This is a genomic window from Phenylobacterium sp. GW821-FHT12F10 (assembly GCF_058806695.1).
The window spans coordinates 327,902-381,735 of record NZ_JBXAPY010000003.1 but is presented as its reverse complement, the minus strand read 5'-3'; the positions used below and the strand labels follow the sequence as shown (position 1 = coordinate 381,735).

Genomic DNA, 53,834 nt, shown 5'->3' with positions numbered 1-53,834 from the left:
GCCTCAGCTACCGGTTCTGATCCTCCCCCTGAACCGGTAGGCCTCGCGCCCCGCCCCTCGCGGGCGGGGCGCGCCTTCGTCTAGGATCGTCCGATGCTCCTGCAAATCCCCGGTCTGCTGAACCCCGCCGAGCTGGCCCAGGTCCGCGCCCTCATCGACGCCGGCGACTGGGCCGACGGCAACGCCACCTCCGGCGCCCAGTCGGCCCTGGCCAAGGACAATCTCCAGCTGGCCGAGGGCTCCGCCGCCGCCCGCGAGGCCGGGGTGCTGATCCGCGAGGCCCTGACCCGCAACCCGCTCTTCATGTCTGCGGCCCTGCCCCACACGGTCTATCCGCCGCTGTTCAACCGCTATGGCGGCGGCCAGGCCTTCGGCGACCACATCGACAACGCCCTGCGCTTCCATCGCGACACCGGGGTGCGCATCCGCACCGACCTCTCGGCCACCCTCTTCCTGACCGATCCCGAGGCCTATGACGGCGGCGAACTGGTGATCGAGGACACCTTCGGCGCCCACGAGGTGAAGCTGCCGGCCGGCGACCTGATCCTCTATCCCGCCTCCAGCCTGCACCGGGTTGAGCCCGTCACCCGCGGCGCGCGGGTGGGCAGCTTCTTCTGGATCCAGAGCCTGGTGCGCCAGGACGCCCAACGGGCCCTGCTGTTCGACATGGACCTGGCCATCCAGCGGGTGGCGGAGCGGAGCGGCCTGGGTGACCCGGCCGTGGTCTCCCTCACCGGCGCCTATCACAACCTGCTGCGGATGTGGTCGGAGCTGTAGATCGCCCTTGCCTCCCCGGCCTGCGGACATGAGGGTCGGAAAAAAGCAGGGAGCGGCGTTCATGACCTACCAGGCCATCACCTATGAGACCCGCGGCCATGTGGGGATCGTCACCCTCAACCGGCCCGAGAAGCTGAACGCCATCAATGGCGAGCTGCGCGAGGACACCCACGCCGCCTTCGCCGCCGCCCGGGAGGACGACGATGTCCGGGTGGTGATCCTCACCGGCGCCGGGCGGGGCTTCTGCTCGGGCGCCGATCTCACCGGCCAGGTCCCGCCCCCCTCCACCGCCCAGAACGACCGGCTGGACGAGTTCGCCTGGGTGGGGCGCTGGGCCAAGCTGTTCCACGATTTCGACAAGCCGGTGATCGGGGCGATCAACGGGGTCTGCGCCGGGGCCGGCATGAGCGCGGCCCTGGCCTGCGACATCCGCATCGGCTCCGAGCACGCCCGCTTCAAGACCACCTTCGTCGAGCGCAGCCTGTCGCCGGACTCCGGGATGAGCTTCTTCCTGCCGCGCATCGTCGGCTATGCGGCCGCGGCCGACCTGATCCTCACCAGCCGCATGGTCCTGGCCGAGGAGGCGAAATCGCTCGGTCTGCTCAACCGCCTGGTCCCCCACGCCGAGCTGTTGGACGCCGCCCTGGCCTACGCCGAGGAGATCGTCCGCTGGCCGCCCCTGGCGGTGCGCACCGCCAAGCGGGTGCTGCAGACCAACTTCGAGACCGACCTCGACACCGCGGTGAAATACGAGTCCGTCGGCCTGTCCTTCGCCCGCCGCGCGGTCAACGACGTCAAGGAGTCCCGCGCCGCCTTCCTGGAGAAGCGCCAAGGCGTCTACACAGGGACCTGACTTAGCGTCATAAGGCGGCGCACAGCACGCAAGGAAACCGTCATGGCCCTGGACACCGCCGCCCCCTCGAAGACCTTCGACTGGGAAGATCCGTTGGACATGAAGTCCCGCCTCTCCGAGGAGGAGACCATGGTCTGGGACGCGGCGCGGTCCTACGCCCGCGAGAAGCTGTTGCCCCGGGTGGTCTCGGCCTATGCCGAGGAGCGGTTCGACCGCGAGATCATGACCGAGATGGGGGCCCTGGGCTTCCTCGGCCCGACGCTGCCCGAGGAGTACGGCGGCGCCGGCGTGAACCACGTGGCCTATGGCCTGATCGCCCGCGAGATCGAGGCCATCGATAGCGGCTATCGGTCGGCCATGAGCGTGCAGTCGTCGCTGGTCATGTACCCGATCTACGCCTTCGGCTCCGAGGAACAGAAGCGCAAGTACCTGCCCGGCATGGCCAAGGGCGAGATCATCGGCTGTTTCGGCCTCACCGAGGCCGACGGCGGCTCCGACCCCGCCTCCATGCGCACCGTGGCCCGCAAGGCGCCCGGCGGCTACGTCCTGTCGGGATCGAAGATGTGGATCAGCAACTCGCCGATCTGCGACGTCGCCCTGGTCTGGGCCAAGCTTGACGGGGTGATCCGCGGCTTCCTGGTGGACCGCGGCTCGGAGGGCTTCGAGACGCCCAAGATCCTCAACAAGCTGTCCCTGCGCGCCTCCATCACGGGCGAGATCGCGCTGGCCGACGTGTTCGTGCCGGAAAACCAGATGCTGCCGGGGGTCTCGGGCCTGCGGGGGCCGTTCTCCTGCCTCAACAAGGCCCGTTACGGCATCGCCTGGGGGGCCATGGGGGCGGCCGAGTTCTGCCTGCACGCCAGCCGCGACTACACCAAGACCCGTCAGGTGTTCGGCAAGCCCCTGGCCGCGCGCCAGCTGGTGCAGAAGAAGCTGGCCGACATGCAGACCGAGATCGCCCTCGGTTTCGAGGGCGCGCTCGCCCTGGGCCGCCTGCTGGACCAGGGCGCCTGGGTGCCCGAGGCCATCAGCCTGATGAAGCGCAACAACTGCGGCAAGGCGCTCGCCATCGCCCGCGAGGCGCGCGACATCCACGGCGGCAACGGGATTTCCGGCGAGTACCACGTGATGCGGCACGCCGCGAACCTGGAGACCGTCAACACCTATGAAGGCGCCCACGACGTCCACGCCCTGATCCTGGGCCGGGCGATCACCGGCGAGAACGCCTTCTAGCCCAGACAGAAGGAGGCCCAGGGCGGAGATCCGCGCCTGGGCCGAGTTCGCGTTCCCTTGGGAGGAAAGGCTGGAACGTTTCCCGCCTGACTTGGATCAAGTCAGGCGATCAGGAAGAGCGACCAAGTCAAGAATCCAGAGCCCCGTTTCGATTCATCCGAAACGGGAACAGCTCTAGGACTCCAACTCCTTGACCTCGCCGGAGCCGGAGACGTTCTTTTCCAGCTTGAGGGGCCGGGTCTTCAGCTCCACCTCGCCCGAGCCCGAGATGTCGAGCTTGGCGCTGGCGCGGGGCGCGATGGCGGCCTCCGCCGCGCCGGAGATGTCCACCTCGGCGCTTTCGGCGTCGAGACCGGCCAGATCGGCCTCCCCGGCCCCGGTCATGTGGAGCTTCAGGGCCCGGGTCCTGCCGTGGCCGGTGACCTTGGCCATTCCCCAGGTGCTGATCTCCAGGCTGTCCTGGTCGTAGCCCTCCAGGGTCAGGCGATCGACGCCCTTCAGCTCGAAGCGGGTGACCTTGGGCGCCGTCATGACGATCCGCAGCCGCTCGCCGGTGTTGTTCACCCCGTCGCTCAGCCGGCCGCCCGAGAGGGCCAGGGTGTCGATGGCGCGCTTGGGCCCGGTGACCGTCAGCTTGCCGGGGCCCTCCGACCCTTGGGTGAAGGTGACCTCGCCGGGGACGTCCAGGATCAGGGCCGAGGCGCCGTCCCAGGCGATCTCGCGGGTGGTCGAGGCCCACTCCGGGTCGTCCCGGTGGGAATTGCGCCAGTCGGAATGGCGGCGGCCGTGTTCGTCCCAGCCGATGTTCCAGTCGTGGTCGGACCAGTGGTCCCAACCCTGGGCGGCGATGTCCCGGCCCCCGAGGGCGGCGGCGCCGCCGAGGGTGACGACCGCGGTGAGGAACCCGACCACGGCGATGATGACGAGAAGGCGGATCATGGGCGGGGCCTTCAGGCTTGAGGTTCGATGGCCGGCTTCAGCAGCCGGTAGTGGAGGCGCCCGTACCAGACGAGCACATTGACGAAGCCGACGGTCACCAGGCAGAGCACCGCCCCGATGGAGACGGCGGCCGCCATCAGGCCGATCCCGGCCAGCAGGGCCGCGGCCACCCCGCCAGGGGGGTCCAGGAACGGGCCGGCGGCGAAGACGAAGCCGCCGGAGCCGAACACCGCGATCACCGCGACGAACAGGCCCAGCAGGGTGCCGGCGATGGAGAGCACGATGGGCAGCAGGATCAGCAGGTCGATGGCCCCCAGACCCAGCACCGCGAAGATGGCCGAGGCCGCCGCCGACGGATTGCGCTCGGACTCCCAGCGCTTCAGGCCCGCCTCGGCCCGCAGCTCGCGGGCCAGGCGGCCGGGATCGCCCAGGGCCTGGGCCACCTCGGCCTCGGTGCGGCCGGCGGCCTCACCCTCGGCGAAGTGGGTCTCGTAGTCGGCGACGATCTCGGCGACGGCGGCGGCCGGCAGGCCCGAGAGCCCCAGGCGCAGCCGGTCGAGGAAGGCCTGACGGGTCATTGGGCCTCTCCCAGGATGGCGTTCACGGCCCGGGAAAAGGATCCCCAGGCCAGCTTCTGACCGGTGAAGCTGGTCTTGCCCGCTTCGGTCAGGCGGTAATATTTGCGCGGCGGGCCCGACGAGGACTCCACCAGGTAGGTGTCCACCAGCCCATCGGCCTGCATCCGCCGCATCAGCGGATAGATGGTGCCTTCCCCCATATCGATCCCCTCGGCCAAACGGCTGGCGATCTCGTAGGCGTAGTTGTCGCCCCGCGAGAGGAGCGCGAGCACGCACAGCTCGAGCACCCCCTTCTTCAGCTGAACTTCAACGGCTTCCGCCACGGGATCTGCCTCCACACCCGCGATCACATATCGCCAGGTACTGCTTCATACAAGGTAGTGGGCGTCGCACGATAGTGAACTTTCCGTAAGGCGGGATATCGTTTGCCTCACAAACAAATATCGCCGGAGGAAACGGCCTTGAAGATCATCCCGCTCGCCCTGGCGCTCGCCCTCTCGGCGGCCCTGGCCCAGGCCCAGACTCCCGCCGCGACGACCCGTCCGGATATCCTGCGCGTGCCCGACGACGCCCCGCCGCAGCACGCCCCGGCCCTGGGCCCCTATGCGGTGACCGTCGAGACCGACGCCAGCCTGCCCACCCACACCATCTACCGGCCCATCGACCTGGCCGCCGTGAAGGGCAAGCTGCCCATCGTCGCCTGGGGCAACGGCGCCTGCGCCAACTCCAGCGAGCGGTTCATCCCCTTCCTCACCAAGATCGCCAGCCACGGCTTCCTGGTGGTGGCCATCGGACCGAAGGACGCCCCGCCCCTGGTCCTGAACGCGGCCCCCGGCCAGGGCGCGCCCATCGCCGCGCCGAAGACCACCGCCCACCAGCTGATCGACGCCATCGACTGGGCCCAGGCCCAGAACGCCAAGGCCGGTCCCTACAAGGGCCGCATCGACACAGGGGCGGTGGCGGTGATGGGCCAGTCCTGCGGCGGCCTGCAGGCCATCGAGGCCTCCTCCGATCCGCGGGTGAAGACCACCGTGGTCTGGAACTCCGGGGTCATCGTCGACCAGACCGGCCTGCCCAAGCTCTCCAACGCCACCAAGGACAGCCTGAAGGCCTACCACGCCCCGGTCGCCTACTTCATCGGCGGCCCGGTGGACGTGGCCTATCCCAACGCCAAGGACGACTTCGCCAGGATCACCACCGTCCCGGTCTTCATGGGCAATCTCAACGTCGGCCACGGCGGCACCTATCGGCACGTCAATGGCGGCTGGTTCGGCGAGGTGGGGGAGGCCTGGCTGGCCTGGCGGCTGAAGGGCGACAAGGCGGCCGGCAAGATGTTCGCCGGCCCCAAGTGCGGCCTCTGCGTCGCCCCGGAGTGGAAGATCGAGAAGAAGAACATGGACTAGCCGCCACCTCCGGCGGTTGAGGGCGCTTCAACTTTCGCGATCAACCCGCGTTCTTCGAACGTTGCGTTTACGCTTGGCGCTTAAGCAAGGACCCCGAAGACGGGGGAGTTTCCATGCCGGCAGAGCGTGCGACCAACACGCCGACGGAACACGGACCGATGGTCGAATGGCTGTTCGCCAACAGCCAGGAGCTCCTGCTCGTCATCGGCCCGGACACCCGCTTCAAGCTGGTGAACCCCGCCTGGACCGCCGCCACCGGCTGGACCTCCGAGGACATTGTCGGCCGCTATCCCGCCGACTTCCTGCATCCCGACGACCTGGCGGACTTCGCCAAGTTCGCCGAGAGCCTGATCAAGACCCGCACGGGCCAGAACCTCGCCCGGATGCGGATGAAGGACGGCGCCTATCGCTGGTTCGAGGGGCGCAGCCAGCTCACCGATGACGGCCACATCATCGGGGTGCTGCGCGACGCCACCCGCGAGCGCGAGCGGGAGGCCGAGCTCGAGGACGCGCGGCGCACCCGCCTGCTGCTGTCGGAATCGGCCGGGGTGGGCACCTGGACCTTCGAGCCGCTGACCGGCCGCATCGACTGGTCCGACGACATCCGCGCCATCACCGGCTACGGGCCCGACGAGGTGGCCACCATCGCCGACTTCGAGGCGATCCTGCACCCCGACGAGCGCGAGGCGGTGCGCGAAGCCTTCAACCGCGGCGTCTTCCAGGGCCAACCCCAGACCTTCGAACAGCGGATGCGCAACAAGGACGGCCGCTGGTCGACCTGGCGCACCACCTTCCACTGCGTGCCCCGGCGACGGGGCTATTCGGCCCTCAAGGGGATGTCCCAGGACATCACGGAACTGGCCGCGGCCCGCGACATGGCGCTCGCCGCCGAGCGTCAGATCCGCCAGCTCGTCGAGAGCGCCCCCTTCGCCGTGGCCATGTTCGACCGCGACCTGCGCTATCTGATGATCAGCAACCAGTGGCGGCACGCCTTCAGCCTGGGCCATCGCGACCATGTGGGCCTGAGGCTGGAGGACGTCTTCCCCACCATCCCCAAGAAGTTCATCGCCGCCCAGAAGCGCGCCCTGGCCGGGGAGGTCGTTTCCAGCAAGGAGGACCGCTTCACCGACAGCCAGGGCAACCGCCACTGGGTGCGCTGGGAGGCCCGGCCCTGGCTCAACGCCCAGGGCGAGATCGGCGGCATGCTGGCCTATGTGGACGACATCTCGGCGGTGTCGCGGGCCCGCCGCGAGGCCCAGACCAATGCGCGCCGCCTGAAGGTGGCCCTCGCGGCCGCCGACGCCGGGGTCTACGAGATCGACCACGTCAACAAGACCTTCTGGGCCAGCCCGGAATTCAAGAAGCTGATCGGCCGCTCGTCCCGCAGCTATCGGGACGCCCAGAAGCTCCACTTTCCCAAGTTCCATCCGGACGACATGGCCGGCGTCCGCCAGGCCTTCCTGGATATCAACGCCAACCGCCGCAGGTCGGGGGAGGCCTTCGAGGCCCGCATCGTCACCCCCTCGGGGGAGGCGCGCTGGATGCGGGTCTTCCACCACCTCAAGCGCGACGCCAAGGGCCGCTGGATCAAGGGCGTCGGCCTGGTTCACGACTTCGACCAGCGCAAGCGCCAGGAGCTGGCCCTGATCGAGGCCCAGGAGGCCGCCGAGGCCGGGGCCGAGGCCAAGGCCGCCTTCCTGGCCAATATGAGCCACGAGATCCGCACCCCCATGAACGGGGTGATGGGGGTGCTCCACCTGCTGAAGACCGAGAGTCTGTCGGAGGAGGGCCGCGCCATGCTGGAGGAAGCGCTGTCCTGCGGCCAGATGCTGGCCGAACTCCTCAACGACGTCATCGACTTCTCCAAGATCGAGGCCGGCGCCCTGGTCCTGTCCGAGGAGTCCATCGATCCCGCCGCCCTGGTCCAGGGGGTCACCCGCCTGCTGCGGCCCCAGGCCGAGGCCAAGGGCCTGGACCTGAACCTGGAGGGGCTGGCCGACATCGGCTGGGTGCGCACCGATCCGGTGCGCCTGCGCCAGGCCCTGTTCAACCTGGTGGGCAATGCGGTGAAGTTCACCCTGGCCGGCTCGGTCACCGTCCGCGCCGCCCTGCATCACCGGCCCGAAGGTCGCGTCCTGCGCTTCGAGATCATCGACACCGGGGTCGGCATTCCGGCCCAGGCCCAGGACCGCATCTTCCAGCGCTTCGACCAGGGCGACGCCTCCACCACCCGCCGGTTCGGCGGCTCGGGCCTGGGCCTGGCCATCACCCAGAAGCTCGCCCAGATGATGGGCGGGGCCGTGGGCTTCACCTCGGTGGAGGGCGAGGGTTCGACCTTCTGGCTGGAGGTGGCCGCCCCCAGCGCCGAGCCGGTGGCCCCCATGGCCGACGCCGGTGGCGCGGTCCTGGAGGGCCTGCGCATCCTGGTGGTGGAGGACAACTCCACCAACCGCATGATCGCCACCAAGCTGCTGGAGAACCTCGGCGCCAGCGTCGAGACCGCCGCCGACGGCCTGCTGGGGGTGGAGGCCGCCGCCCGCGGAGTCTTCGACCTGATCCTGATGGACGTCCAGATGCCGGGCATCGACGGCCTGGAGGCCAGCCGCCGCATCCGCGCCCTGGGGGGCTCCGTCGCCCAGACCCCCATCGTGGCGCTGACCGCCAATGTCCTGTCCCACCAGCGCCAGGCCTATCTGGAGGCCGGAATGGACGGGGTGGTGGGCAAGCCCATCTCGCCTTCGGCCCTGCTCAGCGAGATCGCCCGGCTGAGCGCGCCGGCGGCCGACGAGGCGGTAGCCTAAAGTCCCGCCCTTCCACCCCGGCGCCGGCCAATGCTAGACCTTGGCCCACAAGAGCTCGGGGGAGAGACGTATGGCGGACGCCGTTGTTGGACAGGTGAAGGAGCCGAAGGAAGCTTCGCTGCGGACGGTGGTGGCCGCCTCGGCGGCCGGGACCACCTTCGAATGGTATGACTTCTTCGTCTTCGGCAGCCTGACCCAGGTCATCTCCAAGACCTTCTTCTCCGGTCTCCCCGACACCGCCGGCTATATCGCCGCGCTCGCCCTGTTCGGCGCCGGCTTCGCCTTCCGCCCCCTGGGCGCCCTGGTCTTCGGCCGCATCGGCGACCGGGTGGGGCGCAAGGGCGCCTTCCTGTTCACCGTGGTGTTGATGGGCGGGGCCACCGTGGCCATCGGCCTGCTGCCCTCCTACGCCCAGGCCGGCCTGCTGTCGCCTGCCCTGCTGGTGCTGATGCGGATCCTGCAGGGCTTCGCGCTGGGCGGGGAATATGGCGGGGCGGCCATCTATGTGGCCGAGCACGCGCCCCCCGGCGCCCGGGGCCGCTCGACGAGCTGGGTGCAGACCTCGGCCGCCTTCGGCCTGTTCGCCGCCCTGCTGGTGATCCTGGCCACCCGCCTGGTGGTGGGCCGCATCGCCGGGCCCGAGGCCTTCGACGCCTGGGGCTGGCGCATCCCGTTCCTGTTCTCGGCGGGCCTGCTGGCGGTCTCCATCTTCATGCGCCTGAAGCTCTCGGAGAGCCCGGCCTTCGCCAAGATGAAGGAGGAGGGCGAGGTGGCCAAGGCGCCCTTCACCGAGGCCTTCGGCACCTGGAAGAACCTGAAGATCGTCATCCTGGCCCTGGTGGCCATCATGTTCGCCCAGGGCGCGGTCTGGTACACGGCCTTCTTCTACACCCAGACCTTCCTGGACAAGTTCCTCAAGGTCCCGCCTGAGACCATCAACCTGCTGATGATGGCCGCCACCGCCGTCAGCGCCATCTTCTACGTCGTCTTCGGCTGGCTGTCGGACAAGGTGGGGCGCAAACCGGTGATGCTGTTTGGCATGACCCTGATGCTGATCGCCTACTTCCCCGGCTTCCACATGCTGGCCAAGACCGCCAACCCGGCGCTCGCCGAGGCCGAGGCCCGCACCCCCATCGTGGTGGTGGCCGACCCGGCCGAATGCTCCCTGCAGTTCGACCCCGTGGGCAAGGCGGCCTTCACCTCCTCCTGCGACATCGCCAAGAGCACCCTGGCCAACGCCGGGGTCTCCTACGACAACCGCAAGGCCGCGCCCGGCGCCAAGGCCCAGGTGAAGATCGGCGAGACGGTGATCGAATCGGGCTCCATCGCCGGCCTGCCCAAGGACGCCGCCAAGGCCGCGAAGACCGAGATCGAGGGCCGCATCAAGGGCGGACTGAAGGCCGCCGGCTATCCGGAGAAGGCCGACCCGGCGCGGATGAACCTGCCCGGCGTGTTCGGGGTGCTGATGGTCTTCGTCATCGCCGCCACGGCCCTGTTCGGGCCCATCGCCGCGACCCTGGTGGAGCTGTTCCCCACCCGGATCCGCTACACCGCCATGTCCCTGCCCTACCATATCGGCACCGGCTGGGTCGGGGGCTTCGTCCCCTTCACCGCCTTCGCCATCGTGGCGGCGGTGGGCAACATCTATTCCGGCCTCTGGTACCCCTTCGCCTTCACCGCGATCTCGGTGGTCACCTGCCTGCTGTTCCTGCCCGAGACCCACAAGCGGTCCCTGCACGACTAGGAAACCTCCCTCCCCTCTATGGGGAGGGTGGACGGCGGAACGCCGGACGGGTGGGGAATAGCGGCCCGTACGCCCCACCCCGATCGCTACGCGATCTGCCCTCCCCATGAAGGGGAGGGAGGGCGCTAGCCCAAAGTCCTGACCGCCTGATCGAACTGCGGCGTCTCCATGCCCGCCAGGGCGGCGTTCAACCGCGCCTTGCCGTAGGTGACCTGGCCGTCCCAACCCTCCAGGACATAGGTCCCGGCGCCCAGGCCCTGGTGGATTTCCGCCAGGTCCGGCGCCGCCAGCCCGCCCGGCGCCGCGACGCGCGGACGCTGGGCCGCCACCGCGTTGAGCATGATCAGGCCGTAGAACAGGTGGTTCACCTGCCGCATGACCTCCAGCCGCGCCCGCTGCCGCGCGTCCGGCGCCTGGCCGAGATAGGTCGCCAGCAACAGTTCGGCCTCCGCCGGGCCCGTCGTCAGGAAGTTGGCCAGGGTCGCCAGGTCCACATAGCGATCGGCCAGGAAGGACGACTCCCAGTCGACGAACCACAGGCGTCGGCCGTCATAGAGGACGTTGCGCGGATTGAGGTCGTTGTGGCTGGAGACCAGGTCGGCCGGGTCGGTGCGATAGGCGCCCTTCAGCTCCGACCACCGGGCGAAGAGGGGCGCGGTGGCGGCGGCCTGCAGCAGGCCGGTGGCGCGGTGATCGCCGATGATCGCCTCCATGCCCTCCATGTAGTCCACCAGGGGCGGGAAGGCCGGGGTCTGGTGCAGCGCGCGCAGGGTCTGGGCCGCCTCGATGATCAGCTCGGCCCGCGTCCCCGGGAAGTCCTGGCTCAGCGACCGCTCGACGATGAACTCCATGATCGCCACCCCGTCGGCGGCGTCGGCGTAGCGGACCCGCGGAGCGATCGCCGCGTCGGCGGCGATGCGCATGCAGGCGTACCAGCGGTCTGGATCGCGGAAGGCGTCGCGGGCCCCCTCGATCCGCAGCAGGTAGGCGATGCCGCCCACCCGGATCCGGTAGATCTGCGCGCCTGACAGGCCGCCGCTCAGGGCGACGATCCCGTCCAGCTCCGTCGTGCCGAAAGCGGCGCTCAGGGCGCGGTCGACGGCGGGGCGCTTGGTCTCGGGGATCGGCATGGCTCGGCTCCGGGTGAGCGCGACCTTTTACCCGGATATAATCAGCAGTCAATATTACCCGGATAAATACCTAGGGCGCGCCCCGCGAGGCCCGGCTGGCCATCCGGCCCACGGCGTCGGAGACCAGCACCGCCCCCACGGCGATCGCCGCGGCCACCAGGCAGAGCGCCCCGGCGCGGGCCTCGTCGCCCGGGGACTGGGTCGCGCCATAGATGGCGGCGGGCAGGGTCAGGGTCTCGCCGGGGATGGCGGCCACGAAGGTGATGGTGGCCCCGAACTCCCCCAGGGCCTTGGCGAAGCCGAGGATGGCCCCGGCCGCGATTCCGGGCAGGGCCAGAGGCAGGGTGATCCGGAAGAAGCGCACCAGGGGCCGGGCGCCCAGGGTGCGAGCCACCTCGTCCACCTCCCGATCCAGGGCCTCGATGGCCAGGCGCATGGGCCGCACCATCAGGGGAAAGGCCATCACCCCGGCCGCCAGGGCCGCCCCGGTCCAGTCGAAGGCGAAGACGATCCCCACCTTCTCCAGCAGGGCGCCGATAGCGCCGCGCCGGCCAAACAGCAGCAGCAGGACATAGCCGGTGGCCACCGGCGGCAGGACCAGGGGCAGGGTCACCAGACCGTCCAGCAGCACGCGGACCGGGTAGCGACCCCGGGCCTGGGCCATGGCGGTCAGCAGGGCCAGCGGCAGGCCGAAGGCGGTGGCCGCCAGGGCCACCTTCAGCGACAGGGCCACGGCGGCCCAGTCCTCCGGGGTCAGGGCGCTCACGACGCCGAGGCCAGGATCTCGACGGTGATTCCCGCTGCGGCCAGGGCCTGCGCCTCCGCCGCCGGCGGGGCCTGGACCACCAGCCGCACCACCCGGCGTCCGTCGCGGGCCAGGTCGATGAGGGCCTGTGGCGTCGCGGCGGCCGGGGCCAGGCGATCGGCGTCGCGGCGGGCCATCGACAGGATGTCGGGGTCGGCGCCCTCATCGGCGGCCAGGACGTCGGCGGCGGCCAGGGCCCGGCTGGCCCTCAGGGTCAGCAGGTCGGCGGGGCCGCGCCCGGCCACGAACTGCACCTTGCCGGCGGCCTTGGGGCCCTTGGCGATGGCGGCGCGGAAAAGCGTCTGGGCCTGCTCCATGTCGCCGGCCTGGGCGGCCTGGGCCACCGCCCCCGACAGGGTCTCGCGCAGGAAGGCGCGGCGGGCGTGCAGCTCGGGGAACTTGGCCCGGACGTCGTCCTGGAACTTGCGGAACAGGGCCGCCACCCGGCCGGTCCCCTCGGGCACCCGCTGCTCGATGTCGTTACGCAGCATGGTGGCCAGCATGGGGGAGGCCCCCCCGGTGCCGATGGCGGCCACCACCTCGCCCCGGTCGATCACCGCGGGCGTGGTGAAGTCGCAGAGCTCGGGACGGTCGGTGACATTGACCAGGGCGCGGGCCACCCGGGCGGCGGCGGCGGCGGCCTTGGCGAAGGCTTCGTCCTCGCCGTCGATGAACACCAGCCGGGCGCCGGTATAGCTGCCGGGCAGGAAGGCGTCGGGCCCCTCCACCCGCACCAGCACCGCCGGCGAGGAGGCCAGCAGCCGCAGCTTGGCCTCGGCGGCCTCGCCGGAGCCGGCGATCACCACCTTGACGCCGGCCAGGGGGAAATAGGCGGGGAAGGCGTCCACCTAGCCGGTTCTGCAGTTCCGGTAGGGCCCGGCCGGCGCCCCGTCCAGGTCGGCGCTCGCCCCCCTGGTCGTCAGGGTCACGCCGCCGGCCGAGAAGATCGGATCGCCGCGCTTCTTCTTCACCTGGCGCAGGGTGGTGGTCTTGCCGCCGGCGGTCACCCGCACGATGCGGCCGTCCAGGGCGTAGGCCGCGACGAACCGCTTCCCGGCCCCGCAGCTATAGGTCATGGGCGCGTCGCTGGCGTCCTCGGGCGCGACGGTGGCGCAGCCGGCGAGCGCCAGGCCGGCGGCCAGGCCGATCCAGGGCGCGAGCCTCATTTCAGCCCCTTCAGATAGCCGATCACCGCGGCGCGGTCGGCGGGGACGGCCAGGCCGGTCATCATCTTCGTGCCCGGGGCGAACTTGGCGGGCGCCGCCAGATAGGCGTCGAGATTGGCGTCGGTCCAGGTCTGGGCGCCCTTGGCGGTCAGGCCCGCGGAGTACTTGTAGTCGGACAGGCCGGCGATCTTGCGGCCGGCCACCCCGATCAGGCTGGGACCCATGGGGCCGCTCTTGGCGGCGTGGCAGGTCTTGCACTGGAGCATGAAGGTCTTGGCGCCGTCGGCGGCCAGGGCCGGCGAGGCCGACAGACCCGCCAGGGCCAGGAGCACGGGAAACAGGCGTCTCATCAAATCCCTCCGGGAACCTCGTCCCCTTCACTAGCGCGTCGCGCGCGGCCCGGCCACGACGGCGCACATTTACCGCGAGGACTAAACGACGTTAAGATGATTGTTGAATCTCACCCGGAGAGGGATCTGCCCATGGCCATGACACTCGATGTGAACGGCAAGCCCCTGGCGGTGAAGGCCGCGCCCGACACCCCCCTGCTGTGGGTGCTGCGCGACGAACTGCACCTGACCGGCACGAAGTACGGCTGCGGGATCGCCCAGTGCGGCGCCTGCACCGTGCTGGCCGACGGTCAGCCGATCCGGGCCTGCTCGGTTCCCATCGAGGGCCTGGCCGGGGTGAAGATCACCACCATCGAGAGCCTGGGCGGAACCCATCCCCTGCAGCAGGCCTGGGTGAAGAACGACGTCCCGCAGTGCGGCTACTGCCAGTCGGGCCAGATCATGAGCGCCGCGGCCCTGCTGGCCGCCAAGCCCAACCCCACCGACGCCGACATCGACGCGGCCATGGACGGCAACATCTGCCGCTGCGGCACCTATCAGCGGATCCGCGCGGCCATCAAGGAAGCCGCCGGCATGGCCCCCGCCGCCGCCGCGACCCCCGCCGCCCCGGCCAAGGTCTAGGAGAGCGTCCGATGAACAAGATCCTCTCCCCCCGCGAAACCCTCGGCGCCACCCGTCGCGACCTCGTGGTCGGCGCGACCCTGGTTGGCGGCGCCCTGCTGGTGGGCTGCTCGCCCGGCGACCTGCTCAGCGTCGGCGCCAAGGAGGACTTCGGCGCCTTCGGGCCCTTCATCAAGATCGGCGCCGACGGCGCGGTGACGGTGATCTCCAAGCACATCGAATTCGGCCAGGGCAACCATGCGGGCCTGGCGGCCATCGTCGCCGAGGAGCTGGACGCCGACTGGACCAAGGTCACGGTCGAGCAGGCCCCGGCCATCGCCAAGGTCTACGCCAACACCGGCATGGGCGTGCAGGGCACCGGCGGATCCTCGGCGATCTCCAATTCCTGGATGCAGCTGCGCCAGGCCGGCGCCGGCGCCAAGGCCATGTTCGTCGAGGCCGCCGCCAACAAATGGAACGCCCCGGTCGGCGAGATCACCGTCAAGGACAGCGTGGTCAGCCACGCCAAGTCCGGCAAGTCGGCGACCTTCGCGCAGCTGCTGCCGGAGGCCGGCAAGGTCACGCCCCCCAAGGCCCCGACCCTGAAGGATCCCAAGACCTTCACCCTGATCGGAACCGACCGGGTGCGGCGCAAGGACAGCCTGGCCAAGAGCACCGGCGCCGCCCGCTTCACCCAGGATGTCCAGATGCCGGACATGCTGGTGGCCATGGTCGCCCACGCGCCGCGCTTCGGCGCCAAGGTGGCCAGCTTCGACGCCGCCGAGGCCAAGAAGGTCCCCGGCGTGGTGGAGGTCTACCAGATCCCCACCGGGGTGGCGGTGGTGGCCGACAACACCTGGGCCGCCCGCAAGGGCCGCGAGGCCCTGAAGGTGACCTGGGACGAGAGCGGGGCCGAGAAGGTCAGCTCCGACAAGCTGGCCGCCAACTATCGCCAGTGGGCCGCGGGCAAGGGAACCCTGCCCGAGAAGACCCCCTGGCAGGCCTTCGAGACCAAGGGCGACGCCGCCAAGAAGGTCGAGGGAACGATCTTCGAGACCACCTATGACTTCCCCTTCCTGGCCCACGCGGCCATGGAGCCGATGAACTGCGTGGCCCAGGTGGGCGTCGGCAAGGCCAAGCTGACCTTCGGTTCGCAGATCCCCACCGTCGACCAGCTCAACACCGCCAAGATCGTCGGCATGCTGCCCGGCGCGGTGGAGATCGAGACCCTGTTCGCCGGCGGCTCCTTCGGGCGCCGCGCCAACTTCCAGTCGGACTACGCCGCCGAGTGCGTCGAGATCGCCAAGAAGGTCGGCAAGATGCGGCCGGTGAAGCTGGTCTGGACCCGCGAGGACGACATGGCGGCGGGCTATTTCCGCCCCCTGACCCACCACGCCCTGAGGATCACCCTGGACAAGGAGGGCTATCCGCTGGCCTGGCGCCACCGGATCGTCACCCAGACCCTGATGAAGGGCTCGCCGATCCCCGCCAAGGGTCTCGACGAGACCACCGTCGAGGGCGCCAAGGGCTCGCCCTATCTGAAGGCCACCCCGGTGGTGGACGCCCAGGCCCTGTTGCCCGATCTCGGGGTGCCGGTGCTCTGGTGGCGTTCGGTGGGGGCGACTCACACCGCCTTCGTCATGGAGCACACCATCGACCAGCTGGCCCGCAAGGCCGGCAAGGACCCGGTGGCCTATCGCCGGGCGCTCTATGAGAAGGCCGGCGCGACCCGCCACCTGGCCGTGCTGAACCTGGCCGCCGAGAAGGCCGGCTGGGACCAGCCGGCGCCGGCCGGCTGGAGCCGCGGCATCGCCGTGCACGAGAGCTTCGGGACCCTGGTGGCCCAGGTGGCCGAGGTGAAGCTGGTGGACGGCCAGCCCAAGGTCGGCCGGGTGGTCACCGCCGTGGAGTGCGGCACCCCCATCTCCCCCGACCAGATCGCCGCCCAGATGGAGGGCGGCATCTGCTACGGCCTGTCGGCGGCCCTCTACGGCAAGGTGACCCTGAAGGACGGGGTGGTGGAACAGACCAACTTCGACACCTACCGGGTGCTGCGCAACTCCGAGGCCCCGACGGTGGAGACCCATATCGTCCCCTCCGGAAACGCCCCCTCGGGCACCGGCGAGCCGGGCACCCCGGTGATCGCCCCCGCGGTCGCCAACGCCCTGCTGGCCCTCAACGGCCAGGCGACGACGAGCCTGCCCTTCGTGAAGGCCTAGCACATCGCCGGGATGACGGATTTCAACCCCGCTCATCCCGGCGAAGGCCGGGACCCAGATCACATCGGCCGAATTCCGGAATCCTGGCTCGGGCTGTGACCCACGACCTGGATCCGGCCTTGGCCGGGACGCGCGGAGAGTTAGCGGGTCGAGCCCGACAGATCGGCCGGCTGGTCGACGTCGAACAACACCCCGTCGTCGGGCGCCTCCACCAGGGCCAGCCGGTCGCCCAGCCCCTGGAGCACCGCACGGGCGCCGGCGTCGCCGGTCAGGGTCAGGAGCTGTGGGATAAGCGCCGCCCCCAGCACCGCGGGGTGGCCGCGCTTGCCGCCGAAGGTCGCCGCCGCGGCCGGGGCCCCGTCCCGCACGGCCTGGGCCAGGGGCTCCAGGACCGAGAGCGTAATCCGCGGCATGTCCCCCAGGAAGACGAACACCCCCTCGGTGTCGGCCGGCAGGGCGGCGGCCCCGCGCCGCAGGGAGGCGCCCATGCCCTCGGCGTGGTCGACCGCATGGACGATGCGCAGGCGCGCCCCCTGTCCCGTCGCCTTGGCGTGGGCGACGGCCACGGCCGCCACCCGGCTGGGATCGGCGCCGGTCACCACCGTGACGGTTCGTACGGGGGCGGCGAAGGCCGCGCGCAGGGCGCCCTCCAGCAGCACCCCGCCGCCATAGGGCGCCAGCAGCTTGCCGCCGCCGAACCGGGTCCCCGACCCGGCCGCCAGGACGATCGCTTCAAATCCGCCCACCCCTGTCACGACCGGTTCTTCCCCTCTATGTTAGGCGCAGCATGACGCCCTATGACGACGCCTCGCCGCAAGCGACTTCGAGACCGGCCCTGATCGACGGCTTCGGCCGCACCGTGACCTATCTGCGGGTCTCGGTGACCGACCGCTGCGACCTGCGCTGCGTCTACTGCATGTCCGAGCACATGACCTTCCTGCCCAAGGCCCAGGTGCTCACCCTGGAGGAGCTGGACCGGCTCGCCACGGCCTTCGTCGACCTTGGGGTGCGCAAGCTGCGCATCACCGGCGGTGAGCCCCTGGTGCGCAAGGGGGTCATGGGCCTGATCGAGAACCTGTCGCGGCACCTGAAGACCGGGGCGCTGGACGAGCTGACCCTGACCACCAACGGCACCCGTCTCGCCGAATTCGCCCCCGACCTGGCGAGGTTCGGCGTGCGGCGGATCAATGTCTCGATGGACACCCTGAAGCCGGACCTGTTCCGCACCCTGACCCGCGGCGGCGATCTGGCCAAGGTGATCGGCGGGATCGACGCCGCCCTGGCCGCCGGGATCGCGGTGAAGATCAACGCCGTGGCCCTGAAGGACGACAACGCCGCCGAGCTGCCCGACCTGATCGCCTGGGCCCACGCCCGGGGCTGCGACGCCACCCTGATCGAGGCCATGCCGCTGGGCGAGATCGAGTTCGACCGCACCGACCAGTTCCTGTCCCTCAAGGACGTCCGCCGCGAGCTGGAAAGCTTCTGGACCCTGGAGGACAGCGACCACGTCACCGGCGGGCCGGCGCACTATGTGCGGGTCAAGGAGACCGGTGGCCGCCTGGGCTTCATCACCCCGCTGAGCCACAATTTCTGCGAGGCCTGCAACCGGGTCCGCCTGACCTGCACCGGCACCCTGCACACCTGCCTGGGCCGCGAGGACGCCAGCGACCTGCGCGCCGTGATCCGCGCCGGCGCCGACGCCAAGGGGCTGGAGGAGGCCATCCGCCTGGCCATCGACGCCAAGCCCCAGGGCCACGACTTCCAGATCGTGCGGTCCGGCGCCCCGGCCGTCGCCCGCCACATGTCGACGACGGGAGGCTAGGGTGGCCAAGGTCCTGCTGTTCGGGCGCCTGAGCGACATCGCCGGCTGGCGCGAGCGCAGCCTCGATCCCCCGCCCGCCACCCTCTCGGCCCTGCGCGCCCAGCTCTGCGCCGAGGACGAGGGCCTCGCCGAGGCCCTGGCCGCCCCCGGCGTCCAGGTGGCCCTGGACCAGACCCTGGTGCGCGGCGATGCGGCCCTGACCGCCCGCTCGGAGGTCGCCTTCCTGCCGGCCATGAGCGGCGGATGATCACCCTCACCGACCAGCCCTTCGAGCCCGGCGCCCTGCTCACCGAATTCAGCAAGGGCCGCACCGAGACCGGCGCGGTGGCGACCTTCACGGGCCTCGCCCGCGCCGAGCAGGGCTCGACGAACATCCTGGAGCTGGAGGCCTATCCGGGCTTCACCGAGGCCGAGATCGGCCGCATCGCCGAGGGGGCGCGCCGGCGCTTTTCCCTCGACGACCTCCAGATCGTCCATCGCATCGGCAAGATCGCGCCCGGCGAGGCTATCGTCTTCGTGGCCACCGCGTCCAGCCACCGCCGCGAGGCCTTCGAGGCCTGCGATTTCCTGATGGACTACTTGAAGAGCCGGGCTCCCTTCTGGAAGAAGGAGACCGGTCCCGACGGCCAGGCGCGTTGGATCGAGCCCCGGCCGCAGGACCTCGCCGACATCACCCGCTGGGAGACCCCATGAACGCCTCGACCCTCAGCCCCGGCGGCCGCATCGACGAGAAGCTGACCCTCGTCCCGGTCCGCGTCGCCGTCCTGACCATCTCCGACACCCGCGACGAGGAGAGCGACACCTCCGGCCACGTCCTGGCCGAACGCATCACCGGCGCCGGCCACCAGCTGGCCGACAAGACCATCGTCAAGGACGACGTCGACCAGATCCGCATGCAGGTGAAGGCCTGGGTGGCGTCGGGGACCGTCGACGCCATCATCACCACCGGCGGCACCGGCATCACCGGCCGCGACGTGACGCCCGAGGCCGTCGAACCCCTGTTCGACAAGAAGCTCGACGGCTTCTCGGTGGTCTTCCACATGGTGAGCTACCAGTCGGTGGGCCTGTCGACCCTGCAGAGCCGGGCCACGGCCGGCCTGGTGGGCGGGGTCTTCGTCTTCTGCCTGCCGGGCTCCAACGGCGCGGTGCGCGACGGCTGGGACAAGGTGATCGCCCCCCAGCTCGACAGCCGCCACGGCCCCTGCAACATGGTCGAACTCATGCCGCGCCTGCTGGAGACATGACCGGCCTGACCCACATCGACGAGACCGGCCGCGCCAACATGGTCGACGTCTCCGACAAGGCCGTCACCACCCGGGAGGCCCTGGCCGAGGGCTTCGTGCGCATGAGCCCGGCGACCCTGGCGCTCGCCCTCTCCGGCGACGCCAAGAAGGGCGACGTGCGGAGCACCGCCGAGATCGCCGGCATCATGGCCGCCAAGAAGACGTCCGACCTGATCCCGCTCTGCCATCCCCTGGCGCTCTCCAAGGTCGAGGTCCGGGTCGAGCCCGGCGAGGGTGGCCTGGCCGTCACCGCGCGGGTCCGCACCACCGGCCAGACCGGGGTGGAGATGGAAGCCCTGACCGCCGTCTCGGTGGCCTGCCTAACCGTCTACGACATGCTCAAGGCCGCCGATAAGGCCATGACCATCGAGGGCGTGCGCCTGATGAAGAAGTCGGGCGGCAAGTCCGGCGACTGGACGCGCCCGTGAAGCTGCTCTCGGTGGAGGCCGCCCGCGCCGCCATGGTGGCCGAGGCGCAGGTCCTGCCCGCCGAGACCATCCCCCTGTCCGCCGCCGTGGGCCGGGTGTTGGCGCAGGGCGTGGCCGCCGTCCGCGCCCAGCCCCCCTTCACCAATTCCGCCATGGATGGTTGGGCCGTCCGCGCCGCCGACACCCCGGGGTCCCTGGACATCGTCGGCGAGAGCGCCGCGGGGCACGGCTATGAGGGCGTGCTGGCCCCCGGCCAGGCGATCCGCATCTTCACCGGCGCGGCCCTGCCCGAGGGCGCCGACAGCGTGGTGATCCAGGAGAACGCCGCCCGCGCGGGCGACCAGGTCACGGTTCCCAAGGCCGCCCTCGGCGACAACATCCGCGACGCCGGCAAGGACTTCCAGGCCGGCGACGTCCTGCTGACGGCGGGGACCCGCATCGATCCCTGGCGGCTGTCCCTGGCCGCCTCCGCCGGCCGCGCCGAGCTCAGTGTCCGCCGCAAGCTCCGCATCGCCATCCTGTCGACCGGCGAGGAGATCGTCGAGGCGCCGGCGACGCCGGGACCCTTCCAGATCTACGATTCCGGCTCGCCGGCCCTGCAGGCGATGTGCGAGGCCTGGGGCGCGCAGGCCAGCAAGCTCAGCGGCGTCCGCGACCAGCTCGATGCCGTGATCGAGGCCATGCGCAGGGCCGAGGCCGACCTCATCGTCACAGTGGGTGGCGCCTCGGTGGGCGACCACGACCTGGTCCGCACCGCCGCCGAGGCCCTGGGGATCGCCTACCGGGTGGAGAGCGTGGCGGTTCGCCCCGGCAAGCCCACCTTCTTCGGGGTCCTGGCCGATGGCCGCCGCCTGCTGGGCCTGCCCGGCAACCCGGCCTCGGCCTTTGTCTGCGCCGAGCTGTTCCTGAAACCCCTGATCGCCGCCTATGGCGGCGCGCCGCACCAGCCCCGCATGGCCAGCGCCCGGCTAGCCGAGCCCCTCGGCGCCAACGGGCCCCGCGAACACTGGATGCGCGCCAAGCTCACCTATGAGGCGGGCGGCATCACCGTCCGCCCCTACCGCGACCAGGACTCCTCCCTGATCACCGTCTTCGCCGCCGCCGACGCTCTGCTGGTCCGCCCCCCCGGCGCCCCGGCCTCGGCCGCCGGCGACCTCGTCGAGGTGCTGCGGCTGGACCGGGGCTAGGCCCTCAGCGATTCCACCTCGTCCCAGCTCAGCTCGCGCCCGGGGAAGGCCACGGCCTGGAAGGGCCAGTCGGCCTGCAACCAGGATTTGAACACCTGGAAGAGCGGCCGGTCGAGGGCCGCCGCATGGCTGGTGCGGATCCAGCAGAAGGCCTCCGCATCGTAGCCCGCCAGCGTGGTGGGCTCGATATAGGCGCAGCCCAGGCAGATGGATTCGTCGGGCGCCATCACCGTGTAGGCGAAGGACCGGCGGATCCTGAACTCCTTGTGGTGCCAGCCCAGGTCGATGAGGTCGTCCTCGAAGCTCAGCCCCTCCGGCCAGCGGGTCTGACGCGCGAACACCGTCCGCAGCTCGGCCACGCTGGTCATCACCGCGTCGTAGTCCTTGACCACGTCGCCGATCCGCAGGGGCCGCAGGATGAAGTCCGGGGTCTCCAGGCGCTGGGGAACCTCGAAGTCGGCGGGGACCAGCGGGGGCATGGGAGGGATCTCTCAGGGAATTCGCCCCGCGATCCTGCGGCAGGCGCCTCGCCGCGCCAAGCCGCCCGGCCCTGCCGCCGCGGCCTGGCCGCGACCTGCCCGAAAATCCGTCGCCTATGGCGGCGACATCGCCCCGCCGTGGGTCTCGATCATCCCGCGGAAGTGCTGGGTGGTGGCGTAGCACTCGCAGGCGCGCGCCTCGAGGCCGGCCCGGTCCCGGATCTGGATCACGCCCCGGGTATAGTCGATCAGGCCGTCGGCCTTCAGCACGCTGGCCACCTGGGAGACGGTCGAGCGCTGCACCCCCAGCATGGCGGCCAGGAAGTCCTGCTTCAGGGGCAGGCTCGGCCCGCCGCCGGTGCGGTCCTGGCATTCCAGCAGCCACCAGGCCAGGCGCTGCTCGTGGGAATGGTGGGTCTGGCAGGCCAGGGTCTGGCGCGCCTCGGCCAGGCTCAGCTCCACATGGGCGCCGACGGTCCGCCGCAGGGAGGCGCTGGCGTCATAGGCGGCGATATAGGCCTCGGCCGGGACGCGCAGGGCCAGGAGGTCCACCTGCACCAGGGCGCGGGAGAAGATCACCCCGGCGCCCGCCGCCTCCAGGAAGCCGACGCCGCCCTCATTGCCCACCACGGCGGTCTCCACCGCCACCCCCGAGAGCATCACCGACAACAGGGAGATCAGCCCCTCCTCCGGGAAGTAGACCCAGTCGATGGGCGCCTCGGGCTCGTAGAGCACCGTCCCAGCCTTGAAGGTCATGGCCCGCATCGACCTCGACAGCACGTCGTAGTCGGCCGGTTCCAGGGAGAGCAGGAGGCGGTTTCCGGTCTGCATCAGGATATCCATGAGCCGCGAGGACCGCGGACCTCAGTGAGGTGTGGAATTCCCTGTGAGGCGAGGCGACGCGAGCGGCCTCACACACACTAAGTCAGAAGCTGACATTATAAGCAAATACTATTTCATAATATGAATAGACTCGTCTTTCTTATGTAATTGTTGAACATAAACTCGGTTTTTCAGGCGATTAGAAGTGGAATGGAGTTATTGATGCACGCAAGGGAATTGCCGAGGCTCCGTGATATTCATCAATCGAGTTCTTTCCGCGCTTCCCAAGGCCGACTTGACGGCCTTGATCCCCGACATGGTCGAGGCGACTTGGGGGCCGGGGGAAGTACTGTACGAGTCGGGCGGTCCGGTGACCGAGGCGCACTTCCCCAGCAGCGCCGCCCTGTCGGTGGTCAAGGTCATGGACGACGGGACCTGCGTCGAGTGCGCCACCGTCGGCTCGGAGAGCGCGGTGGGATTGCTGCCCGTCCTCAGCGGCGGGGTGTCCTCCAACCGCACCTTCGTGCAGCTGGCGGGGTCGGGAATCTCCATCCCCGCCGCCGCCCTGCGCGGCCGCGCCCGGCAGAGTCCGGCCCTGGTGGACCTGCTGCTGCGCTTCGCCCAGGTGACCCTGGCCCAGGAAGAACAGTCGGTGGCCTGCAACGCCCTGCATGAGACCGAGCCGCGCCTGGCGCGCTGGATCTTGCAGAGCCAGGACCGGCTGAACGCCCGCGTCCTGCCGCTCACCCAGGACTATCTGGCGGTGATGCTGGGGGTGCAGCGCACCACGGTGGGCGCGGCCGCCAGCCGGCTGAAGGCCGAGGGCCTGATCCGCTACAGCCGCGGCCAGCTGGAGGTGCTCGATCGCCCCGGCCTCGAGCGGCGCTCCTGCGAGTGCTACGGCGCGGTCCGCGACCTGCAGGCCCGGTTGCTGGCCCCCGACGAGTCCGGCGACGATCCGGGAGTCCCCTGATGCTCAGCCCAGACGAAATGAACCTCCGGGCCAAGGCCCTGATCGTGAAGTCGGCGGCGGACGGCGTGTCCGGCGCCCCCTATCGCCAGCTGGCCCTGGAATGGCGGCTGCTGGCGGTTCAGAGCATCTTCCTGGACGCCATGCTCGCCGCCGCGTCCGCCGCGCGAGAAGACTGACGCCGTCCTAGAACTGCTCCTGATCGGCGGGCTTGATCTGCTTGGGCCGGGCGGCGCTCCAGGCGCTCTCCCGGTCGCGCTTGGAGACCGGTTCGCGGGGCGTCTCCGGCGCCCGGGCGTGGCGCAGGGCCATGATCTCGCCGATCACCGACACCGCCACCTCCCAGGGGGCCTTGCCGCCGATGTCCAGGCCGATGGGGGCGTGGACCCGGGCCAGGACGCTGTCTGGAACCCCCGCGGCCCGCAGGGGCGCCAGCCGCTCGGGCAGGCGCTTGCGGGCGCCCAGCAGACCCACATAGCCGGCGGCCGATGGCAGGGCCGCGGCGAGCGCCGTACGGTCGATCTCCAGGCTGTGGGTGGCGATGGCGATGGCGGTCCAGGCGTCGGTCCCGACGGCGGCCAGGGCCGCCTCCGGCTCGGAGCGCAGATAGGCGATACCGGCGATGGGCGGACCCGCCTCCGGCCCCTTGGGGCGGACCAGCGTGGTCTCGAAGCCGCTCTGGGCGCCGAGCTGGCTGATGGCCAGCGCCGTGGGGTCGGAGCCGAACACCACCAGGCGCGGCGTCGGGTCGTAGTGGCGGACGATGGCGCCGTCCCAGGCCGCCTGGGTGTCGGGGTCCACGCAGAGGCGGCGGATCCCGTCGCTGATCCACACCGCCGGGCGGCGCTCGGCCCGGGCGGCCAGCAGTTCGGCCAGGGCCGGGTCGCCCACCGGCACGCGCTCCAGGAAGATCTCGATCCGCGCCCCGCACAGCAGCTGGATGTCGGGCCAGGGGCTGCCCTCGCCATAGACCAGGCGGCGCGGCGTCCCGTCCTCCAGGCAGGCGGCGGCGTGATCGGCGATATCGCTCTCCACGCAGCCGCCGGAAAAATAACCCGCGACGATCGCCTCGGCGAACACCATCTGGGTTCCCACCGGGCGCGGACCGCCGCCCTCGACGGCCACCAGGGTGGCCAGGGCGAGGGGCAGATTCCGTTGCGCCGCAAGGGCCAGGGCGGGGCGGACGTCCTCGGCCATGCCGAACAGCGGCCACTCGGGCAGGGGTTCTCTCATCCCGCTCAGTTTAACCCCCCAGAAAGGTTCCAGACACCGGTTCTTTAGGCCTTGCCCCCTAAATGGGGGCTCATCAGGTCCGCAACCAGCGTTGTTCATGACTTCTCCGCTTTCCAAGCTCGGTCTCGGCTCCGGCCAGTTCGCCCTCGACCAGGCGACCGTGCGCGGGCGCCCGCCTCAGGCCGAGGTGCGCGACATCCTGGACATCGCCGCCCGGACCCAGCTGGCGGTCTTCGACGTGGCCGGCCGTTCGCCCCAGGTGGAGGACGCGCTCGGGACCATCATGCCCCGGCCCAACCCCTTCCGGATCTCCATCTCCACCGTCCGCGCCGACCGCGGCCCCGACTTCGTGGAGGCCGAGGCCCGCGCCACCCTGCGCCGCCTGGGCGTGGAGACCGCCGACGCCATCCTGGTGCCGTCGGCCGCCGACCTGTTCGGCCCCCACGGCCTGGCCCTCTGGGACCGGCTGAAGGCCCTGAAGGACCAGGGGCTGACCCGCAAGATCGGCGTCTCGGTCTTCGCCTCCGACGATCCCCTGGGGGTGGCCCGCCGCTTCCGTCCCGACATCATCCAGGCCCCGGCCTCCCTGCTCGACCAGCGCCTTCTGATCGACGGGACGCTGGCGGCCCTCACCGGCATCGGCATCGAGGTGCACCTGCGCTCGATCTTCCTGTCGGGCCTGCTGTTCCTGCCCGCCGACCGGGCCCCCAACCACCTGAAGGAAGCCGCCAGCCGGATTTCCCGGGCCCGCCGGCTGATCGCCGAGGGCCGGTCCGATCCGCTGCAGGCGGCGCTTGGCTTCGCCCTGTCCCGCCCCGAAGCCGCCGCCGTCCTGGTGGGCGTCACCACCGCCGCCGAGCTGAACGCGGTGATCGCCGCGGCCTCCAGCCCGCCGCCGGACCTCGACTGGGACGACATGGCGATCGACGACCCGGTCGCCCTCGACCCCCGCGCCTGGAGGGCCGCCTAGCGCCCCCCACGGCCTGGCTCAAAAGGAGCCCGCGCCATGATCCTCGCCATCCTGCAAGCCCGGATGACCTCGCCCCGACTGCCCGGCAAGGCCATGGCCCCCCTGCGGGGAGAACCCATGATCCTGCGGCAGGTGGAACGCATCCGTCAGGCCCGCTGCCTGTCCAAGCTGATCGTCGCCACCAGCGACGAGGCCGTCGACGATCCCATGGCCAGCTTCCTGGTGGCCCGCGGCCAGACCGTGTTCCGCGGCGCCTCTGAGAACCTCAGCCGCCGCTTCATGCGCTGCGTGGAGGCCGCCGGCCCGGTCAGCCACGTGGTCCGCATCAAGGGCGACTGCCCCTTCGTCGACCCCGGCCTCATCGACGAGACCGTGCGCCTGGCCCTGGCCTCGGGCGCCGCCTATGTCTCCAACCGCGTGAAGCGCACCTTCCCCCTGGGGCTGGAGGTGGAGGTGGTCACCGCCCAGGCGCTGGCCCAGACCGCCCACGAGGCCGACGAGGCCACGGCGGCCGGAACCTCGCCGCTCGCCCAGATCCGCGCCCGCCCCGAGCGCTACCCCCAGGCCCACTGCCGGGCCCGCCGCGACTGGTCCCACCTCGACTGGCGGGTCAAGACCCCGGCCGACATGGCCTTCGCCAACGGGGTCTACGCCGCCCTGCACGCCGACGACCCGGCCTTCGGGATGGAGGACGTGCTGAGCCTGGTGGGCGGCCGCCAGGACCTGGCCCGCTGGGCGGCCTAGCGCCTACCCCCAAGTATCAAACTCTGAGTGTCATCCCGGTTTCCGCGTAGCGGAAGACCGGGACCCAGACGCACCGATTCCTCCGGCACGCCCCGCGCATATGGGTCCCGGACAAGCGCTGCGCGCTTTCCGGGATGACACCTTTGATGGGCGCCGTGCGGCGTCTAGGCCCACGCCCCGTACGGATCGCTGAAGGGCTTGGCGAGCGCCTGCGCCACCGCCGGGTGGGTGATCTGGCCCTTGAGCACGTTCAGACCCTTGGCCAGGTGCCGGTTGGCCGCCAGGGCCTCGAGCCCCTGATCGGCCAGGGCCAGGCCGAAGGGCAGGGTCGCGTGGCCCAGGGCCTCCGAGGAGGTGCGCGGCGCGGCGCCCGGCATATTGGCCACGCAATAGTGCACCACCCCGTCGATCGTGTAGGTCGGATGGACGTGGGTCGTCGGCTTGGAGGTTTCGAAACAGCCGCCCTGGTCGATGGAGACGTCCACCAGCACCGAGCCCGGCTTCATCCGCGACAGGTGCTCGCGGCGCACCAGGGTCGGGGCCGCGGCCCCGGCGGTGAGCACGGCGCCGATCACCACGTCGGCCTTCAGCACCTCCTCCTCAACCGCGTCCAGGGTCGAGTAGCGGGTGAGGATGCGGCCCAGGAACATGTCGTCCAGCACCCGCATGCGCGGGATGGAGCGCTCCACCACCACCACCTCGGCGCCGAGACCGGCGGCCATGCGCGCGGCGTTCATGCCCACGACGCCGCCGCCCAGCACGCAGATCCGCGCCGGGGGCACCCCTGGCACGCCCGAGAGCAGCAGGCCCATGCCGCCATTGTGCTTGAGCAGGGTCTCGCCGGCCGAGAAGACCGCGATCCGGCCCGCCACCTCCGACATCGGCGCCAGCAGCGGCAGGCCCCCATTGGCGTCCGTCACCGTCTCATAGGCGATGGCCGCCGCGCCCGACGCCAGCAGGCCCTCGGTCTGGACCGGGTCGGGCGCCAGGTGCAGGTAGGTGAAGAGGATGTGCTGGGGGGTGAGCCTGGCCCACTCCACGGCCTGGGGCTCCTTGACCTTGATGATCAGCTGGCTGCCGGCGAAGACCGCCTCGGCGTCGGGCGCGATCCTCGCCCCGGCCCGGACATAGGCCTCGTCGGCATAGCCGGCGCCCTGGCCGGCGCCGGTCTCCACCAGCACCTCGTGGCCATGGACGACATATTCCCGGACGGCGGTGGGCGTCAGGCCCACCCGGTACTCGTCCGCCTTGATCTCGCGAGGCACGCCAACGCGCATATCAATCTCCCTTTTGCGAATTTGTTTCGCTTGAGGGAGGAGTTGAGGGTTTAGTTTTGTTCCGTCAACCCAGAACGCAGCTGGCCATCCCCTCGCGGCGGACGGTTCCGGCGGCCTTGCCGATGCGGCCCGAGCGGCGCTTCACATAGGGCCCGGGCTTGGCGGCGCGCCATTTCAGCGGGCTGGGCAGGATGGCCGCCAGCCGGGCGGCCTGGGCGTTGGTGAGCTTGTCGGCGCCGACGCCGAAGTTCTTCAGGGAGGCGGCCTCGGCGCCATAGACCCCCGGACCCCATTCGACGCTGTTGAGATAGACCTCCATGATCCGCCGCTTGCCCCACAGGGCCTCGATCAGGACCGTGAAATAGGCCTCCAAGCCTTTGCGCGCATAGGAGCGGTCGGGCCACAGGAAGATGTTCTTGGCGGTCTGCTGGCTGATGGTGGAGCCGCCGCGCACCCGCTTGGAGCGCTCGTTGTGGGCCAGGGCCTTCTCCATGGCGGCGAAGTCGAAGCCGCGATGGCTGCAGAACTTGGCGTCCTCGGCGGCGATCACCGCGCGCACCAGGGTGGGCGAGATCTCGTCCAGGGGCCGCCAATGGCGCTCGAAGCCGCGGCCCTCGATGGCGCGCTCCACCATCAGATAGGTGATGGGGGGCGGAATCACCCGGTAGGCGGCGGTCACCAGGATCGGGCCGATCAGACCGAACACCAGGAACAGCACCACCAGGACCCGGCCCACGCGGCGCCAGAGCGGCCGCCGCCGGGTGGGGTCCTGGGGAATCTCAAGGGGCGGGGCGTCGCCGCGGTCGTCGGCCCTGGCCTCGGGCGCCTGGAGCGAGAGGTCGTCCCAGGACTTGGCCAGGCCCTCCCAGCCGCTGTCGGTCTGGGGATTGAGCCGGAGGCCCTCGTCCTTGTCGGAAGACGCGTTGGTGTCGCTCAAAGTCGAGAACCCTTGCCTTGACCTAAGGGGCCAGTGCTAGCGATGCGACGCAACCGGTCAAGCCGCCGCACCTGAGGAGAGGTCATGAACGTCACGCAGGCCGTCGCCCGGCGAATCTCCATCCGCGCCTTCAAGCCCGAGGCGCCCTCGGGCGCGGTGGTGCGCGAGATCCTGGAGGCCGCCGCCCGCGCCCCCTCCGGCGGCAACCTGCAGCCCTGGCGGGTCTACGCCCTGGCGGGCCAGCCCCTGGCCGACCTGAAGGCCAAGGTGGCGGCCAATCCCTTCGGCGAGACCCCGGAATACGACGTCTATCCCCCGAACCTGTGGGACCCCTTCCGCACGCGCAGGTTCCAGAACGGCGAAGACCTCTACGCCGCCATCGGCATCCCGCGGGAGGACAAGCCCGCCCGCCTGCGGCAGCTGGCCAAGAACGGCGAGTTCTTCGGCGCCCCGGTGGGCCTGTTCTTCTGCCTCGACCGCAAGCTGGGCCCGCCCCAGTGGTCGGACCTGGGCATGTACATGCAGACGGTGATGCTGCTGGCGGTCGAGCGGGGCCTGGACACCTGCGCCCAGGAATACTGGGCCCGCTATCCCCAGACGGTCGCCCAGGCCGTGGGCCTGCCCGAGGACCACATGCTGTTCTCCGGCATGGCGCTCGGCTGGCGCGACGAGAGCGCGCCCATCAACACCCTGCGCTCGGCGCGCGATCCCTTCGAGGTCTGGGGGGAGCTGAAGGGCTTCGAGTAGGGCCGCCGTTACGCCACCTCGAACACCCCGGCCCCGCCTTCCTCGTCCCCCCAGGCGATCCGCTTGCCGTCCGGGGTCATGGCGAGCGCCGAGATCGGCGGGCCCTTCTCGGCCTTCAGCATGTCGATCCTCTGGTCGGTGAGGTCGCAGACCCAGACCCGGCCGTCGTCGAGGCCGGCGGCCACGCGGTTGCCCACCGGGGTGGCGGCGACGCGGTTGACCATGGCCGATTCGTCGAAGCCGATCTCGGCGGCCTGCTTGCCCAGGGGCCCGGCCGAGCCGGAGAACGGCCAGATCACCGCCCCGTTGGCGCCCGAGGTGGCCAGCATCTGGCCCTTGTAGAGGAAGGCCAGGCTCTTCACCTTGGCCGGATAGCCGCCCATCTTCAGGTTCTTCTCGTCGGCCACCCGCCAGCCGTGCAGCTGGTTCTCCTGCATCGAGCTCATCAGGAACTTGCCGTCCGGGCTCCAGGCCAGGGCCACGTGGCTGCCCGCCCACTTCAGCACCATCGGCTTCTGCTCGGCGATGCGGGCGTACCAGAGCCAGGCGCCGTTATAGGTGGCCGTGGCGATCCGCCGCCCCTTGGGGTCGAAGGCGACATCGGCCACCGACTTTTCGTGGACGAAGACCCGCGAGAAGGCCGGATCGGTAGAGTCGCGGACGTGCAGCTCCTTGCCGGCGGCGAAGGCGATCAGCTTGGAGTCCGGGCTGGCGGCCACCGATTCGATCCAGCGGCCGGGAACCTTGGCGATCTCGCTCACGGTCTCGCCCCGCGACCAGGCCACGACCCCGTCGTCGCCGCCGGTGATCACGCCCTCGCCGCTGGGATGGGCGCAGGCCGACAGGGCCACGCCCTTGTGGGCCTGGGCGGTGGCCCCGTCCTCGAATCGGACCGTGCCGTCGCCAAGCGCGAAACAGGCCCGGCCGTTGCGGTCGAAGAGGGCGGCGGTGACATAGGCGTCGAAGGAGAAGGTCATGCCCGCGTCTTAGACGCCTAACACCGGTCTTGGCGAGGCGCCGCCTGCCCGGAAATTTCGCCTTTGGGGGGAGGCTGGCGGGCAGGCCCCCGACTTGGCCGGCCGCGGGAGCCGGTTCGGGCTTTACAATCCCGATTTGATTGGCGAAGGGTGTCCGGACTGTAGACGGGCGCCACGTGTTGCGCGCCCCTAGGGAAGGAATTGCATATGGGTGCGAAGCTGGGCGGCGGGGGCGGCGGCAAGTTCGACCTCGGCCAAAACAGCGAGATCAACGTCACGCCCTTCGTGGACGTGATGCTGGTGCTCCTCATTATCTTCATGGTGTCGATCCCCGCCGCCACGGTGTCGATCAAGCTCGACCTGCCGCCGGCGATCCCGCCGCCCCCGGGCACGAAGGTCGAAGAGCCGACCCTGATCAACATCCAGGAAGCCGGCCTCTATATCGGCGACCAGCCCACCACCCTCGACACCCTGCCGGCCGACCTGGCCCGCAAGCTGAACAAGCCCAATCCGACGGAAGAGCGCGTCTATATCCGCGCCGACCGCACGGTGCGCTACGGCGAGTTCATGTCGGTGATGAACACCCTGCAGGGCAACGGCTACTTCCAGGTCGCCCTGATCAACGAAGAGCTCTAGGCCCTTCGAACCCGATACGGAAAAGCCCGCCCAGGGAAACCCGGGCGGGCTTTTTCGTTTCTGCTCCCTCCCCTTCATGGGGAGGGTGGACGGCGGAACGCCGGACGGGTGGGGAATGCAGACCGCACGCTCCCACCCCGGCCGCTGTCGCGGCCTGCCCCTCCCCATGAAGGGGAGGGAGATTCCTTCCTAAGCCGCGCAGGCCTCGAAGCCGGCCTTCAGGGCCGCCTCGTCGAGGTTGCGGCCGATGAAGACCATGCGGCTGAAGCGGTCCTCCTCGGGTTTCCAGTCGCGCTGGAAGTCGCCCTCCAGGATCATGTGCACCGCCTGGAACACCAGCCGGCGCTCCTCGCCGGCCACGTCCAGTATGCCCTTGGCCCGCAGGATGTCGGGGCCCTGGTCGGCCAGCAGCTGGTTGAGCCAGTTGGTGACCCGCACCCCATGGATCGGCTTGCGCAGGGTCAGCGAGATTCCACGGATACCGGCCGCGGCCGCATGGTCCTCGTGCGGATGATCGTGGCCGTGATCGTGGTGAGAATGGTCGTGATCGTGATGATGGTCGTGATCATGGTCGCAGTCCTCGTCGTGCACATGGCCTTCTTCGCCGTGCGCGGGGTTCAGGAACTCGGGCGAAATGTCGGTGATGCGGGCCAGGTCGAAGCCGCCGCGGCCGAGGATGGCCTCGAGCGGCACGTTGGAGCGCTGGGCCCGGTGGATGGGGGCCAGCGGATTGATCCGGCGGATGACGGCCTCCACGGCCTTCAGTTCCTCCGGGGTCACCAGGTCGGTCTTGTTGAGCACGATCTGGTCGGCGAAGGCGATCTGCTCGACGGCCTCCTTGGAGTCGGCCAGGCGCAGGGGCAGGTGCTTGGCGTCCACCACGGTGGTGACGCTGTCGAGCTGGGTCTTGGCCTTGACGTCGTCGTCCACGAAGAAGGTCTGGGCCACCGGGCCGGGATCGGCCAGGCCCGTGGTTTCCACGATGATGGCGTCGAAGCCGCCCTTGCGCTTCATCAAGCCCGAGAGCACCCGGATCAGGTCGCCGCGCACCGTGCAGCAGACGCAGCCGTTGTTCATCTCGAACACTTCCTCGTCGGCGCCGACGATCAGTTCGTTGTCGATGCCCACCTCGCCGAACTCGTTGACGATCACGGCGTAGCGCTTGCCGTGGTCCTCGGTGAGGATGCGGTTGAGCAGGGTGGTCTTGCCGGCGCCGAGATAGCCGGTGAGGACGGTGACGGGGGTCTTGGCGTTCATGACGCTCATCTAGTCATTGTCGGGGCCCGATGGAACAGGCTGCGGCGTTCGATCGCTTGACCTGGGTCAGGTGTTATAGAATAACATTTCTCCAACCGCCGCCCGCCCTCTCTTTATATAGGTGACCGTGACCGCCGCCGAACCCCGCGCTCAGGAGCCGATGGACGCCTTCCGGGGCGACCGGATCTATCTGGGCGCCGACCACGCCCGCAACGAGCGGCGCACCTGGATCGTGGCGGCCATCTGCCTGGCGACCCTGGCGGCCCAGATCACCGGCGGCCTGCTCTTCCACTCCATGGCCCTGGTGGCCAACGGGCTGCACATGGCCGCCCACGTGGCCGCCCTGCTGGTGGCGGCCATCGCCTACGCCGTCGCCCGCACCTATTCCGCCGATCCCCGCTTCGCCTTCGGCACGGGGAAGCTGGGCTACCTGGCCGGCTTCGCCAACGCCGCGGTGCTCGGCGTCACCGCCCTGCTGATCGCCCTCGAAAGCGTCGGCCGGCTGCTGGCCCCGGAGGCGGTTGAGTATGACGGCGCCCTGGTGCTGGCCGGGGCGGCGCTCGCCATCAACCTGGTCTGCGTCTGGCTGCTGAAGCCCCCCCTCGCCCACGCCCACGACCGGGACGGCGACCTCAACCTCTCGGCCGCCCACCTGCACCTGGCCGGCGACGCGGTGATTTCCGCCCTGGCCATCGTGGGCCTGGCCGCCGGCCGCTATCTCGGCTGGGGCTGGACCGACCCCGTGGCCGCCCTGGTGGGGGCGGGCCTGCTGGCCCACTTCGCCTGGCGCCTGCTCAGCCGCACCGGCGCGGTCCTGCTGGACGTCAATCCCAGCCCCGAACTGACCGCCGAGATCCGCGGCCGGCTGGAGGGGGCGGGCGAGCGCGTGCTGGACCTGCACCTCTGGCGCCTGGGGCCCGGCCACCACGCGGCCATCATCGTCATCGCCACGGCCACCCCGCAGGCGCCCCAGGCCTATCGCGCCCGCCTGGCGGGCCTGGCGGGCCTCAGTCACGTAACTGTGGAGGTCCGCGACCACACGGCCGCTTGACCGAAGCGGGCGGATCGGCGTTTTCAAGGTCTGATGAATCAAGGGCTTGAGCAGTTGCGGGCTTGGACGCGACGCTCCGTGGAGGGGGCGGCGGACCTCGGCGTCGACCTGCTGGTCGCCACCCTGCGCGGCTGGACGGCCCTGGAGGACGCCACCGCCGACCTGCCCCGGCTCAGCCGGAGCTTCGTCGCCGACGCCACGACCTTCTGCGCCGCCCGCTGGCGGCCGGCCTCGGCCCTGGCGGTGATCGCCGGGCTCAGCATCCTGGGCGGCGTCTATGTCGCCACCGGAACCCCGCCCAAGGCCGCCAAGCCCACCATCCTGGCCGCCGGAGCCCCCGCCCCCCGGCCCCATCTCAAGCCGCGTCCGCCCCCCGGCCCGCCGCCGCCCGCCCTGCAGAAGCGCCTGGACGACCTGGCCGCCGGCTACCGCGAGAAGGTGGGCATCGCGGTGGCCGACTGCAGCGAGGGCTGGATGGCCCAGGTGGCCGGCGACGACGCCTTCCCCCAGCAGAGCGTCTCCAAGCTCTGGGTGGCCATGACCGCCATGGACGCCCAGGACCAGGGCAAGCTCAGCCTGGACCAGGCGGTGATCCTCGGACCCCAGGACCGCAGCGTCTTCTTCCAGCCCATCTCCCACAAGATCGGCGCCACCGGCTACGCCACCACCCTGCGCGACCTGGTGCGCCGGGCCCTGATCGAGAGCGACAACGCCGCCAACGACAAGCTGCTGCAGCAGGTGGGCGGGGTGGACGCCGTGGCCGACATGCTGGCCCGCAAGAACCTCACCGGCATCCGCATGGGCGCCGACGAGAAGAACCTGCAGGCCAAGATCGCCGGTCTCACCTGGAGCCCGGAGCTGGGGATCGGCGGCAATTTCAAGGAGGCCCGCTCGCGCCTGCCCGACGCCGTGCGCGACGCGGCCATGGACGCCTATCTGGACAATCCCCTGGACGGCGCCACCCCGGCGGGCCTGGCCCAGGCCCTGGTGGTGCTCAAGCGCGGCGAGCTGCTGTCGCCGGAGGCCACCGAGACCTTCCTCTCCACCATGTCGGAGGCCCGCACCGGCCCGCGGCGGCTGAAGGGCGGCCTGCCGGCCGGCTGGACCATCGCCCACAAGACCGGCACCGGCCAGGACTGGCGGGGCGGCTCCATCGGCATCAACGACGTCGCCGTCCTCACCGCCCCCGACGGCCGCTCCTATGCGGTGGTGGTCCTGATGAAGCGCACCACCAAGCCGGTGGGCGCCCGCCTGGCCTTCATGCAGCAGGTCTCCAAGGCCGTGGTGAGCAACTGGGAGAGCGAGCGCGCCAACGACCGGCGGACCCTGGCGAGCCTGCGCCCGGGCGAGTCGTCCGGAGGCCACTGAATCCGCAGCGCCTTCCGTTGACTTGGCGGGGGTCGTCTGTATAAGTCCGCGCCTTCGCACGCGGGGCTCCCCACGGGCGTGATCCTTTTTTGCTAAAGTCTCAAGGCGCGAACGATGTACGCGGTGATCAAAACCGGCGGTAAGCAGTACCGGGTTCAGGCGGGCGACCTTCTCGTCGTCGAAAAGCTTGAAGGTGAGCCGGGCGCCAACGTGGCCTTCGGCGACGTCCTGATGCTCGGCGATGGCGAGACCATCACCCTGGGCGCCCCGATCGTGGAAGGCGCCAGCGTGAGCGCCACCCTGATCGAGACCCGCAAGGGCCTGAAGGTGAAGATCTTCAAGAAGCGCCGTCGTCAGGGCTATCGCCGCACCCGCGGCCATCGCCAGCACGAGAGCGTCCTGCGCGTCACCTCGGTGGCCGGCGCCGGCAAGACCGAGAACTGGGACGGCGTGGTGGACATGACCACCAAGGCGGTCCTCAACGCCCGCGCCCGGAACCTGAAGCTGGAAGAGGCCGCGACCGCCAAGGCCGCCCTCGCCGGCGAAAAGGCCGCCGCCCCCGCCGCCAAGAAGGCCGCCGCGCCGAAGGCTGCTGCTGCTCCGAAGGCCGCCGCGCCCAAGGCTGAAGCCGCCGCCAAGAAGCCCGCCGCGCCGAAGAAGGCCGCCGCCAAGAAGCCCGACGCCGAATAAGCGCCGGATCAAGACAAGTTTAGGAGACCACAATGGCTCACAAGAAATCTGGCGGTTCTTCCCGCAACGGCCGCGACTCGGCCGGCCGTCGTCTCGGCGTCAAGAAGTTCGGCGGCGAATCCGTCGTCGGCGGCAACATCATCATCCGTCAGCGCGGCACCAAGTTCTTCGCCGGCGTGAACGTCGGCATGGGCCGTGACCATACCCTCTTCGCCACCGCCGACGGCGCGGTGCAGTTCGTCACCAAGCGCGACGACCGCACCTACGTGAACGTGGTGGCCGCCGAGGCCAACGCCAGCTAGGGCGAACCCACCTTCTCCGGGTCCGCCAGACGATCAGTCAGGCGGACCGGACAGAATCCCGAAAAGCGGGAGTCCGGAACGCCGGGCTCCCGCTTTTTCTGTTTCAGGGGTCCCGTCAGAGGACCCGGGAGGTTCAAGATGTGCTCCATCCAGATCGAACCCGTCATCGAGACGCAACGCCTGCGGCTGCGCAGGCCCCGCCTCGCCGACGCGCCCCGCGTGGCCAAGCTGCTCAACGACCGGGAGCTGGCCCGCATGACCCCGTCCATCCCCCATCCCTACGGGCTGGAGGACGCCGAGGCCTGCCTTTCCCAGGCGAGCGACGCCGATCCCCAGGCCCTGGCCATGTTCGTCATCGACCATCCCGAGCAGGGGCCGATCGGGCAGCTGGGCTTCGCCAGCGAGAACGGGCGCACCGAGATGGGCTGCTGGATCGGCCGGCCCTTCTGGGGCTGCGGCTTCGCCACCGAGGCCGCCAAGGGGGCCCTGGTCTGGGCCCACAAGGACTGGAAGCGGCGCTACGTCCTGGCGCGCCACTTCTCCGACAACCCGGCCTCGGCCTCGGTGCTCTGCAAGAGCGGCTTCCTCTACACCGGGGAGGTCAAGCTCTCCCCCTCCGCCGCCCGCGGCGAGGCCGTCCCCGCGCGGATGATGGTCTGGCTGGCGTGAGTTTGCGGCGCTCGCGTGCTATGGCGGGCGCCGCACTTCACTTGGATACGAAGATTGACCGCCGCCGCCACCGTCAAAGCGCCCCTGGACGCCCTGCTCGCAGGGCGGCCCTTGGCGTGGCGCGTGGGGGCTGTGCTGGCGGGAAGCTGGCTGCTGGCCGCGTCCTCCTGGGCCGAGGTCCCGATGGTCCCCGTGCCCATGACCCTGCAGACCTACGCCCTGCTGGTCATCGCCGGATTGTCGGGGCCCAGGCTGGCTCTTGAGATCGTCTTCGTCTGGCTGGCCCAGGCGGCCATGGGCCTGCCGCTGCTGGCGGACGGGGCGAGCGGCCTTGCCCCCTTCGTCGGCCCCACCGCCGGCTACCTCGTGGGCTTCGCGATCGCGGCGGGCCTGGTGGGCTGGCGGGCCGCGCGGCCCGGCGGGCGGGGCTGGGGGAACCTCACCCTGAGCTTCCTGGCCGCCCACGCCCTCATCCTGCTGCTGGGCTTCGCCTGGCTGTCCGTCGGCCTGGGGGCCGAGGCCGCCTTCGCCGGCGGCGTGGCGCCCTTCCTTGCGGGCGCGCTTTTGAAAACCATATTGGCGGTCGCGACCGTGAAACTCGCGGGCGATCGGATCCTGACGACATGAAGTTCCTCGACCAGTGCAAGGTCTATGTCCGCTCCGGCAACGGAGGCGGCGGCGCCGTGTCCTTCCGGCGGGAGAAGTACATCGAGTACGGCGGCCCCGACGGCGGCGACGGCGGCCGCGGCGGCGACGTCTGGATCGAGGCCCAGGACGGCCTCAACACCCTGATCGACTTCCGCTACAGCCAGCACTTCAAGGCCGAGACCGGCACCCACGGCATGGGCCGCAACCGCCACGGGGCGGCCGGCGCCGACATCGTCATGAAGGTCCCCGTCGGCACCCAGGTGCTGGCCGAGGACAAGGAGACCCTGATCGTCGACCTGGACACGCCCGGCCAGCGCTTCCTGCTGGCCAAGGGCGGCAACGGCGGTTGGGGCAATGACCGCTTCAAGAGTTCCATCAACCAGGCGCCCTATCACGCCAATCCCGGCCAGGAGGGCGAGGAGCTCTGGATCTGGCTGCGGCTGAAGCTGATCGCCGACGTCGGCCTGGTGGGCCTGCCCAACGCCGGCAAGTCCACCTTCCTGGCCGCCGCCAGCGCCGCCAAGCCGAAGATCGCCGACTATCCCTTCACCACCATCCATCCCAATCTCGGCATCGTCGACCTCTCCCCCAACGAGCGCTTCGTCCTGGCCGACATCCCCGGCCTGATCGAGGGCGCCTCGGAGGGCGCGGGCCTCGGCGTCCGCTTCCTGGGCCACGTGGAGCGCACCGCCGTCCTGATCCACCTGGTGGACGCCACCCAGACCGACGTCGTCGAGGCCTGGACCACCGTGCGCCACGAGCTGGAGGCCTATGGCGAGGAGCTCGGCGACAAGACCGAGATCCTGGCGCTGAACAAGATCGACGCCCTGGACGAGAGCACCGTGGAGATGCAGCGCGAGGCCCTGTCCGAGGCCGCCGGCGTGCCGGTCCGCCTGGTCTCGGCGGTCTCCGGCAAGGGGGTCGTCGAGATCCTGCGCGAGGCCTACGCCCTGGTGCGCGACCGCAAGGTCGCCGCCGCGGTCGGCAAGGGCGGCGAGGACGAAGTGGGCTGGAAGCCGTGAGCGGGATCGAGCGGGCCCGCCGGGTCGTCGTCAAGGTCGGCTCGGCCCTGCTGGTGGGCGAGGGCGGAACCGCCGACAGCCTGTGGCTGGCCGCCTTCGCCGCCGACGTGGCCCGTATGCGGGCCCGGGGCCAGCAGGTGCTGGTGGTCTCCTCCGGCGCCGTGGCGCTCGGCCGCCGCCGGCTGATGCTGGCCAAGCGGTCGCTGACCCTGCCCGAGAAGCAGGCCGCCGCCGCCGCCGGCCAGTCGGCCCTGATGCGGGCCTGGGAAGAGGCCCTCGAGCCCCACGACATCGCCGCCGCCCAGGTGCTGCTGACCCGCGACGACACCGAGGTCCGCCACCGCTGGCTCAATGCGCGCGCCACCGTCGAGACCCTGCTGGACCTGGGGGTGGTGCCGGTCGTCAACGAGAACGACACCGTGGTCACCGAGGAGATCCGCTACGGCGACAACGACCGCCTGGCCGCCCGGGTGGCCCAGATGATCGGCGCCGACGTCCTGGTGCTGCTGTCGGACATCGACGGCCTCTACACCGCCGATCCCCGCCGCGATCCGAGCGCCAAGCATCTCGCCCGCATCACCCACCTGACCCCCGAGATCGAGGCCATGGCCGGGGGCGCCAACGCCAGCGCCGGGGTCGGCACCGGGGGCATGGCCACCAAGATCGCCGCGGCCCGCATGGCCCAGTCGGCCGGCTGCGCCACCGTCATCACCCTGGGCCGCCGTCCCTCGCCCCTGGCCGCCCTCGAGGCCGGCGAACCGGCCACCGTCATCGAACCCGCCCTGAGCGCCAAGGCCGCCTACAAGGCCTGGATCTCCGGGACCCTGGCCCCGGCCGGGACCCTGGTGGTGGACTCCGGCGCCGCCCGGGCGCTCTCCACCGGCAAGAGCCTTCTGGCCGCCGGCCTGCGGGACGTCGAGGGCCGGTTCGAGAAGGGCGAGGCGGTCATCGTCCGCGACCAGGCCGGCCGGGAGATCGGCCGCGGCCTGACCCGCTACGACAGCGCCGATGCGCTCGCCATCCTGGGCCTGAAGTCCGACGCCATCGAGGCCGCCCTGGGCTACACCTCCGGCCCGGTGATCCACGCCGACGACCTGGCCCTGGGCCACGCCCCGGCCGAGGCGACCGCCGACTAGGCTCAGGTTCAATTGCCGCCTCTGCCAAAGGTGCTTACTAAGGCTCATCCTGAGCATATGGGAGGCGACGTGGACGACGGGGCGGCGACAGGCAGGGCGGAGGCGGCGACAGGCCGGCTGACCGCGCTCGCGCCGGGCATGGCCATCCCCTATGGCGGCGACCGCGTGGCCTATGTCTCCGAGACCCTCGCCCAGGCCTTCCGCCCCGGCGACCGGCTGGTGGTGGTGCAGGATAGCGGCGACCTGCTGCACGTGCCGGCCGCCGTCCAGGCCATCGCCGAGGCCGCCGTCGGCCGCGCCGCGACCGCCTTCCAGCAGATGGGCGCCGTCGGCGACGCGGCCATCACCGCCTTCTTCGAGGCCTTCGCCGCCAACCTCGCCGACGACACGATCTGGGCCGCCATCGCCCAGGCCAACGCCGCCGACGTCGCCCGCGCCCAGGCCCGCGGCCGCTCCACCACCCGCCTGGCCGTCAGCCCCGGCCTGCGGGCCGACATGATCGCGGGCCTCCAGGCCTGGCGCGACGCGCCTGCCGCCCGCGGCCGGGTGCTGGAGACCGTCGCCCATGAGGGCTGGAGCGTCGAGCAGGTCATGGCGCCGCTCGGTGTCGTGGGCTTCGTCTTCGAGGGCCGCCCCAATGTCTTCGCCGACGCCACCGGCGTCCTGCGCACCGGCAACACCGTGGTCTTCCGCATCGGCTCCGACGCGCTCGGCACCGCGCGCGCCATCGTCGAGCACGCCCTGGATCCGGCGCTGGCCGCCGCCGGCCTGCCCAAGGGCGCCGCGGCCCTGGTGGACAACGCCGAGCATGCCGCCGGTTGGGCCATGTTCTCCGATCCCCGCCTGGCCCTGGCCGTGGCCCGCGGCTCCGGCCCCGCCGTGGCCCAGCTCGGCGCCATCGCCCGCCAGGCCGGAACCCCGGTCAGCCTGCACGGCACGGGGGGCGCCTGGATGGTGGCCGGCCCCGCCGCCGACCCCGCCCGCTTCGAGGCGGCCGCCTACCACTCCCTGGACCGCAAGGTCTGCAACACCCTCAACGTCTGCGCCATCGTCCGGGAGCGGGCGGGCGAGCTGGTCCCGGTCTTCCTGCGCGCCCTGGAGGCCGCCGGCCAGCGCCGCCGCGGCGCCAAGCTGCACGTGGCGGAGGGCTCGGAAGCCTACATCCCCGCCGCCTGGCGCGAGGCCCGGGTCACCGTCGCCCGCGCCCAGGGCGACCGCGAGGAGCCCCTGGTGGAGCCGCTTCCCCTGGCCGACCTCGGCCGCGAGTGGGAATGGGAGGAAACCCCGGAGGTCACCCTCCTGGTGGTGGACAGCGTCGAGGAGGCCGTGGACCTCTTCAACCGCCACAGCCCCCGCTTCGCCGCCAGCCTGATCTCCGAGGACGCCGAGGCCCAGGACCGCTTCTACGCCGCCATCGACGCCCCCTTCACCGGGGACGGCTTCACCCGCTGGGTGGACGGCCAGTACGCCCTGAACCGCCCCGAGCTCGGCCTCTCCAACTGGGAGCATGGCCGCCTGTTCGCCCGCGGCGGGGTCCTGGCCGGGGACGGGGTCTTCACCGTCCGCGCCCGGGTCCGCCAGACCGACCTCAACCTCGACCGCAACCCCGACACGGGCAAGCGGTTTTGATCCGGAACAGAGACCATGTGGTTCGCGGGACCCGCCCGGCGCGTCCCTGAGGCCGGCCGCCCCGCCACCCTGCGCCTGGGCTTCACGCTCACGCGCGGGATGCGGGTCGGACTCTATGGGGGCTCGTTCAATCCGGTCCACCAGGGCCACGCCCACGTGGCCGAGACCGCCCGCAAGCGGCTGAAGCTGGACCGGGTGATCTGGCTGGTCTCACCACAGAATCCGCTGAAGTCCTCGCACGAGACCGCCAGCCTCGCCGAGCGCATGGCCGGCGTGCGCAGGGTGGCCCGCGGCCGGGCCATGATCGTCTCCGACGCCGAGACCGCCATCGGCTCGACCTACACCATCGACACCCTGCGGGTGCTCAAGGCCCGCTTCCCCGGCGTGAAGTTCGTCTGGATCATGGGGGCCGACAGCCTGGCCAGCTTCCATCGCTGGCGCGGCTGGACCCAGATCATGGGCGGGGCGCCGGTGGCGGTGGTCTCGCGACCCTGGATCTCGCTGAAAAGCCGCTTCTCGCCGGCCGCCCGCCGGTTCGCCCACGCCCGCCGTCCCGCCAGCCAGGCGCCGATCCTGGCCGGGACCAAGCCGCCCCGCTGGGTCTTCCTCACCGGGCCCCTGAACTTCCTCTCCTCCACCGCCCTGCGCGAGCGGATGGGCGGCTCAAGATCGTGATGACACGCGGGACTGCCCCTGCCCCCGCAATCATGATATGAGGCCTTTTAGCGAGGCAAAAAAGGAGCTACCCCGCTGAGCCCTGACCCTGCGCCCAGAGCGCACGAGACCCCGGTTTCCGCCGAGGTTTCCACCGATCCCCAGAGTCGCATCAGCGCTTTGGAAGACCTTATCCTGGCCCGTCTCGACGACGACAAAGCCCAGGATGTCGTGTTCATCGACCTGAAGGGTAAGAGCGCCGTGGCCGACGGATTGATCGTCGCCTCCGGCCGTTCGCATCGTCATGTCGGCGCCATGGCCGACCATCTGCTGCGCGCCCTCAAGGACGAGGGCTACGGCAAGGTGCGCGTGGAAGGCATGCCCCACTGCGACTGGGTGCTGATCGACACCGGCGACGTGATCATCCACCTGTTCCGTCCCGAGGTCCGGTCCTTCTACAACATCGAGAAGATCTGGTCGGTGGACTCGGCCCACATCGCCTTCACTTGAAGCTGACGATCCTGGCGGTCGGGCGTCTGGCCCGTTCCCCCGAGGTCGAGCTGGTGAAGCTCTATGTGGACCGCGCCACCGCGGCCGGCCGCGCGCTCGGCCTCGGCCCCGTCGAGGTCGTCGAGATCGAGGCCAGGAAGCCCGGCAAGGCCGCCGAGGCCGAGGTCCTGCGGCCGCACCTGGCCGACGCCCACGTCATCGCCTGCGACGAGCGGGGAACCGCGCGCGCCTCGCGGGACTTCGCCGCCGAGATCGCCAAGCTGCGCGACCAGGGGGTTCGGCGGCTGGTCTTCCTGATCGGCGGCGCCGACGGCCTGGACCCCGCCCTGGTCGCCCAGGCCAACGGAAAGCTGGCCTTCGGGCCGCAGACCTGGCCCCATGCCCTGGCCCGCGCCATGCTGGCCGAACAGGTCTACCGGGCGGTCACCATCCTGGCCGGCGGCCCCTATCATCGCGATTGAACCCTCCTTGCCGATCCTTCGTCCCGCCCTCGTCCTCGGCGCCCTGGCCAGCCTCGCGGCCGGGGTCGTGGCCGTGGCGGCGGTGAGCGAGCGGGCCAAGCTCGAAAGCCTCAACGTCCGCGAGACCGTGCTCACCGCCGAGCAGGGCCGCAACCGCAACCGCCTGGCCCGCCTGCTCACCGTCCTGGAGCAGCTGCGACGCGATCCGCCGCCGGCCCTGCTGGTGAGCCCCGACGACGCCGTCGCCGCCGTCCGCGCCGCCATCCTGGTCAAGGCCATCACCCCGGAGCTGCAGCGCCGCGCCACCCTCTATGCGGTGGAGGCCGGGGAGATCGCCCGCCAGCGCCGCCTGGCCGCCGTGGCCAGCGAGGCCCTGTTCACCGCCGACAGCCAGCTGGCCGAGGCGCGCATGATCCAGCCCCCCGGCGCGCGGGCGGCCCTGCCCGAGCCCGAGGACGGCGAGGTCACCCCGCCCAAACAGCTGCTGATGCCCGCCCAGGGTCCGGTCAGCCGGCGCTTCGGCCAGGTCCTGCCGGGCGGCGGCCGCGCCAACGGCCTGACCATCCAGGCGTCCTCCGGGGCGAAAGTGGCGGCGCCCGACGCCGGACTTGTCCAATATGTGGGCCCCGTAAAGGGTTGGGGTGTCATCTTGATCTTAAGATTGGCCGGTGGATACCATCTGGTGTTGGCTGGTCTGGACCGGGCGAACGTCAGCGTCGGACAATCCGTCGCGGCGGGCGCGCCTGTCGGATGGATGGCGGATGGGCGACAATCGCCCGCTGAACTCTATCTGGAGGTCCGGGAACGCGGCGCGCCGGTGAATCCGGGGCGCTGGCTAAGGGACACGACCGGCCTGAGACCGGCTGTCGGATAAGAGACGACTTCGAACTGGTGGGTTCGGGTGGGGACGTGAAGCGGTTAAGCGGCTCAATTCCGCCGCAAGGGAGCCCTAGGGCCAATCTATGCGCAAGTATCTGTTGATCGGTGTTTCGGCCTTCGTCCTCGGGGCGGGCTCCATGGCCTATGTGAGCCAGCAGGCCCTGGCCTCGGCCCAGCCGCGGGCCAAGACCTACAAGATGCTCGAACTGTTCGGCGACGTGCTGGACACCGTTGAGCGGCAGTACGTCACCGAGGTCGACGACAAGAAGCTCATCGAGGCGGCCATCGACGGCATGCTGACCTCGCTGGACCCCCACTCCGGCTACCTCAATCCCGAGAGCTTCGACGACATGCGCGATCAGACGCGCGGGGAGTACGGCGGCCTGGGCATCGAGGTCACCAGCGAGGACGGCGTGGTCAAGGTGATCTCGCCCATGGACGGCACCCCGGCCTTCAAGGCGGGCGTCAAGGCCGGCGACTTCATCACCGCCGTCAACGGCGAGAGCGTGCTGGGCCTGTCGGTCAATGACGCGGTCAAGCAGATGCGCGGCAAGCCGGGCGAGGCGGTCACCCTGACCATCGCCCGCGAGAAGACCGACCCCTTCGACGTCAAGCTGATCCGCGAGGTCATCAAGCCCAAGTCCGCCACCGCCAAGCTCGAGGGCGACTACGGCTACCTGCGGGTCTCGGCCTTCAACGAGAAGACCACCGACGAGGCCGAGGCCGCCATCGCCGACCTGCGGGCCAAGAACCCCAAGATGAAGGGTCTGATCCTCGACCTGCGCAACAATCCCGGCGGCCTGCTCGACCAGGCGGTCGGCATCTCCGACCTGTTCCTGGACGGCGGCGAGATCGTCTCCCAGCGCGGCCGCGATCCGCGCGACGTCGAGCGCTACAACGCCCGTCCGGGCGACGCCACGGGCGGCCTGCCGGTGGTGGTGCTGATCAATTCCGGCTCGGCCTCGGCCGCCGAGATCGTCGCCGGCGCCCTGCAGGACCGCAAGCGCGCGGAACTGGTGGGCCTCACCAGCTTCGGCAAGGGCTCGGTCCAGACCGTGATCCCCCTGCGCGGCGGCATGGACGGGGCGCTCAAGCTCACCACGGCCCGCTACTACACCCCGGCCGGCCGCTCCATCCAGAAGACCGGCATCCAGCCGGACCTGGAAGTGGCCGAGACCCGCGACGAGGCCCAGGCCATCGCCAACCGCGCCTTCCAGTTCAGCGAGGCCTCCTTCCGCAATGCGCTGAACGCCGAGGAGGGCAAGACCCGGGTCGGCGCCCACGAGCCGGCCGAGGCGCCGCCGGAGGCCTTCAACACCACCACCGGCGACTTCCAGCTCGCCCGGGCCAAGGACGTCCTGCGCTACGGCTCGGTGGCCGCCACCCCCAAGCTGCCCAAGCCCACCGCCAAGATGGCCGAGGTGGTCTCCAAGCTGCCCAAGCTCGAGCCCAAGCCCGTCGCCAAATAGGCGGCCTGCGACCCCGCGCCATGCTGCGGCGCGGGGGAAAGTAGCCGTTCATTAACCATGATCGCGCAGGCTCCCCCCTGGAGCCTTGTGTGGTCAGACCTATGTTTTCCAAGAAAAAGCTCGTGACTGTCGCCGCCGCGCCCGCCCCCGGGGGCGGCGTGCCGGAGATCTTCGCCAAGGCCCTGGCCAACCCCTATGTCGGCGCCGGCGGCGCGGCCTTCCTGTTCATGACCGCCGTCCTGGTCCTCATCGCCCTGATGGGCGATCCCAAGGCGGGGACCCCGGTGGTCCGCATCAGCCTGGCCAAGGTGGCCGCCATGGCCGCGCCCCCCGGCTGGCGCGAGGCCCTGATCGCCGACCATCCCGGCGGCGCGACCCTCAGCACCGACATCTTCCGGCTCTCGGCCACCCCCATCGGCCCCGAGGGCGCCCTCGGCGGCCAGGCGGTGATCACCCTGCCCGGCGGCCAGGCCTTCCACGCCGCCGATCCCCTGCCCGCGGCCCCCATCGCCGGCCTCACCGCCCAGGGCTCCGGCGGCCTGCTGCCGATCATCGCCCCCAACGGCCGCACCCCGGCCGAGGCCTATGCCCGGCCCTTCACCAGCAACGGCCGACCCAAGGTGGCCCTGGTGATCGGCGGCCTGGGCCTCAACGCGACGGCCACCCGCCAGGCCATCGAGACCCTGCCGCCGGAGATCACGCTCTCCTTCGTGCCCTATTCCGACGGCCTGCAGGGCTGGATCGACCTGGCCCGCGCCAACGGCCACGAGGTGCTGCTGGAGGCGCCCATGGAGCCGGTGGACTATCCCGACAACGATCCGGGCCCCTACACCCTGATGGCCCAGGCCCAGGGCCAGGAGACGGTGAAGAAGCTGGAATGGCTGCTCAGCCGCGCCACCGGCTATTTCGGGGTCACCAACTATCTCGGCTCCCGCTTCGTGGGCTCCGACACCGCCATGGGGGCCTTCACCGGCGCCCTGCGCGGCCGCGGCCTGGCCTTCATCGACGACGGCTCGGCGGCCAAGCGCGGCGGCGGCCTGCCCCGGGCCTCGGCCGACCGCATCGTCGACGACCAGCTCTCCGTGGAGGCCATCGACCAGCAGCTCCTGTCCCTGGAAGCCGGCGCCCTGCAGCACGGCCAGGCCCTCGGATCGGGATTCGCCTACCCTGTGACGTTGAACCAGGTGGCGCAGTGGGCGCAATCGGTGGAGTCTAGGGGTTACCAGTTGGCGCCGGCCTCGGCGCTGACCACCCGCAGGTGACCGCGAGCCGATGAACGATCTGACCGCCTATCGTCCCAATGTCGGGGTGGTGCTGTTCCACCCCGACGGCCGCGTCTGGCTGGGGCGGCGGGTCAATACGCCGGAGCCCTACAACTGGCAGTTCCCGCAAGGCGGCGTCGACGCCGGGGAGGACCTCTACGAGGCCGCCAGGCGCGAGCTGGCCGAGGAGACCGGGGTGGTCACCACCACCCTGCTCGGCCGCACCGACGGCTGGATGGCCTACGATTTTCCCCCCGGCCACAGCGGCAGCAAGATCGCCAAGGGCTGGAAGGGCCAGCGTCAGGTCTGGTTCGCCCTGCGCTTCGACGGCGAGGAGAGCGAGATCGACCTGCTGGGCCACGGCCATCCCGAGTTCGACGACTGGCGCTGGGGCAGCCTGGCCGAGGCGCCGGACCTGGTGGTGCCCTTCAAGAAGGCCACCTACGAGGCGGTGGTGGCCGCCTTCCACGATTTCGCGGGATTGTCCGGCCGCGCGGCGTGATGCCACGGGCGCCGGACCGTCAGATCGCTATAGTCGCCGCCTGTTCGAAGACAAAAAGGGGATAGCTTGGCCGCGCCGATCGTCATGGTGCATGGCGCCTTCTGCGGCGGCTGGGCCTTCGAGGCCTTCCGCGCGCCCTTCGAGGCCGCCGGCCACGTCGTCCACGCCCCGGACCTGAGGGGCCACGCCGAGGGCGACCGCGCCGAGGCCGTGGCCGGGGTATCCATGAGCGTCTACGCCAAGGACATCGCCGACCTCTGCGCCCGCCTGCCCGAGCCGCCGATCCTGATCGGCCACTCCCTGGGGGGCCTGGTCTGCCAGCTCGCCGTACGCCGCGCCCCGGTGAAGGCCCTGATCCTGCTGGCCCCCTCCCCGCCCTGGGGCGTGGCGGGCTCCTCCATGGAGGAGGCGGTCACCGCCTTTGGCCTGATGGTGGGCGCGGCCTGGTCCCACAGCATCAGCCCCGACCGCACCCTGATGCGCACCTACAGCCTCGACCGCATGCCCAAGCCCGAGCGGGAGGCCGCCGTCCAGCGCCTGCGCCCCGAGAGCGGCCGGGCCCTGTGGGAGGCCCTCAACTGGTGGCTCGACCCCTTCATGACCACCAGCGTCGGGGTGGGCGCCCTGGAGGTCCCCTGCCTGGTGATGGTGGGCCAGCGCGACGTCGTCCATCCCCCCATGACCGCCCGCCAGACCGCCGCCCGCCTGGGCGCGGAATATCGCGAGATGCCCGGCATGAGCCACTGGCTGCTGGGGGAGACCGGCTGGCAGGACGTGGCCAGCGCCGCCTGGGACTGGCTGGCCCAGGTCAAGGTCCGCGACCCGGCCTAGGGTCGGCCCCTAGGCGCCAGACGTGCGCACGCGCCCCCTCTTGCAGGGTCGCGCGCCTCCTCAGGACAACAACGCGCGTCATCCCGGACGGCCGTCAGGCCGAGCCGGGACCCAGGGGCCCCGCCCGCTGCCCCTGGGTCCCAGCTCTCCGCTTCGCTGCGGCCGGGATGACGGAGTGCGAGGCGGAGCGCGACCCCGCAAGGGGGGAAGGCTGGCATGACGTCACTCGCAGGATGAGCTTCGAACCCTAGGCCTTGCCGAACAGCTTCAGGCCCGCGATCCCCGCCAGGATCAGGCCGACGCTCACGAGGCGGGCCACGGTGACCGGCTCCTTGAACAGCACGATGCCCAGGATCACCGTCCCCACCGCCCCCACGCCCGTCCAGACCGCATAGGCGGTCCCCAGCGGCAGGGACTTCACCGCCACCCCCAGCAGGGCCATGGAGGCGATCAGGCTGACCCCGGTGAAGACCGTGGGCCACAGCCGGGTGAAGCCGTCGGTGTATTTCAGGCCCACGGCCCAGGCGATCTCGCACAGACCGGCGACGAACAGGATGAGCCACGCCATGGCTGTCCTCCCAAGACCGGGCCGTCCCGGAAAAGAGAAAGGCGCTGGAGTCGTCTCCAGCGCCTGAACTCATAACGATGTGGAGGCGCGGACGCCTAGAACTTGCGTTCCGAATAGAGCACTTCGCCCATGTCCCACTTGCCCGTCACCGAGGAGCCGTCCGGCTTCTTCAGCTGCAGGAAGACCAGGCCGATGGACTCGTGGTCGGTGAAGTATTCCCACGAGTTGGTGATGCGCTTGTAGTCGGTGGCCGGCACGTAGTCGTTGCGCTGCTGGAGCAGCTCGGGCTGGTGCAGCAGGGAGAAGATGTTCAGGCCCACGATGATCGGCTTCTCGCCGTCCAGGGTGTAGTTCAGGGCGATCCGGCAGACGTCCTTGTTGGAGCCCGGCGAGAAGACGGTGAGCGTGTAGGGCTTGGCCACCAGGGTCTGGGTGTAGGTCCCGTCCCGCTTGTTGACCTTGAAGCCGAGGTCCTTGGTGGCGAGCTTGCTGATGTCGCCGCCGCGCACCAGGGGCACGCAGATGCGGTTGATCACGTCGATGATCTGGCCAACCTCACCGGTGGTGGGGATGGTGTAGACCTTCTCCGGCTCGGGAGCCGGAGCCGGCGCGGCGGCGGGCGCCGTCGCGGGGGGCGTCATGGGCGCCGCCGCCTCGGGGGTCGTCGCCGGGGGCGAGGCCGGAGCGGCGGTTTGGGCGGCGGCCGAAGTGGCTAGGCCGGCGGCGAGCAGACTGATGATGGCGGTACGCATAGACGGGTCCCCTGACTTGCGATCTATCACACTCAAAGTGGCCGTCCCTCGCAAGCCCCCTAGCGCGGGAATACGGCCAAGGCGAGGCGCTGCCTAGATTGCAGCCTCGACGGCCTGCTCGGCCAGGATGGTCAGGCCATCCGGCGTCACATCGGCGAACCCGCCCTGCACGTCGAAGGCCTGGACCCGGCCGTCGTTGAACACCTTCACGCGGCCCGTCTTGAGGGTCGTCATGAAGGGCGCATGGCCGGCGAGCACGCCGAAGTCGCCTTCGGACCCAGGCGCGTCGACCTGGTCGACCTCGCCCGAGAACAGCTCACGCTCGGGCGAGACCAGGGAGAAATGCAGCTTGCCGGCCATGGCGCTTAGGCTTCCGAAGCGAGTTGTTCGGCCTTGGCCACCGCGTCTTCGATGGAGCCGACGTTATAGAAGGCGGCTTCCGGCAGGTGGTCGAACTCACCGTCCACCACCGCCTTGAAGGAGCGGATGGTGTCTTCCAGGCTGACGAAGATGCCCGGCATGTTGGTGAACTGCTCGGCCACGTGCAGCGGCTGGGCCAGGAACTTGGAGATCTTCCGGGCGCGGGCGACGGTCAGCTTGTCCTCTTCCGACAGCTCGTCCATGCCCAGGATGGCGATGATGTCCTTCAGGGCCTTGTAGGCCTGCAGGGTCTCCTGGACGCGGCGGGCGACGTTGTAGTGCTCCTCGCCGATCACCAGCGGGTCCATGATCCGGCTGGTGGAGTCCAGCGGGTCCACGGCCGGGAAGATGGCCTGGGCGGCGATGTCGCGCGACAGCACGGTGGTGGCGTCCAGGTGGGCGAAGGAGGCGGCGGGCGCCGGGTCGGTCAGGTCGTCGGCGGGCACGTAGATGGCCTGGACCGAGGTGATCGAACCCTTGGAGGTCGAGGTGATGCGTTCCTGCAGGTTGCCCATCTCGGTGGCGAGCGTCGGCTGATAGCCCACGGCCGAGGGGATGCGGCCCAGCAGGGCGGACACTTCGGAGCCGGCCTGGGTGAAGCGGAAGATGTTGTCGATGAAGAGCAGCACGTCCTTGCCCTCTTCGTCGCGGAAGTACTCGGCCTGGGCCAGGCCGGTCAGGGCGACGCGGGCGCGGGCGCCGGGGGGCTCGTTCATCTGGCCGTAGACCAGGGTGCACTTGGAGCCTTCGCCGCCGCCGGGCTTGTTCACGTTCGACTCGATCATCTCGTGATAGAGGTCGTTGCCTTCGCGGGTGCGTTCACCCACCCCGGCCAGCACCGAGTAGCCGCCGTAGGCCTTGGCGATGTTGTTGATCAGCTCCTGCATGGTCACGGTCTTGCCCACGCCGGCGCCGCCGAACAGGCCGATCTTGCCGCCCTTGGTGTAGGGGCAGAGCAGGTCGATGACCTTGATCCCGGTGACCAGGATTTCCGCCGAGGTCGCCTGCTCGGCGAAGGACGGCGCGTCCCGGTGGATGGGGGCGAAGAACTTGGAGTTGATCGGACCCGCTTCGTCGATGGGGTCGCCGATGACGTTCATGATCCGGCCCAGCGTGGCCGGGCCGACCGGGACGGTGATGGCGCGGCCGGTGTCGAAGACCGGCTGGCCGCGGGTCAGGCCCTCGGAGGTGTCCATGGCGATGGTGCGGACGGTGTTCTCACCCAGGTGCTGGGCGACTTCCAGCACCAGGCGGAAGGGCTGGCCCGTCCGCTGGTCGGTGTTGGTGGTCTCCAGGGCGCCGAGGATCGGCGGCAGGTGGCCGTCGAACTCGACGTCGACGACGGCGCCGATGATCTGGACGATGCGGCCGGTGGCCACGGCGCCGGCCGGAGCGACCGACTTGGGCGTCGCGCTCTTGGCGGCGGCGGCCTTGGCCGGCGCCTTGACGGCGGTGGCGGCGGCGGCTTTCGGGGCCGCAGCCTTCGGGGCGGGGGCGGCCTTGGTGGCGGCCGGCTTCTTCGGGGTCGTAGCCATGGGTCGAACTCTTTCGGTCTAGAGCGCTTCGGCGCCGGAGATGATCTCGATCAGCTCCTTGGTGATCTGCGCCTGGCGTGTACGGTTTTTCTTCAGGTTGAGGGCGGCGATCATGTCGCCCGCATTGCGGGTGGCGTTGTCCATGGCCGCCATCTGGGCGGCGTAGAACCCGGCCTGGTTTTCGAGCATCGCCGACAGCACCTGGACCGTGAGGTTCCGGGGCAGCAGGGTCTCGAGGATGGTCTCCTCGTCGGGCTCGTACTCGTAGGCCGCGCCCTTGAGGTCGATGGTGGCGGCGGCGCCGGCCACCTGGGCGGGGATCAGCTGGGTCAGGGTCGGGGTCTGGACGACCACCGACTTGTAGCGGCTGAAGACCAGGGTCACGACGTCGACCTGTCCGGTCTCGAACAGCTCGGTGATCTTGTCGGCCACCGGCTGGGCCGTCGCCAGGCCGGGCACGCCGGCCTCGAAGGTGGCCACGAAGCGGTCGCCATAGACCCGGCGGAACTGGTCGCGGGCCTTCTTGCCGACGGTGATGATCTTGACGTCCTTGCCCTCGGCCAGCAGGGCCATGATCTTGTCGCGCGCGGCGCGGATGATCGAGGAGTTGAAGCCGCCGGCCAGGCCGCGGTCGGAGGAGGTCACCACCACCAGGTGGCGGTCCTGACGGCCCGTGCCCACCAGCAGCTTGGGCGCGCCGTCGCCGGAGACGCCCGCCGCCAGATTGGCGATCACCGCGGCCATGCGCTGGGCGTAGGGCCGGGCGTTCTGGGCCGCATCGGTCGCGCGGCGCATCTTCGCCGCGGCCACCATCTGCATCGCGCGCGTGATCTTCTGCGTGGATTCCACGCTTTTGATCTGGTCGCGCATTTCCTTGAGGCTAGCCATTTCTCGCCTCAGACCTTTCTAAACAACCACCACGTGCTGTCGTCCATCACGGTCGTCCGTTTCCAGAAGAAGCCGTAATCGACCAGCACGAGGTCGGGAAACATATCCAAATAGAGGCCGCCGAAGTCGTTCTTGAACAGGAGGTCGGTTTCCCCGCGATAGGGGACCGCCTCCGGCTTCGGCGAAAAGTACTCGGCGCAAAAGACATACTTGGCGGCGACCCGGTGGATCTCCCGCATCGTGGTTTCGAGCAGGCTGGGGTCCACATGGATCAGCACGCCCGTCGTGAAGGCCAGGTCGACGGCCTTGTCGGCCATGGGGATGGCGTGGCCGAAGCCCTCGAACACCCGCTCGGCCGGCAGGACGCCGTCCTCGACGATCTTGGCGCGGGCCGAGGCGTTGGGCTCCAGCGCCCAAAGCTCCATCCCCGACACCGCCGGGATGGCCCGCAGGTTGATGCCCAGGTTGGGCCCCACCTCGATGGCGCTGCCGGGCGCGTCGCCCTCCAGCTTGGAAAGCACCTCGGCCCAGACGCGCGCGCGGCCGCGGACGGCGTCGGCCGAAGCGGTGTTCCGCTCCGTGTACCGATCGCCGAACTCGCCGGACCAGGCGCGCAGCGCTTTGGGCTCGGGGCTCATCGTCTCGTCAGGCGAAGGTGCTGACGAAGGCGGCGAGCGCGTCCTTCAGGGCCTGCTCGGTGTCGGCCTTGAGCTCCTTGGAGGTCCGGATGGTGTCCAGGACCTTCTGGTGCTTGGCGTGCAGGTTGCTCAGCAGCTCGGTCTCGAACCGGCCGACCTGGTTGGTCGGGATGGTGTCGAGATAGCCGCGGGTGCCGGCATAGATCACCGCCACCTGCTCCTCGACCGTCAGCGGCGCGTATTGCGGCTGCTTCAGGAGCTCGGTCAGGCGCTCGCCCCGGGCCAGCTGGCGCTGGGTGGTGGCGTCCAGGTCGGAGCCGAACTTGGCGAAGGCGGCCAGCTCGCGGTACTGGGCGAGCTCGCTCTTGATGGGGCCGGCGGCGGTCTTCATCGCCTTGATCTGCGCCGACGAACCCACGCGGCTCACCGAGGCGCCGACGTTCACGGCCGGGCGGATGCCCTGGAAGAACAGGTCGGTTTCCAGGAAGATCTGGCCGTCGGTGATGGAGATCACGTTGGTCGGGATATAGGCCGAGATGTCGTTGGCCTGGGTCTCGATCAGCGGCAGGGCGGTCAGCGAGCCGGAACCGTTGTCCTCGTTCAGCTTCGCGGCGCGCTCCAGCAGACGGGAGTGCAGGTAGAAGACGTCGCCCGGATAGGCTTCGCGGCCCGGCGGGCGGCGCAGCAGCAGGGACATCTGGCGATAGGCGACGGCCTGCTTGGAAAGGTCGTCATAGATGATGACGGCGTGCATGCCGTTGTCGCGGAACCACTCGCCCATGGCGCAGCCCGAGAACGGGGCCAGGAACTGCAGCGGGGCCGGCTCCGAGGCGGTGGCGGCGACCACGATGGTGTAGTCGAGCGCGCCGCGCTCCTCGAGGGTCTTGACGATCTGGGCGACGGTGGAGCGCTTCTGACCGATGGCGACGTAGATGCAGTAGAGCTTGGCGCTCTCGTCGTCGCCGGCGTTGATCGACTTCTGGTTCAGGATGGTGTCGATCGCCACGGCGGTCTTGCCGGTCTGGCGGTCGCCGATGATCAGCTCGCGCTGGCCGCGGCCGACGGGGATCAGGCTGTCGATGGCCTTCAGGCCGGTCTGCACGGGCTCGTGCACCGACTTGCGCGGGATGATGCCCGGGGCCTTCACGTCCACCCGGCGGCGCTCGGCCACGTTGGTGAGCGGGCCCTTGCCATCGATGGGCTCGCCCAGCGGGTTGACGACGCGGCCCAGCAGGCCACGGCCCACCGGCACGTCCACGATTTCCGAGAGGCGGCGGACTTCGTCGCCTTCGGAGATGGCGCGGTCGTCGCCGAAGATCACGACCCCGACGTTGTCGCGTTCGAGGTTCAGGGCCATGCCCTTCACCCCGGCTTTCGGGAACTCGACCATTTCGCCGGCCTGGACATTGTCCAGACCGAAGACGCGGGCGATGCCGTCACCGACGGACAACACCTGGCCGACGTCGGAAACGTCAGCCTCTTCGCCGAAATTGGCGATCTGCGACTTGAGGATGGCCGAAATTTCGGCGGCGCGGATATCCATGTCTTCTTACGCTCTCTTCAGGGCGAACTTGAGGGAATCG

General features: G+C 70.4%; 62 protein-coding genes (2 of these 62 running past the window's edge). 38 read left to right on the top strand and 24 right to left on the bottom strand.

The window, feature by feature from the left end:
* The 4 genes from AC1RN5_RS17940 to AC1RN5_RS17925 form a co-directional block, all read left to right on the top strand.
* Nucleotides 1-20: the final stretch of a TonB-dependent receptor gene (locus AC1RN5_RS17940; RefSeq protein ID WP_493042540.1), read on the top strand. 2,440 nt of this gene lie to the left of the window's left edge; only the last 20 of its 2,460 coding nucleotides appear in the window; its start codon lies beyond the left edge, outside the window; the stop codon is at nt 18-20.
* A 73-nt stretch (nt 21-93) separates the two neighbouring features.
* On the top strand, nt 94-777 hold the full coding sequence (locus AC1RN5_RS17935) for a Fe2+-dependent dioxygenase (RefSeq protein ID WP_493042538.1): 684 nt from the start codon (nt 94-96) through the stop codon (nt 775-777).
* 61 nt (nt 778-838) lie between these two features.
* Entirely contained in the window at nt 839-1,630 is a 792-nt protein-coding gene (locus AC1RN5_RS17930) for an enoyl-CoA hydratase/isomerase family protein (protein ID WP_493042536.1), read from the top strand.
* A gap of 42 nt (nt 1,631-1,672) precedes the next feature.
* The gene (locus AC1RN5_RS17925; RefSeq protein ID WP_493042534.1) at nt 1,673-2,863 is read left to right on the top strand and encodes an acyl-CoA dehydrogenase; all 1,191 of its coding nucleotides are present in this window, start codon (nt 1,673-1,675) and stop codon (nt 2,861-2,863) included.
* 174 nt (nt 2,864-3,037) lie between these two features.
* Here AC1RN5_RS17925 and AC1RN5_RS17920 read toward each other — a convergent pair whose 3' ends face one another.
* The 3 genes from AC1RN5_RS17920 to AC1RN5_RS17910 are packed head-to-tail and all read right to left on the bottom strand — an operon-like array spanning nt 3,038 to nt 4,703.
* Complete coding sequence (locus tag AC1RN5_RS17920; protein WP_493042532.1) at nt 3,038-3,802, bottom strand: GIN domain-containing protein; 765 nt, start codon at nt 3,800-3,802, stop codon at nt 3,038-3,040.
* 11 nt (nt 3,803-3,813) lie between these two features.
* Nucleotides 3,814-4,380, bottom strand: coding sequence for a DUF1700 domain-containing protein (locus AC1RN5_RS17915; protein ID WP_493042530.1), 567 nt, complete (start codon nt 4,378-4,380; stop codon nt 3,814-3,816).
* Nucleotides 4,377-4,703: a PadR family transcriptional regulator gene (locus AC1RN5_RS17910; protein ID WP_493042528.1), complete on the bottom strand. Its 327-nt coding sequence runs from the start codon at nt 4,701-4,703 to the stop codon at nt 4,377-4,379. The genes AC1RN5_RS17915 and AC1RN5_RS17910 overlap by 4 nt, the downstream gene beginning before the upstream one ends.
* Before the next feature lie 138 nt (nt 4,704-4,841).
* On the opposite strand from AC1RN5_RS17910, the gene AC1RN5_RS17905 reads away from it, so the two are divergent.
* The 3 genes from AC1RN5_RS17905 (at nt 4,842) to AC1RN5_RS17895 (ending at nt 10,328) form a co-directional block, all read left to right on the top strand.
* Nucleotides 4,842-5,783 carry a poly(ethylene terephthalate) hydrolase family protein gene (locus tag AC1RN5_RS17905; protein ID WP_493042527.1) on the top strand — a complete coding sequence of 314 codons (942 nt, stop codon included), beginning with the start codon at nt 4,842-4,844 and terminating at the stop codon, nt 5,781-5,783.
* A 113-nt stretch (nt 5,784-5,896) separates the two neighbouring features.
* A complete protein-coding gene (locus AC1RN5_RS17900; RefSeq protein ID WP_493042525.1) occupies nt 5,897-8,584 on the top strand; it encodes a PAS domain-containing hybrid sensor histidine kinase/response regulator in 2,688 nt (895 codons plus the stop codon).
* A gap of 70 nt (nt 8,585-8,654) precedes the next feature.
* Complete coding sequence (locus AC1RN5_RS17895) at nt 8,655-10,328, top strand: MFS transporter (RefSeq protein WP_493042524.1); 1,674 nt, start codon at nt 8,655-8,657, stop codon at nt 10,326-10,328.
* Between the two features lie 125 nt (nt 10,329-10,453).
* Here the strand turns inward: AC1RN5_RS17895 and AC1RN5_RS17890 are convergent, their stop codons facing one another.
* From AC1RN5_RS17890 to AC1RN5_RS17870, 5 genes are all read right to left on the bottom strand, one after another.
* On the bottom strand, nt 10,454-11,458 hold the full coding sequence (locus tag AC1RN5_RS17890; protein ID WP_493042523.1) for a phosphotransferase: 1,005 nt from the start codon (nt 11,456-11,458) through the stop codon (nt 10,454-10,456).
* A gap of 70 nt (nt 11,459-11,528) precedes the next feature.
* Nucleotides 11,529-12,224 (bottom strand): molybdate ABC transporter permease subunit, encoded by a 696-nt coding sequence (gene modB, locus AC1RN5_RS17885; protein ID WP_493042522.1) that lies wholly within the window; start codon nt 12,222-12,224, stop codon nt 11,529-11,531.
* Complete coding sequence (locus AC1RN5_RS17880; protein WP_493042520.1) at nt 12,221-13,111, bottom strand: precorrin-2 dehydrogenase/sirohydrochlorin ferrochelatase family protein; 891 nt, start codon at nt 13,109-13,111, stop codon at nt 12,221-12,223. The genes modB and AC1RN5_RS17880 overlap by 4 nt, the downstream gene beginning before the upstream one ends.
* Nucleotides 13,112-13,429, bottom strand: a complete 318-nt coding sequence (locus tag AC1RN5_RS17875) for a hypothetical protein (RefSeq protein WP_493042519.1) — start codon at nt 13,427-13,429, stop codon at nt 13,112-13,114.
* Entirely contained in the window at nt 13,426-13,779 is a 354-nt protein-coding gene (locus AC1RN5_RS17870; protein WP_493042517.1) for a c-type cytochrome, read from the bottom strand. Before AC1RN5_RS17870 ends, AC1RN5_RS17875 begins: the two co-directional genes overlap by 4 nt.
* Nucleotides 13,780-13,911: 132 nt before the next feature.
* Between AC1RN5_RS17870 and AC1RN5_RS17865 the strand changes: the two genes are divergently transcribed.
* Nucleotides 13,912-14,400 (top strand): (2Fe-2S)-binding protein, encoded by a 489-nt coding sequence (locus tag AC1RN5_RS17865; protein WP_493042515.1) that lies wholly within the window; start codon nt 13,912-13,914, stop codon nt 14,398-14,400.
* Between the two features lie 11 nt (nt 14,401-14,411).
* The gene (locus AC1RN5_RS17860) at nt 14,412-16,598 is read left to right on the top strand and encodes a xanthine dehydrogenase family protein molybdopterin-binding subunit (RefSeq protein WP_493042512.1); all 2,187 of its coding nucleotides are present in this window, start codon (nt 14,412-14,414) and stop codon (nt 16,596-16,598) included.
* Nucleotides 16,599-16,738: 140 nt separating this feature from the next.
* Here AC1RN5_RS17860 and AC1RN5_RS17855 read toward each other — a convergent pair whose 3' ends face one another.
* A complete protein-coding gene (locus AC1RN5_RS17855; protein ID WP_493042511.1) occupies nt 16,739-17,353 on the bottom strand; it encodes a nucleotidyltransferase family protein in 615 nt (204 codons plus the stop codon).
* A 32-nt stretch (nt 17,354-17,385) separates the two neighbouring features.
* On the opposite strand from AC1RN5_RS17855, the gene moaA reads away from it, so the two are divergent.
* Genes moaA through AC1RN5_RS17825 form a run of 6 tightly spaced genes read left to right on the top strand, consistent with a single transcriptional unit; the run spans nt 17,386 to nt 21,318 of the window.
* Entirely contained in the window at nt 17,386-18,420 is a 1,035-nt protein-coding gene (gene moaA / locus AC1RN5_RS17850; protein WP_493042509.1) for a GTP 3',8-cyclase MoaA, read from the top strand.
* Nucleotide 18,421: 1 nt separating this feature from the next.
* On the top strand, nt 18,422-18,667 hold the full coding sequence (locus AC1RN5_RS17845) for a MoaD/ThiS family protein (protein WP_493042507.1): 246 nt from the start codon (nt 18,422-18,424) through the stop codon (nt 18,665-18,667).
* On the top strand, nt 18,664-19,113 hold the full coding sequence (locus tag AC1RN5_RS17840) for a molybdenum cofactor biosynthesis protein MoaE (protein ID WP_493042505.1): 450 nt from the start codon (nt 18,664-18,666) through the stop codon (nt 19,111-19,113). Before AC1RN5_RS17845 ends, AC1RN5_RS17840 begins: the two co-directional genes overlap by 4 nt.
* Nucleotides 19,110-19,664: a molybdenum cofactor biosynthesis protein B gene (moaB, locus tag AC1RN5_RS17835; RefSeq protein ID WP_493042503.1), complete on the top strand. Its 555-nt coding sequence runs from the start codon at nt 19,110-19,112 to the stop codon at nt 19,662-19,664. The genes AC1RN5_RS17840 and moaB overlap by 4 nt, the downstream gene beginning before the upstream one ends.
* A complete protein-coding gene (gene moaC, locus AC1RN5_RS17830) occupies nt 19,661-20,131 on the top strand; it encodes a cyclic pyranopterin monophosphate synthase MoaC (protein WP_493042502.1) in 471 nt (156 codons plus the stop codon). The genes moaB and moaC overlap by 4 nt, the downstream gene beginning before the upstream one ends.
* On the top strand, nt 20,128-21,318 hold the full coding sequence (locus AC1RN5_RS17825; RefSeq protein WP_493042500.1) for a molybdopterin molybdotransferase MoeA: 1,191 nt from the start codon (nt 20,128-20,130) through the stop codon (nt 21,316-21,318). The genes moaC and AC1RN5_RS17825 overlap by 4 nt, the downstream gene beginning before the upstream one ends.
* Here the strand turns inward: AC1RN5_RS17825 and AC1RN5_RS17820 are convergent.
* Nucleotides 21,315-21,797: a hypothetical protein gene (locus AC1RN5_RS17820; protein WP_493042499.1), complete on the bottom strand. Its 483-nt coding sequence runs from the start codon at nt 21,795-21,797 to the stop codon at nt 21,315-21,317. The genes AC1RN5_RS17825 and AC1RN5_RS17820 overlap by 4 nt on opposite strands.
* A gap of 114 nt (nt 21,798-21,911) precedes the next feature.
* The gene (locus AC1RN5_RS17815) at nt 21,912-22,628 is read right to left on the bottom strand and encodes a Crp/Fnr family transcriptional regulator (protein ID WP_493042498.1); all 717 of its coding nucleotides are present in this window, start codon (nt 22,626-22,628) and stop codon (nt 21,912-21,914) included.
* A 307-nt stretch (nt 22,629-22,935) separates the two neighbouring features.
* On the opposite strand from AC1RN5_RS17815, the gene AC1RN5_RS17810 reads away from it, so the two are divergent.
* Complete coding sequence (locus AC1RN5_RS17810) at nt 22,936-23,592, top strand: Crp/Fnr family transcriptional regulator (protein ID WP_493042495.1); 657 nt, start codon at nt 22,936-22,938, stop codon at nt 23,590-23,592.
* Nucleotides 23,592-23,768, top strand: a complete 177-nt coding sequence (locus tag AC1RN5_RS17805; protein WP_493042491.1) for a hypothetical protein — start codon at nt 23,592-23,594, stop codon at nt 23,766-23,768. Before AC1RN5_RS17810 ends, AC1RN5_RS17805 begins: the two co-directional genes overlap by 1 nt.
* 7 nt (nt 23,769-23,775) lie before the next feature.
* On the opposite strand, the gene AC1RN5_RS17800 is transcribed toward AC1RN5_RS17805, so the two are convergent.
* A complete protein-coding gene (locus tag AC1RN5_RS17800) occupies nt 23,776-24,822 on the bottom strand; it encodes an XdhC family protein (protein ID WP_493042489.1) in 1,047 nt (348 codons plus the stop codon).
* 97 nt (nt 24,823-24,919) lie between these two features.
* Between AC1RN5_RS17800 and AC1RN5_RS17795 the strand changes: the two genes are divergently transcribed.
* Both AC1RN5_RS17795 and AC1RN5_RS17790 read left to right on the top strand, forming a co-directional pair.
* Entirely contained in the window at nt 24,920-25,792 is an 873-nt protein-coding gene (locus tag AC1RN5_RS17795; protein ID WP_493042488.1) for a bifunctional regulator KidO, read from the top strand.
* A 36-nt stretch (nt 25,793-25,828) separates the two neighbouring features.
* Nucleotides 25,829-26,536 carry a glycosyltransferase family protein gene (locus AC1RN5_RS17790; RefSeq protein ID WP_493042486.1) on the top strand — a complete coding sequence of 236 codons (708 nt, stop codon included), beginning with the start codon at nt 25,829-25,831 and terminating at the stop codon, nt 26,534-26,536.
* A gap of 164 nt (nt 26,537-26,700) precedes the next feature.
* Here the strand turns inward: AC1RN5_RS17790 and ald are convergent, their stop codons facing one another.
* Both ald and mtgA read right to left on the bottom strand, forming a co-directional pair.
* Nucleotides 26,701-27,813, bottom strand: a complete 1,113-nt coding sequence (gene ald, locus AC1RN5_RS17785; protein WP_493042485.1) for an alanine dehydrogenase — start codon at nt 27,811-27,813, stop codon at nt 26,701-26,703.
* A gap of 64 nt (nt 27,814-27,877) precedes the next feature.
* Complete coding sequence (gene mtgA, locus AC1RN5_RS17780; RefSeq protein WP_493043008.1) at nt 27,878-28,591, bottom strand: monofunctional biosynthetic peptidoglycan transglycosylase; 714 nt, start codon at nt 28,589-28,591, stop codon at nt 27,878-27,880.
* Nucleotides 28,592-28,834: 243 nt separating this feature from the next.
* Between mtgA and AC1RN5_RS17775 the strand changes: the two genes are divergently transcribed.
* Entirely contained in the window at nt 28,835-29,497 is a 663-nt protein-coding gene (locus tag AC1RN5_RS17775) for a nitroreductase (RefSeq protein ID WP_493042483.1), read from the top strand.
* 8 nt (nt 29,498-29,505) lie between these two features.
* Here AC1RN5_RS17775 and AC1RN5_RS17770 read toward each other — a convergent pair whose 3' ends face one another.
* Complete coding sequence (locus AC1RN5_RS17770) at nt 29,506-30,474, bottom strand: WD40 repeat domain-containing protein (RefSeq protein ID WP_493042481.1); 969 nt, start codon at nt 30,472-30,474, stop codon at nt 29,506-29,508.
* Between the two features lie 207 nt (nt 30,475-30,681).
* On the opposite strand from AC1RN5_RS17770, the gene AC1RN5_RS17765 reads away from it, so the two are divergent.
* Nucleotides 30,682-31,110, top strand: coding sequence for a biopolymer transporter ExbD (locus AC1RN5_RS17765; protein ID WP_421933983.1), 429 nt, complete (start codon nt 30,682-30,684; stop codon nt 31,108-31,110).
* Between the two features lie 189 nt (nt 31,111-31,299).
* Here the strand turns inward: AC1RN5_RS17765 and AC1RN5_RS17760 are convergent, their stop codons facing one another.
* Entirely contained in the window at nt 31,300-32,376 is a 1,077-nt protein-coding gene (locus AC1RN5_RS17760; protein WP_493042479.1) for a CobW family GTP-binding protein, read from the bottom strand.
* A gap of 151 nt (nt 32,377-32,527) precedes the next feature.
* On the opposite strand from AC1RN5_RS17760, the gene AC1RN5_RS17755 reads away from it, so the two are divergent.
* The 17 genes from AC1RN5_RS17755 to AC1RN5_RS17675 all read left to right on the top strand — a co-directional run bounded on the left by AC1RN5_RS17755 (nt 32,528) and on the right by AC1RN5_RS17675 (nt 47,450).
* Nucleotides 32,528-33,418, top strand: a complete 891-nt coding sequence (locus AC1RN5_RS17755) for a cation diffusion facilitator family transporter (protein ID WP_493042477.1) — start codon at nt 32,528-32,530, stop codon at nt 33,416-33,418.
* Between the two features lie 78 nt (nt 33,419-33,496).
* A complete protein-coding gene (locus AC1RN5_RS17750; RefSeq protein WP_493042476.1) occupies nt 33,497-34,786 on the top strand; it encodes a serine hydrolase in 1,290 nt (429 codons plus the stop codon).
* Nucleotides 34,787-34,900: 114 nt separating this feature from the next.
* Nucleotides 34,901-35,476 carry a 50S ribosomal protein L21 gene (gene rplU, locus AC1RN5_RS17745; RefSeq protein WP_421933979.1) on the top strand — a complete coding sequence of 192 codons (576 nt, stop codon included), beginning with the start codon at nt 34,901-34,903 and terminating at the stop codon, nt 35,474-35,476.
* A gap of 32 nt (nt 35,477-35,508) precedes the next feature.
* On the top strand, nt 35,509-35,778 hold the full coding sequence (gene rpmA, locus AC1RN5_RS17740) for a 50S ribosomal protein L27 (protein WP_421933978.1): 270 nt from the start codon (nt 35,509-35,511) through the stop codon (nt 35,776-35,778).
* A gap of 138 nt (nt 35,779-35,916) precedes the next feature.
* Complete coding sequence (locus AC1RN5_RS17735; protein WP_493042472.1) at nt 35,917-36,447, top strand: GNAT family N-acetyltransferase; 531 nt, start codon at nt 35,917-35,919, stop codon at nt 36,445-36,447.
* Nucleotides 36,448-36,501: 54 nt separating this feature from the next.
* On the top strand, nt 36,502-37,074 hold the full coding sequence (locus AC1RN5_RS17730) for a biotin transporter BioY (protein WP_493042471.1): 573 nt from the start codon (nt 36,502-36,504) through the stop codon (nt 37,072-37,074).
* Nucleotides 37,071-38,117, top strand: coding sequence for a GTPase ObgE (gene obgE / locus AC1RN5_RS17725; RefSeq protein WP_493042470.1), 1,047 nt, complete (start codon nt 37,071-37,073; stop codon nt 38,115-38,117). The genes AC1RN5_RS17730 and obgE overlap by 4 nt, the downstream gene beginning before the upstream one ends.
* Nucleotides 38,114-39,253, top strand: a complete 1,140-nt coding sequence (gene proB / locus AC1RN5_RS17720) for a glutamate 5-kinase (RefSeq protein WP_493042468.1) — start codon at nt 38,114-38,116, stop codon at nt 39,251-39,253. Before obgE ends, proB begins: the two co-directional genes overlap by 4 nt.
* A 69-nt stretch (nt 39,254-39,322) precedes the next feature.
* On the top strand, nt 39,323-40,882 hold the full coding sequence (locus tag AC1RN5_RS17715) for an aldehyde dehydrogenase family protein (protein ID WP_493042466.1): 1,560 nt from the start codon (nt 39,323-39,325) through the stop codon (nt 40,880-40,882).
* Nucleotides 40,883-40,897: 15 nt separating this feature from the next.
* The gene (locus tag AC1RN5_RS17710; protein WP_493042463.1) at nt 40,898-41,557 is read left to right on the top strand and encodes a nicotinate-nucleotide adenylyltransferase; all 660 of its coding nucleotides are present in this window, start codon (nt 40,898-40,900) and stop codon (nt 41,555-41,557) included.
* A 75-nt stretch (nt 41,558-41,632) separates the two neighbouring features.
* A complete protein-coding gene (gene rsfS / locus AC1RN5_RS17705) occupies nt 41,633-42,046 on the top strand; it encodes a ribosome silencing factor (RefSeq protein WP_421935103.1) in 414 nt (137 codons plus the stop codon).
* On the top strand, nt 42,043-42,507 hold the full coding sequence (gene rlmH, locus AC1RN5_RS17700; protein ID WP_493042461.1) for a 23S rRNA (pseudouridine(1915)-N(3))-methyltransferase RlmH: 465 nt from the start codon (nt 42,043-42,045) through the stop codon (nt 42,505-42,507). Before rsfS ends, rlmH begins: the two co-directional genes overlap by 4 nt.
* A gap of 7 nt (nt 42,508-42,514) precedes the next feature.
* The gene (locus tag AC1RN5_RS17695) at nt 42,515-43,381 is read left to right on the top strand and encodes a murein hydrolase activator EnvC family protein (protein ID WP_493042460.1); all 867 of its coding nucleotides are present in this window, start codon (nt 42,515-42,517) and stop codon (nt 43,379-43,381) included.
* An 88-nt stretch (nt 43,382-43,469) separates the two neighbouring features.
* The gene (locus AC1RN5_RS17690) at nt 43,470-44,855 is read left to right on the top strand and encodes a S41 family peptidase (protein ID WP_493042458.1); all 1,386 of its coding nucleotides are present in this window, start codon (nt 43,470-43,472) and stop codon (nt 44,853-44,855) included.
* Between the two features lie 101 nt (nt 44,856-44,956).
* Nucleotides 44,957-46,117 (top strand): divergent polysaccharide deacetylase family protein, encoded by a 1,161-nt coding sequence (locus tag AC1RN5_RS17685; protein ID WP_493042457.1) that lies wholly within the window; start codon nt 44,957-44,959, stop codon nt 46,115-46,117.
* Nucleotides 46,118-46,127: 10 nt separating this feature from the next.
* Entirely contained in the window at nt 46,128-46,619 is a 492-nt protein-coding gene (locus AC1RN5_RS17680) for an RNA pyrophosphohydrolase (protein ID WP_493042456.1), read from the top strand.
* 66 nt (nt 46,620-46,685) lie between these two features.
* The gene (locus AC1RN5_RS17675; protein WP_493042454.1) at nt 46,686-47,450 is read left to right on the top strand and encodes an alpha/beta fold hydrolase; all 765 of its coding nucleotides are present in this window, start codon (nt 46,686-46,688) and stop codon (nt 47,448-47,450) included.
* A 247-nt stretch (nt 47,451-47,697) separates the two neighbouring features.
* Here the strand turns inward: AC1RN5_RS17675 and sugE are convergent, their stop codons facing one another.
* The 8 genes from sugE to AC1RN5_RS17635 all read right to left on the bottom strand — a co-directional run.
* Entirely contained in the window at nt 47,698-48,018 is a 321-nt protein-coding gene (gene sugE, locus AC1RN5_RS17670) for a quaternary ammonium compound efflux SMR transporter SugE (RefSeq protein ID WP_493042453.1), read from the bottom strand.
* A gap of 95 nt (nt 48,019-48,113) precedes the next feature.
* Nucleotides 48,114-48,770 carry a hypothetical protein gene (locus AC1RN5_RS17665; RefSeq protein ID WP_493042451.1) on the bottom strand — a complete coding sequence of 219 codons (657 nt, stop codon included), beginning with the start codon at nt 48,768-48,770 and terminating at the stop codon, nt 48,114-48,116.
* A gap of 93 nt (nt 48,771-48,863) precedes the next feature.
* Nucleotides 48,864-49,130 carry an ATP synthase F1 subunit epsilon gene (locus tag AC1RN5_RS17660; protein WP_304699530.1) on the bottom strand — a complete coding sequence of 89 codons (267 nt, stop codon included), beginning with the start codon at nt 49,128-49,130 and terminating at the stop codon, nt 48,864-48,866.
* A gap of 5 nt (nt 49,131-49,135) precedes the next feature.
* Entirely contained in the window at nt 49,136-50,725 is a 1,590-nt protein-coding gene (gene atpD, locus AC1RN5_RS17655) for a F0F1 ATP synthase subunit beta (protein WP_493042450.1), read from the bottom strand.
* Between the two features lie 18 nt (nt 50,726-50,743).
* Entirely contained in the window at nt 50,744-51,613 is an 870-nt protein-coding gene (locus AC1RN5_RS17650) for a F0F1 ATP synthase subunit gamma (RefSeq protein WP_493042449.1), read from the bottom strand.
* Nucleotides 51,614-51,621: 8 nt separating this feature from the next.
* Entirely contained in the window at nt 51,622-52,251 is a 630-nt protein-coding gene (locus AC1RN5_RS17645; RefSeq protein ID WP_493042448.1) for a pseudaminic acid biosynthesis-associated methylase, read from the bottom strand.
* Between the two features lie 7 nt (nt 52,252-52,258).
* Nucleotides 52,259-53,794 carry a F0F1 ATP synthase subunit alpha gene (gene atpA / locus AC1RN5_RS17640; RefSeq protein WP_421933960.1) on the bottom strand — a complete coding sequence of 512 codons (1,536 nt, stop codon included), beginning with the start codon at nt 53,792-53,794 and terminating at the stop codon, nt 52,259-52,261.
* 6 nt (nt 53,795-53,800) lie between these two features.
* On the bottom strand, nt 53,801-53,834 hold the 3' portion of the coding sequence (locus tag AC1RN5_RS17635; protein WP_493042446.1) for a F0F1 ATP synthase subunit delta. 521 nt of this gene lie beyond the right edge of the window; 34 of the gene's 555 nt are visible here — the last part of the coding sequence; its start codon lies beyond the right edge, outside the window; it ends in the stop codon at nt 53,801-53,803.

What these genes read in the sequence shown, in the direction of transcription:
- AC1RN5_RS17865 (WP_493042515.1), top strand. Translation starts at nt 13,912, where the DNA reads ATGGCCATGACACTCGATGTGAACGGCAAGCCCCTGGCGGTGAAGGCC.
- AC1RN5_RS17810 (WP_493042495.1), top strand. Translation starts at nt 22,936, where the DNA reads ATGGTCGAGGCGACTTGGGGGCCGGGGGAAGTACTGTACGAGTCGGGC.
- AC1RN5_RS17840 (WP_493042505.1), top strand. Translation starts at nt 18,664, where the DNA reads ATGATCACCCTCACCGACCAGCCCTTCGAGCCCGGCGCCCTGCTCACC.
- AC1RN5_RS17770 (WP_493042481.1), bottom strand. Translation starts at nt 30,474, where the DNA reads ATGACCTTCTCCTTCGACGCCTATGTCACCGCCGCCCTCTTCGACCGC.
- AC1RN5_RS17775 (WP_493042483.1), top strand. Translation starts at nt 28,835, where the DNA reads ATGAACGTCACGCAGGCCGTCGCCCGGCGAATCTCCATCCGCGCCTTC.
- AC1RN5_RS17925 (WP_493042534.1), top strand. Translation starts at nt 1,673, where the DNA reads ATGGCCCTGGACACCGCCGCCCCCTCGAAGACCTTCGACTGGGAAGAT.
- rpmA (WP_421933978.1), top strand. Translation starts at nt 35,509, where the DNA reads ATGGCTCACAAGAAATCTGGCGGTTCTTCCCGCAACGGCCGCGACTCG.
- AC1RN5_RS17805 (WP_493042491.1), top strand. Translation starts at nt 23,592, where the DNA reads ATGCTCAGCCCAGACGAAATGAACCTCCGGGCCAAGGCCCTGATCGTG.
- AC1RN5_RS17930 (WP_493042536.1), top strand. Translation starts at nt 839, where the DNA reads ATGACCTACCAGGCCATCACCTATGAGACCCGCGGCCATGTGGGGATC.
- AC1RN5_RS17820 (WP_493042499.1), bottom strand. Translation starts at nt 21,797, where the DNA reads ATGCCCCCGCTGGTCCCCGCCGACTTCGAGGTTCCCCAGCGCCTGGAG.
- moaC (WP_493042502.1), top strand. Translation starts at nt 19,661, where the DNA reads ATGACCGGCCTGACCCACATCGACGAGACCGGCCGCGCCAACATGGTC.
- AC1RN5_RS17920 (WP_493042532.1), bottom strand. Translation starts at nt 3,802, where the DNA reads ATGATCCGCCTTCTCGTCATCATCGCCGTGGTCGGGTTCCTCACCGCG.
- AC1RN5_RS17790 (WP_493042486.1), top strand. Translation starts at nt 25,829, where the DNA reads ATGATCCTCGCCATCCTGCAAGCCCGGATGACCTCGCCCCGACTGCCC.
- AC1RN5_RS17735 (WP_493042472.1), top strand. Translation starts at nt 35,917, where the DNA reads ATGTGCTCCATCCAGATCGAACCCGTCATCGAGACGCAACGCCTGCGG.
- AC1RN5_RS17665 (WP_493042451.1), bottom strand. Translation starts at nt 48,770, where the DNA reads ATGCGTACCGCCATCATCAGTCTGCTCGCCGCCGGCCTAGCCACTTCG.
- sugE (WP_493042453.1), bottom strand. Translation starts at nt 48,018, where the DNA reads ATGGCGTGGCTCATCCTGTTCGTCGCCGGTCTGTGCGAGATCGCCTGG.
- AC1RN5_RS17645 (WP_493042448.1), bottom strand. Translation starts at nt 52,251, where the DNA reads ATGAGCCCCGAGCCCAAAGCGCTGCGCGCCTGGTCCGGCGAGTTCGGC.
- AC1RN5_RS17765 (WP_421933983.1), top strand. Translation starts at nt 30,682, where the DNA reads ATGGGTGCGAAGCTGGGCGGCGGGGGCGGCGGCAAGTTCGACCTCGGC.
- rplU (WP_421933979.1), top strand. Translation starts at nt 34,901, where the DNA reads ATGTACGCGGTGATCAAAACCGGCGGTAAGCAGTACCGGGTTCAGGCG.
- AC1RN5_RS17800 (WP_493042489.1), bottom strand. Translation starts at nt 24,822, where the DNA reads ATGAGAGAACCCCTGCCCGAGTGGCCGCTGTTCGGCATGGCCGAGGAC.
- AC1RN5_RS17755 (WP_493042477.1), top strand. Translation starts at nt 32,528, where the DNA reads ATGGACGCCTTCCGGGGCGACCGGATCTATCTGGGCGCCGACCACGCC.
- moaB (WP_493042503.1), top strand. Translation starts at nt 19,110, where the DNA reads ATGAACGCCTCGACCCTCAGCCCCGGCGGCCGCATCGACGAGAAGCTG.
- AC1RN5_RS17795 (WP_493042488.1), top strand. Translation starts at nt 24,920, where the DNA reads ATGACTTCTCCGCTTTCCAAGCTCGGTCTCGGCTCCGGCCAGTTCGCC.
- AC1RN5_RS17860 (WP_493042512.1), top strand. Translation starts at nt 14,412, where the DNA reads ATGAACAAGATCCTCTCCCCCCGCGAAACCCTCGGCGCCACCCGTCGC.
- AC1RN5_RS17895 (WP_493042524.1), top strand. Translation starts at nt 8,655, where the DNA reads ATGGCGGACGCCGTTGTTGGACAGGTGAAGGAGCCGAAGGAAGCTTCG.
- AC1RN5_RS17685 (WP_493042457.1), top strand. Translation starts at nt 44,957, where the DNA reads ATGTTTTCCAAGAAAAAGCTCGTGACTGTCGCCGCCGCGCCCGCCCCC.
- AC1RN5_RS17650 (WP_493042449.1), bottom strand. Translation starts at nt 51,613, where the DNA reads ATGGCTAGCCTCAAGGAAATGCGCGACCAGATCAAAAGCGTGGAATCC.
- atpA (WP_421933960.1), bottom strand. Translation starts at nt 53,794, where the DNA reads ATGGATATCCGCGCCGCCGAAATTTCGGCCATCCTCAAGTCGCAGATC.
- AC1RN5_RS17935 (WP_493042538.1), top strand. Translation starts at nt 94, where the DNA reads ATGCTCCTGCAAATCCCCGGTCTGCTGAACCCCGCCGAGCTGGCCCAG.
- AC1RN5_RS17815 (WP_493042498.1), bottom strand. Translation starts at nt 22,628, where the DNA reads ATGCAGACCGGAAACCGCCTCCTGCTCTCCCTGGAACCGGCCGACTAC.
- ald (WP_493042485.1), bottom strand. Translation starts at nt 27,813, where the DNA reads ATGCGCGTTGGCGTGCCTCGCGAGATCAAGGCGGACGAGTACCGGGTG.
- atpD (WP_493042450.1), bottom strand. Translation starts at nt 50,725, where the DNA reads ATGGCTACGACCCCGAAGAAGCCGGCCGCCACCAAGGCCGCCCCCGCC.
- AC1RN5_RS17710 (WP_493042463.1), top strand. Translation starts at nt 40,898, where the DNA reads ATGTGGTTCGCGGGACCCGCCCGGCGCGTCCCTGAGGCCGGCCGCCCC.
- AC1RN5_RS17870 (WP_493042517.1), bottom strand. Translation starts at nt 13,779, where the DNA reads ATGAGACGCCTGTTTCCCGTGCTCCTGGCCCTGGCGGGTCTGTCGGCC.
- AC1RN5_RS17760 (WP_493042479.1), bottom strand. Translation starts at nt 32,376, where the DNA reads ATGAGCGTCATGAACGCCAAGACCCCCGTCACCGTCCTCACCGGCTAT.
- AC1RN5_RS17690 (WP_493042458.1), top strand. Translation starts at nt 43,470, where the DNA reads ATGCGCAAGTATCTGTTGATCGGTGTTTCGGCCTTCGTCCTCGGGGCG.
- AC1RN5_RS17890 (WP_493042523.1), bottom strand. Translation starts at nt 11,458, where the DNA reads ATGCCGATCCCCGAGACCAAGCGCCCCGCCGTCGACCGCGCCCTGAGC.
- AC1RN5_RS17680 (WP_493042456.1), top strand. Translation starts at nt 46,128, where the DNA reads ATGAACGATCTGACCGCCTATCGTCCCAATGTCGGGGTGGTGCTGTTC.
- AC1RN5_RS17875 (WP_493042519.1), bottom strand. Translation starts at nt 13,429, where the DNA reads ATGAGGCTCGCGCCCTGGATCGGCCTGGCCGCCGGCCTGGCGCTCGCC.
- obgE (WP_493042470.1), top strand. Translation starts at nt 37,071, where the DNA reads ATGAAGTTCCTCGACCAGTGCAAGGTCTATGTCCGCTCCGGCAACGGA.
- moaA (WP_493042509.1), top strand. Translation starts at nt 17,386, where the DNA reads ATGACGCCCTATGACGACGCCTCGCCGCAAGCGACTTCGAGACCGGCC.
- AC1RN5_RS17915 (WP_493042530.1), bottom strand. Translation starts at nt 4,380, where the DNA reads ATGACCCGTCAGGCCTTCCTCGACCGGCTGCGCCTGGGGCTCTCGGGC.
- AC1RN5_RS17900 (WP_493042525.1), top strand. Translation starts at nt 5,897, where the DNA reads ATGCCGGCAGAGCGTGCGACCAACACGCCGACGGAACACGGACCGATG.
- AC1RN5_RS17660 (WP_304699530.1), bottom strand. Translation starts at nt 49,130, where the DNA reads ATGGCCGGCAAGCTGCATTTCTCCCTGGTCTCGCCCGAGCGTGAGCTG.